General features: G+C 70.3%; 51 protein-coding genes and 1 pseudogene (1 of these 52 only partly in view). 30 read left to right on the top strand and 22 right to left on the bottom strand.

Annotated elements, in window-relative coordinates; all coding sequences use genetic code 11:
* Nucleotides 1-128: 128 nt before the first annotated feature.
* The 4 genes and pseudogenes from ABD767_RS03995 to flgA form a co-directional block, all read right to left on the bottom strand.
* Nucleotides 129-254, bottom strand: a pseudogene (locus tag ABD767_RS03995) (type I restriction-modification system subunit M N-terminal domain-containing protein); the annotation flags it as partial.
* Between the two features lie 266 nt (nt 255-520).
* Nucleotides 521-886 carry a hypothetical protein gene (locus ABD767_RS03990; protein ID WP_344868342.1) on the bottom strand — a complete coding sequence of 122 codons (366 nt, stop codon included), beginning with the start codon at nt 884-886 and terminating at the stop codon, nt 521-523.
* Between the two features lie 88 nt (nt 887-974).
* Nucleotides 975-1,298: a flagellar biosynthesis anti-sigma factor FlgM gene (flgM, locus tag ABD767_RS03985; protein ID WP_344868340.1), complete on the bottom strand. Its 324-nt coding sequence runs from the start codon at nt 1,296-1,298 to the stop codon at nt 975-977.
* A gap of 131 nt (nt 1,299-1,429) precedes the next feature.
* Complete coding sequence (gene flgA / locus ABD767_RS03980; protein WP_425549888.1) at nt 1,430-2,179, bottom strand: flagellar basal body P-ring formation chaperone FlgA; 750 nt, start codon at nt 2,177-2,179, stop codon at nt 1,430-1,432.
* Nucleotides 2,180-2,368: 189 nt separating this feature from the next.
* Between flgA and flgB the strand changes: the two genes are divergently transcribed.
* The 8 genes from flgB to ABD767_RS03940 all read left to right on the top strand — a co-directional run bounded on the left by flgB (nt 2,369) and on the right by ABD767_RS03940 (nt 8,996).
* A complete protein-coding gene (flgB, locus tag ABD767_RS03975) occupies nt 2,369-2,788 on the top strand; it encodes a flagellar basal body rod protein FlgB (protein WP_344868337.1) in 420 nt (139 codons plus the stop codon).
* Nucleotides 2,789-2,823: 35 nt separating this feature from the next.
* Nucleotides 2,824-3,228 (top strand): flagellar basal body rod protein FlgC, encoded by a 405-nt coding sequence (gene flgC, locus ABD767_RS03970; RefSeq protein ID WP_344868335.1) that lies wholly within the window; start codon nt 2,824-2,826, stop codon nt 3,226-3,228.
* Nucleotides 3,229-3,359: 131 nt separating this feature from the next.
* Nucleotides 3,360-4,022 (top strand): flagellar hook capping FlgD N-terminal domain-containing protein, encoded by a 663-nt coding sequence (locus ABD767_RS03965; protein ID WP_103046249.1) that lies wholly within the window; start codon nt 3,360-3,362, stop codon nt 4,020-4,022.
* Between the two features lie 34 nt (nt 4,023-4,056).
* Entirely contained in the window at nt 4,057-5,637 is a 1,581-nt protein-coding gene (locus ABD767_RS03960; protein WP_103046248.1) for a flagellar hook-basal body complex protein, read from the top strand.
* A gap of 34 nt (nt 5,638-5,671) precedes the next feature.
* Nucleotides 5,672-6,409 (top strand): flagellar basal body rod protein FlgF, encoded by a 738-nt coding sequence (locus tag ABD767_RS03955; RefSeq protein WP_103046247.1) that lies wholly within the window; start codon nt 5,672-5,674, stop codon nt 6,407-6,409.
* A gap of 22 nt (nt 6,410-6,431) precedes the next feature.
* Nucleotides 6,432-7,214 (top strand): flagellar basal-body rod protein FlgG, encoded by a 783-nt coding sequence (gene flgG, locus ABD767_RS03950; RefSeq protein WP_103046246.1) that lies wholly within the window; start codon nt 6,432-6,434, stop codon nt 7,212-7,214.
* 19 nt (nt 7,215-7,233) lie between these two features.
* Entirely contained in the window at nt 7,234-7,971 is a 738-nt protein-coding gene (locus ABD767_RS03945; RefSeq protein WP_103046245.1) for a flagellar basal body L-ring protein FlgH, read from the top strand.
* Between the two features lie 5 nt (nt 7,972-7,976).
* Entirely contained in the window at nt 7,977-8,996 is a 1,020-nt protein-coding gene (locus ABD767_RS03940; protein WP_344868329.1) for a hypothetical protein, read from the top strand.
* 81 nt (nt 8,997-9,077) lie between these two features.
* Here the strand turns inward: ABD767_RS03940 and ABD767_RS03935 are convergent, their stop codons facing one another.
* The 3 genes from ABD767_RS03935 to ABD767_RS03925 all read right to left on the bottom strand — a co-directional run bounded on the left by ABD767_RS03935 (nt 9,078) and on the right by ABD767_RS03925 (nt 14,227).
* A complete protein-coding gene (locus ABD767_RS03935) occupies nt 9,078-11,669 on the bottom strand; it encodes a TRAP transporter permease (RefSeq protein ID WP_344868327.1) in 2,592 nt (863 codons plus the stop codon).
* Nucleotides 11,670-11,751: 82 nt separating this feature from the next.
* The gene (locus ABD767_RS03930) at nt 11,752-12,741 is read right to left on the bottom strand and encodes a TAXI family TRAP transporter solute-binding subunit (protein WP_103046242.1); all 990 of its coding nucleotides are present in this window, start codon (nt 12,739-12,741) and stop codon (nt 11,752-11,754) included.
* A 154-nt stretch (nt 12,742-12,895) separates the two neighbouring features.
* Complete coding sequence (locus ABD767_RS03925) at nt 12,896-14,227, bottom strand: aspartate aminotransferase family protein (RefSeq protein ID WP_344868324.1); 1,332 nt, start codon at nt 14,225-14,227, stop codon at nt 12,896-12,898.
* Between the two features lie 498 nt (nt 14,228-14,725).
* On the opposite strand from ABD767_RS03925, the gene ABD767_RS03920 reads away from it, so the two are divergent.
* Nucleotides 14,726-16,018, top strand: a complete 1,293-nt coding sequence (locus tag ABD767_RS03920; RefSeq protein ID WP_344868322.1) for a D-amino acid dehydrogenase — start codon at nt 14,726-14,728, stop codon at nt 16,016-16,018.
* Here the strand turns inward: ABD767_RS03920 and ABD767_RS03915 are convergent.
* Nucleotides 15,963-16,877, bottom strand: coding sequence for a LysR substrate-binding domain-containing protein (locus ABD767_RS03915; protein ID WP_103045986.1), 915 nt, complete (start codon nt 16,875-16,877; stop codon nt 15,963-15,965). The genes ABD767_RS03920 and ABD767_RS03915 overlap by 56 nt on opposite strands.
* Nucleotides 16,878-16,917: 40 nt before the next feature.
* Here ABD767_RS03915 and ABD767_RS03910 point away from each other — a divergent pair, with 40 nt between their 5' ends.
* From ABD767_RS03910 to ABD767_RS03895, 4 genes are all read left to right on the top strand, one after another.
* On the top strand, nt 16,918-17,112 hold the full coding sequence (locus ABD767_RS03910; protein ID WP_103045987.1) for a DUF2905 family protein: 195 nt from the start codon (nt 16,918-16,920) through the stop codon (nt 17,110-17,112).
* A 24-nt stretch (nt 17,113-17,136) separates the two neighbouring features.
* On the top strand, nt 17,137-17,625 hold the full coding sequence (locus tag ABD767_RS03905; RefSeq protein ID WP_344868317.1) for a GAF domain-containing protein: 489 nt from the start codon (nt 17,137-17,139) through the stop codon (nt 17,623-17,625).
* A 120-nt stretch (nt 17,626-17,745) separates the two neighbouring features.
* The gene (locus ABD767_RS03900) at nt 17,746-18,003 is read left to right on the top strand and encodes a GlsB/YeaQ/YmgE family stress response membrane protein (RefSeq protein ID WP_103045989.1); all 258 of its coding nucleotides are present in this window, start codon (nt 17,746-17,748) and stop codon (nt 18,001-18,003) included.
* Between the two features lie 52 nt (nt 18,004-18,055).
* Nucleotides 18,056-18,307 carry a GlsB/YeaQ/YmgE family stress response membrane protein gene (locus ABD767_RS03895; protein ID WP_103045990.1) on the top strand — a complete coding sequence of 84 codons (252 nt, stop codon included), beginning with the start codon at nt 18,056-18,058 and terminating at the stop codon, nt 18,305-18,307.
* A gap of 320 nt (nt 18,308-18,627) precedes the next feature.
* Here ABD767_RS03895 and ABD767_RS03890 read toward each other — a convergent pair whose 3' ends face one another.
* Entirely contained in the window at nt 18,628-20,607 is a 1,980-nt protein-coding gene (locus tag ABD767_RS03890) for a multicopper oxidase domain-containing protein (protein WP_103045991.1), read from the bottom strand.
* A 280-nt stretch (nt 20,608-20,887) separates the two neighbouring features.
* Here ABD767_RS03890 and trxC point away from each other — a divergent pair, with 280 nt between their 5' ends.
* Nucleotides 20,888-21,325, top strand: coding sequence for a thioredoxin TrxC (gene trxC / locus ABD767_RS03885; protein ID WP_344868312.1), 438 nt, complete (start codon nt 20,888-20,890; stop codon nt 21,323-21,325).
* Between the two features lie 33 nt (nt 21,326-21,358).
* On the opposite strand, the gene ABD767_RS03880 is transcribed toward trxC, so the two are convergent.
* The 5 genes from ABD767_RS03880 to ABD767_RS03860 form a co-directional block, all read right to left on the bottom strand.
* Entirely contained in the window at nt 21,359-22,624 is a 1,266-nt protein-coding gene (locus ABD767_RS03880; RefSeq protein ID WP_103045992.1) for a multifunctional CCA addition/repair protein, read from the bottom strand.
* A 10-nt stretch (nt 22,625-22,634) separates the two neighbouring features.
* Nucleotides 22,635-23,360: an FAD-dependent oxidoreductase gene (locus ABD767_RS03875; protein ID WP_103045993.1), complete on the bottom strand. Its 726-nt coding sequence runs from the start codon at nt 23,358-23,360 to the stop codon at nt 22,635-22,637.
* Nucleotides 23,361-23,405: 45 nt separating this feature from the next.
* The gene (locus ABD767_RS03870) at nt 23,406-24,185 is read right to left on the bottom strand and encodes a metallophosphoesterase family protein (RefSeq protein WP_103045994.1); all 780 of its coding nucleotides are present in this window, start codon (nt 24,183-24,185) and stop codon (nt 23,406-23,408) included.
* 33 nt (nt 24,186-24,218) lie between these two features.
* Complete coding sequence (locus ABD767_RS03865; RefSeq protein WP_103045995.1) at nt 24,219-24,905, bottom strand: glutathione S-transferase N-terminal domain-containing protein; 687 nt, start codon at nt 24,903-24,905, stop codon at nt 24,219-24,221.
* 61 nt (nt 24,906-24,966) lie between these two features.
* A complete protein-coding gene (locus ABD767_RS03860) occupies nt 24,967-25,539 on the bottom strand; it encodes a 5-formyltetrahydrofolate cyclo-ligase (protein WP_103045996.1) in 573 nt (190 codons plus the stop codon).
* A gap of 15 nt (nt 25,540-25,554) precedes the next feature.
* Here ABD767_RS03860 and ABD767_RS03855 point away from each other — a divergent pair, with 15 nt between their 5' ends.
* Nucleotides 25,555-27,564 carry a transglycosylase SLT domain-containing protein gene (locus ABD767_RS03855; protein ID WP_103045997.1) on the top strand — a complete coding sequence of 670 codons (2,010 nt, stop codon included), beginning with the start codon at nt 25,555-25,557 and terminating at the stop codon, nt 27,562-27,564.
* Between the two features lie 94 nt (nt 27,565-27,658).
* Nucleotides 27,659-30,007, top strand: coding sequence for a molybdopterin cofactor-binding domain-containing protein (locus ABD767_RS03850; RefSeq protein WP_103045998.1), 2,349 nt, complete (start codon nt 27,659-27,661; stop codon nt 30,005-30,007).
* 149 nt (nt 30,008-30,156) lie between these two features.
* Here ABD767_RS03850 and ABD767_RS03845 read toward each other — a convergent pair whose 3' ends face one another.
* The 6 genes from ABD767_RS03845 to ABD767_RS03820 all read right to left on the bottom strand — a co-directional run bounded on the left by ABD767_RS03845 (nt 30,157) and on the right by ABD767_RS03820 (nt 38,116).
* Nucleotides 30,157-31,395 (bottom strand): HDOD domain-containing protein, encoded by a 1,239-nt coding sequence (locus tag ABD767_RS03845; protein WP_103044263.1) that lies wholly within the window; start codon nt 31,393-31,395, stop codon nt 30,157-30,159.
* 74 nt (nt 31,396-31,469) lie between these two features.
* Nucleotides 31,470-32,804 carry a flagellin N-terminal helical domain-containing protein gene (locus ABD767_RS03840; RefSeq protein WP_103044262.1) on the bottom strand — a complete coding sequence of 445 codons (1,335 nt, stop codon included), beginning with the start codon at nt 32,802-32,804 and terminating at the stop codon, nt 31,470-31,472.
* A gap of 35 nt (nt 32,805-32,839) precedes the next feature.
* A complete protein-coding gene (gene flgK, locus ABD767_RS03835; RefSeq protein ID WP_103044261.1) occupies nt 32,840-34,828 on the bottom strand; it encodes a flagellar hook-associated protein FlgK in 1,989 nt (662 codons plus the stop codon).
* Between the two features lie 15 nt (nt 34,829-34,843).
* Nucleotides 34,844-35,800: a flagellar assembly peptidoglycan hydrolase FlgJ gene (gene flgJ, locus ABD767_RS03830; RefSeq protein WP_103044260.1), complete on the bottom strand. Its 957-nt coding sequence runs from the start codon at nt 35,798-35,800 to the stop codon at nt 34,844-34,846.
* Between the two features lies 1 nt (nt 35,801).
* Nucleotides 35,802-36,923 carry a flagellar basal body P-ring protein FlgI gene (locus ABD767_RS03825; protein WP_425549891.1) on the bottom strand — a complete coding sequence of 374 codons (1,122 nt, stop codon included), beginning with the start codon at nt 36,921-36,923 and terminating at the stop codon, nt 35,802-35,804.
* Nucleotides 36,924-37,030: 107 nt separating this feature from the next.
* Nucleotides 37,031-38,116, bottom strand: a complete 1,086-nt coding sequence (locus tag ABD767_RS03820; protein WP_103044259.1) for an SAM-dependent methyltransferase — start codon at nt 38,114-38,116, stop codon at nt 37,031-37,033.
* Between the two features lie 45 nt (nt 38,117-38,161).
* On the opposite strand from ABD767_RS03820, the gene ABD767_RS03815 reads away from it, so the two are divergent.
* Genes ABD767_RS03815 through ABD767_RS03805 form a run of 3 tightly spaced genes read left to right on the top strand, consistent with a single transcriptional unit; the run spans nt 38,162 to nt 39,808 of the window.
* Nucleotides 38,162-38,968, top strand: coding sequence for an SDR family oxidoreductase (locus tag ABD767_RS03815; protein ID WP_103044258.1), 807 nt, complete (start codon nt 38,162-38,164; stop codon nt 38,966-38,968).
* Nucleotides 38,965-39,408 (top strand): dihydroneopterin aldolase, encoded by a 444-nt coding sequence (locus ABD767_RS03810; RefSeq protein WP_103044257.1) that lies wholly within the window; start codon nt 38,965-38,967, stop codon nt 39,406-39,408. Before ABD767_RS03815 ends, ABD767_RS03810 begins: the two co-directional genes overlap by 4 nt.
* A 16-nt stretch (nt 39,409-39,424) precedes the next feature.
* Nucleotides 39,425-39,808, top strand: a complete 384-nt coding sequence (locus ABD767_RS03805) for a dihydroneopterin aldolase (protein WP_103044256.1) — start codon at nt 39,425-39,427, stop codon at nt 39,806-39,808.
* 3 nt (nt 39,809-39,811) lie between these two features.
* Here the strand turns inward: ABD767_RS03805 and ABD767_RS03800 are convergent, their stop codons facing one another.
* Nucleotides 39,812-42,604 carry an EAL domain-containing protein gene (locus tag ABD767_RS03800; RefSeq protein WP_146031444.1) on the bottom strand — a complete coding sequence of 931 codons (2,793 nt, stop codon included), beginning with the start codon at nt 42,602-42,604 and terminating at the stop codon, nt 39,812-39,814.
* A gap of 138 nt (nt 42,605-42,742) precedes the next feature.
* Between ABD767_RS03800 and ttcA the strand changes: the two genes are divergently transcribed.
* From ttcA to ABD767_RS03745, 11 genes are all read left to right on the top strand, one after another.
* Nucleotides 42,743-43,699: a tRNA 2-thiocytidine(32) synthetase TtcA gene (gene ttcA / locus ABD767_RS03795; protein ID WP_103044267.1), complete on the top strand. Its 957-nt coding sequence runs from the start codon at nt 42,743-42,745 to the stop codon at nt 43,697-43,699.
* 31 nt (nt 43,700-43,730) lie between these two features.
* Complete coding sequence (locus ABD767_RS03790; protein ID WP_103044254.1) at nt 43,731-44,417, top strand: DUF4136 domain-containing protein; 687 nt, start codon at nt 43,731-43,733, stop codon at nt 44,415-44,417.
* Nucleotides 44,417-45,055, top strand: coding sequence for a histidine phosphatase family protein (locus ABD767_RS03785; RefSeq protein ID WP_103044253.1), 639 nt, complete (start codon nt 44,417-44,419; stop codon nt 45,053-45,055). Before ABD767_RS03790 ends, ABD767_RS03785 begins: the two co-directional genes overlap by 1 nt.
* Before the next feature lie 194 nt (nt 45,056-45,249).
* Nucleotides 45,250-46,986, top strand: coding sequence for a lysoplasmalogenase family protein (locus tag ABD767_RS03780; protein WP_103044252.1), 1,737 nt, complete (start codon nt 45,250-45,252; stop codon nt 46,984-46,986).
* A 152-nt stretch (nt 46,987-47,138) separates the two neighbouring features.
* Nucleotides 47,139-48,137 carry a sulfate ABC transporter substrate-binding protein gene (locus ABD767_RS03775; protein WP_103044251.1) on the top strand — a complete coding sequence of 333 codons (999 nt, stop codon included), beginning with the start codon at nt 47,139-47,141 and terminating at the stop codon, nt 48,135-48,137.
* A 283-nt stretch (nt 48,138-48,420) separates the two neighbouring features.
* Nucleotides 48,421-49,257, top strand: coding sequence for an ATP-binding cassette domain-containing protein (locus tag ABD767_RS03770; RefSeq protein WP_103044250.1), 837 nt, complete (start codon nt 48,421-48,423; stop codon nt 49,255-49,257).
* A gap of 2 nt (nt 49,258-49,259) precedes the next feature.
* Entirely contained in the window at nt 49,260-49,853 is a 594-nt protein-coding gene (locus ABD767_RS03765; protein ID WP_103044249.1) for a CbiQ family ECF transporter T component, read from the top strand.
* Nucleotides 49,854-49,914: 61 nt separating this feature from the next.
* Nucleotides 49,915-50,496: a biotin transporter BioY gene (locus ABD767_RS03760; RefSeq protein WP_103044248.1), complete on the top strand. Its 582-nt coding sequence runs from the start codon at nt 49,915-49,917 to the stop codon at nt 50,494-50,496.
* Nucleotides 50,493-52,010, top strand: coding sequence for an AMP-binding protein (locus tag ABD767_RS03755; RefSeq protein ID WP_344868291.1), 1,518 nt, complete (start codon nt 50,493-50,495; stop codon nt 52,008-52,010). The genes ABD767_RS03760 and ABD767_RS03755 overlap by 4 nt, the downstream gene beginning before the upstream one ends.
* Nucleotides 52,007-53,185, top strand: a complete 1,179-nt coding sequence (locus ABD767_RS03750) for an acetyl-CoA C-acyltransferase (RefSeq protein WP_103044247.1) — start codon at nt 52,007-52,009, stop codon at nt 53,183-53,185. Before ABD767_RS03755 ends, ABD767_RS03750 begins: the two co-directional genes overlap by 4 nt.
* A 20-nt stretch (nt 53,186-53,205) precedes the next feature.
* A complete protein-coding gene (locus ABD767_RS03745; RefSeq protein WP_103044265.1) occupies nt 53,206-53,934 on the top strand; it encodes a nitroreductase family protein in 729 nt (242 codons plus the stop codon).
* A gap of 9 nt (nt 53,935-53,943) precedes the next feature.
* On the opposite strand, the gene dapF is transcribed toward ABD767_RS03745, so the two are convergent.
* Nucleotides 53,944-54,714 carry the 3' portion of a diaminopimelate epimerase gene (dapF, locus tag ABD767_RS03740; RefSeq protein WP_344868288.1) on the bottom strand. 87 nt of this gene lie beyond the right edge of the window, so the window shows 771 of its 858 coding nt (coding positions 88-858); its start codon lies off the right edge, out of view; it ends in the stop codon at nt 53,944-53,946.

Here is a 54,714-nt window from a genome sequence, read left to right as displayed (position 1 = left end):
CAGCCAGAAGTGGACCATGCCCATCCGGGATTGGAAGGCCGCGCTGACCCGCTTTACCATTCAGTTCGGAGACCGCATCTCCGTCAATTGAAGTCCGACCCGTTTACACAAAAATTCGGACACGCCCGGAACAGGAGGCCGAGCACGACATGCTTGTATTCGGCGGCGTCGATCTGGCCGCGCAGGGTGTCGGCGGCCTTCCACAGGGTGTCGGCGTAGGCGAGGTCAGGGTTGGGAGCTTGGGTGTCGGTCATCGTGAATTCTGGCAAATGCAGCCGCTGCCGGGCGCAGTCCACAGACAGCGCTCGGCCAGGCGCGCATGGCTGTGCGCAGCCGTTGCATGCAGCCGGCGATTGTGCCGCACCCGCCAAGCCTATCCCCACGCCTGGTGCTGGTACGTCCGAGGTGCCTGGTATGGACGGCTGCGGCAAAAGCGGGCCTCACCACCGCAGCCCAGTGTCGAAATTGACGGTTGACTGCCGCCCTGGGCTGTGGAGCCTGGGTCTCGCCAGATGGCGAATCAAACACCCGACTTGCGGTAAATGCGCGCCTGTGAGGTCTGCACCGCGCCGGCAGCGCGCCCGTAGGTCACGCCGTCGACCGGCGGCAGCACGCTGGCCGCCTGCTGCGCGGTCAGCGCCTGCACCCGTGCCAACTGGTCGCGCAATCTGCCAAGCTGGGCCGCGGCGGCCTGCACACGTTCGGCCAGGCCTGACGGCCAGCGGCTGCGCTCGGGCGCGGCAGCCAGCGCCTGGGCAAAGGCCTGAGCTGCGTGACGCAGCAGCGCAACGGCGTTTTCAAGCGTCAGCGGGTCGAGCGCCGCCAGCGCGCCCTGCGCCTGGTTCAGCTGTGCCTCGACCTGGGACAGGGTGGATTCAAGCGACATGGGGCGAGTTCAGGTTCGGCTCAAGCTGGCCTCACGCCAGCCGTCCAGGGGAAGGCGCACGCAGCGGAGCGCGGCCGATTGCGGCAAATCAGCCGCGCGTGCTGGAGAGGGTTTCCTGCGCGTTGGCCAGCAGCTTGTCGGCCACGACCTCGGCATTGACCTTGAAGGTGCCGTTCTCGATCGACGCCTTCACGGCCTTGACCTTGTCGGCGTTGAAGTCGGCGCTGCTGCGCGTCACCTGGCTGCTGCGCGCGGTCTGCGACAGCGTGACCGGCACGCCCGCGCCGGCGGCCGCGGCACGCGGCGCGTCCTTGGCGGCGCCGTCTGCCTTGGGGGCCTGGGCCTGCTGCTCGCGTGCGGCCGCTGCCTGCGCGCGCAGGGCGGCGTTGTCCGGGTTGTGTCCTATTTTCATTGCGCTCTCCACCACCCCTTGTTGGAACATGTCGTGGGGCCAGTAGGGTAGTCATCGGCAGCCTGCCGCGCAACTTGAGGTGTTTTCCATCAACCGAGGTCAAACGGGCTAATGCACCCTCGACGGGTCGGTCAGACACCGGCTTGCACCGTTCCATCTTCGGCAACGACTCCCTGGATGATTCGCCCATTGCTCATGCGAATGCGCACATTCTGCCCAGCAGCACCGGCCGTCATGGCCTGGCCGGACGAGGTGACCTCGTAGCCCGGCCCCTGGACGATGATGCGCACCGGCGCGCCGGGTTTGAACAGATTGGGCGCGCGCACCATGTTCTGGCGCAGCGCCTGGCCTGCGCTGAGCGACCGCGCGGCCACCTGCCCCACCCAGGTCTGGGAATTGGCCAGGATGGGGGCGCTCTCCTCGGCCCAGTCGACCTCGGCCTCGACGGCGTCGGCCTCGGTCAGCACCTGGCCGGCGGCGACCGGGCCGGTCAGCACCCAGGCCGGGCCGGTGGCGCTCACCGTCAGCGGCACGAAGACGTTCCAGCGCACGCTGCCCTGCACGCAGCGCAGGCCCAGGCGCGTGCGCCCCCACAGCTGTGCGCCGGCGGGCAGATAGGGCTCGACCTGGTCGCACGGCGCCAGGCGCAGCCGCGGGTCGAGCGCGCCAACGCTGACCTGCATGCGCAGCGGCAGCTGCGCCCCGTCGGTGCGCGCCAGCGCGTCGTCGACCCAGCGCTGGGTCAGCGCCTGCAAATCCTGCACGCCCGCGGCGCTGGTTGCCGCCTGCTGCGCCTGCGCGCCACCGGCCAGCGCCATGCCCACGGCCAGCGACGACAACGCGCGAATCAGCCTTCCGGTGGGGAAAAACGACAACGCCATGGCAATACCTCCTCGTGTGCGCGAAACCAGGATGACTGTAGGGCGCGCAGCGATGCGGCGAAGACGCGAACAGGCGCGCAATTGCCGCTTTCTTCACGCTTTGGCCGGCGGCGGGCGGTTTCCATAATCGACGCACGCCCCAGGCCCGCCGCGGCTCTGGCCCATCGCCCCCTTCATTGCGAGGCCGCCATGCTCGACAAGATGACGCAGAAACTGGACTTCCACGGTCAGGCGCTGCTGCTGCGTGCCGAGCGCCAGCGCGTGCTTGCCAGCAACATTGCCAACGCCGACACGCCAGGCTACGTGGCGCGCGACTTCCCGTTTGCCGACGCGATGCGCGCCGCCCGCGAGAGCAGCGCGCCCAGCACGATGACGGCCGCAAGCGTGAGCGACGCGCGCCACATTCCGCTGCCAGCCGCCACGCGCGGCGGGCGCGGCGACAGCGCACTGGGCTACGGCCTGCAGACCGCGCCGGCGCTGGACCGCAACACCGTGGACATGGACCGCGAGCGCGCTGCCTTCGTGGACAACGCGGTGCACTACGACGCGACGCTGCGCTTCATCAACGGCAACGTGAAGACCATGCTCAGCGCCATCCAGGGCCAGTGACGCGCCAGGCGCGAAAGAGAAAGCGAGCCAGCACCATGTCGATGTTCTCCATCTTCAACGTCTCGGGCAGCGCGATCAGCGCGCAGGCCCAGCGGCTGAACACCGTGGCCAGCAACCTGGCCAACGTCGACGCCGTGGCCGGACCCGACGGCCAGGCCTACAAGGCGCGCCAGGTGGTCTTCCAGACCACGCCGATGGGGCCGGACGGCGCCGCCGGCGTACGCGTGACCTCGATCCAGGAGAGCGACACGCCCGGGCGCAAGGTGCACGACCCGGCGAATCCGCTGGCCGACGCCGAGGGCTACGTCACGCACTCCAACGTCAACGCGGTCGAGGAGATGGTCAACATGATCTCGGCCTCGCGCTCCTACCAGAACAACGTGGAAGTCATGAACACGGCCAAGTCGCTGCTGCTCAAGACCCTGCAGATGGGCCAGTAATTCCATTTCTATATCGATCGAGTACGCGAAGGTGAAGCGCAGACAGTGCCGTAGCACGACAAGCGAAGCCGACAAAGTAATCGGTTGATATGGAAATGGAATAAGCCCTCCTTCACGAAAGGCCGAACACCATGTTCATGACCCCGATCGACACCAGCGCGCTGGACTACGGCGCCAGCACCACCGCCACCACCACGCAGGACGGCACCGACCCGGCGGCGATGCAGGACCGCTTCCTCAAACTCCTGGTCGCGCAGCTGAACAACCAGGACCCGATGAATCCGCTGGACAACGCGCAGATGACCACGCAGATGGCGCAGATCAACACCGTCACCGGCCTGCAGCAGCTCAACCTGACGATGCAGGGCATGGTCGAGGAGTTCTCCACGATGCAGCAGATCCAGGGCATCTCGCTGATCGGCCGCTCGGTGCTGACCGAAGGCAACCGCATGTCCTGGGACGACGGCCAGGCCAAGGGCCACTTTGATCTGTCGGCCTCGGCGCAGGACGTGCAGATCGACATCCTCACGCCCGGCGGCGTGCTGGTCGATACCGTCAAGCTGGGCGCGATGGAGCGCGGCCGCGCAAGCTTTGAATGGGACGGCAGCGACTACAGCGGCAACCACGCCGACCTGCGCTACCAGGTGCGCGCCACCAACGGCGAGAGCGCCGTCGCCAGCACGGCGCTGCAGCAGTCGGACGTGGTCGCCACCGGCTCCAGCGCCGGAGCACTGACGCTGACGCTCTCCAACGGCGACGTCGTCAACTACTTCCGCGTCTACGGCGTGCTGTAACGCCCCACCCACCGAACCGCACCAGGAGCACACCATGGGTTTCCAGCAAGGCCTGTCCGGCCTCAACGCCTCGTCCAAGAACCTGGACGTGATCGGCCACAACATCGCAAACTCCAACACCACCGGCTTCAAGGCCTCGCGCACCGAGTTCGCCGCAATGGTGGCGTCGAGCATCGGCGCGGCCAGCGCCAACAACGCCGGCATCGGCGTGGAGATCGGCGCCATCGCCCAGCAGTTCAGCCAGGGCAACATCACGGTGACCGGCAACAACATGGACGTGGCCATCAACGGCAACGGCTTCTTCACGCTGCAGATGCCGGACGGCTCGCGCGCCTACACGCGCGCCGGCGACTTCAAGCTCGACGACGTGGGCAACGTCGTCACCAACAGCGGCGGCCAGGTCATGGGCTACCCGATCGATCCGGTCACCGGGCTGCGCACCTCCAGCACGCCGGTGCCGCTCACCTTCCCGACGGCCGCGCCCATTCCGGCCAAGCAGACCAGCGCCATCAAGATGGGGCTGAACCTGGACGCGCGCGTCTCCAACGCCCGCGGCGACCCCGGCGCCACGCCCCCGGTGCCGGCCACGCCGCGCACCACCTACGCCACCTCGCTCAACGTCTTCGACAGCCAGGGCGTGGCCACGCCGCTGTCGTTCTACTTCGAGAAGAACGGCGCCAACACCTGGGACATCTACACCGAACTCGATGACCTGACCAGCGCCCCGCCCACCATCCCGTCGGTGGCCGGGCGCGTGGTCTTCGACCAGACCGGCGCCATCACCGGATCGCTGCAGCCGAGCGACCCGGCCAAGACCGGCGGAGTCGACGCCAGCGACTACCCCACCGACTTCACCTACCGCTACAGCGGCCCGGACGCCTCCGGCGTGTGGGCGATCCGCGAGACCACGCTGTCGTTCGCCGACCCGGCGGACGCCTGGGACTTCACCTACTCGGACGCGCCCGCCAACACGCTGGTGTCCTCGGCGCGGCTCAAGGCCGATCTGACGACCGCACCGGGCGCCACCTTCACGCCGCCGCTGCCCGTCAATCCCGGCGACCCGGTGCCGCCGCCGGCGGCGCGCCAGACCTTCGAGCTGGGCCTGACCGTCGACCCCAGCCCGGCCAACCCCAACAGCCCGCCCACCGTCGGCGGCAGCCCGGCGCCCGGCGCATTCCCGGTCACGCTGGACCTGAACCAGGCGACGCAGTACGGCACCAAGTTCGCGATCTCCGAGCAGACGCAGGACGGCTACACCTCGGGCGAGCTGACCGGCATCAACATCGAGAGCAACGGGATGATCATGACGCGCTACTCCAACGGCGTGACGCGTCCCGAGGGCCAGGTGACGCTGGCCACCTTCCGCAACGCCCAGGGCCTGATGGCCGTGGGCGGCAACAACTGGGTGGAGACCTACGAGTCGGGCCAGCCCATCCAGGGCGCGCCCACCGACGGCAACTTCGGTGCGCTGCGCTCGGGGGCGCTTGAGGACTCCAACGTCGACCTGACGGCCGAGCTGGTCAACATGATGACCGCGCAGCGCGCCTACCAGGCCAACGCCCAGACCATCAAGACGCAGGACCAGGTCATGTCCACGCTGGTCAACCTGCGCTGACCCGCGCAGGCCAATCGACTGAGGAAGCAACGCCATGGATCGCCTCATCTACACCTCGATGACCGGTGCCAACGCCGCGGCGCACCGCCAGACGGTGCTCTCGCACAACCTGGCCAACGCGTCGACCAACGGCTTTCGCGCCGAGTTGTCGGCGTTCCGCTCGGTGCCGCTGCAGGGCAGCGGATCGAACACCCGCGTGTTCGCGCTGGAGGCTACCGCCGGCCACTCCGAGGCGCCCGGCCCGGCGCAGACCACCGGCCGCGCGCTGGACGCGATGGCCGTGGGCGGCGCCTGGTTTGCGGTGCAGGGCCTGGACGGCACCGAGGCCTACACCCGCGACGGCGCGATGCAGGTCAGCGCCCAGGGCCAGCTGGTCAACGGCATCGGCCTGCCCATGCTGTCCGACGGCGGCGCGCCGATCGACATCCCCGAGGGCGCGCAGGTCGTGCTGGGCAACGACGGCACGGTGACGGCCAGCGTCGCCGGCCAGCCGCCGCAGCAGATCGGCCGCCTGAAGCTGGCCACACCCGGCGCCGACAACCCACTTGAACGCGGCGACGACGGCCTGTTTCGCGCCGCGGCCGGCGGCGCCCTGCCCGCCGACGCCGGCGCCCAGTTGCGCGCCGGCGTGCTGGAGGGCTCCAACGTCAACGCCGTCGAAAGCATGGTCGGCATGATTGCCGCGGCGCGCCAGTTCGAGCAGCAGATGCGCCTGCTGAGTACCGCCGAGAGCGACGACAAGGCCGCCGGCCGCTTGCTCAGCCTGAGCTGAATTCCAGGAGAGGAAAAACACCATGATGAATTCACTGTGGATCGCCAAGACCGGCATGAGCGCCCAGCAGACCAACCTGGACGTGATCTCGCACAACCTGGCCAACGTCTCGACCACCGGCTACAAGCGCAACAACGCGGTGTTCGAGGACTTGATCTACCAGAACCTGCGCCAGGTCGGCAGCCAGACCACCGAGGAGAACCAGCTGCCCACCGGCCTGCACCTGGGCCTGGGCGTCAACGTCGTCGCCACCGCGCGCAAGTTCACCCAGGGCTCGCTGCAAAAGACCGAGAACAGCCTGGACGTGGCCGTCAACGGCAACGGCTTTTTGGAAGTGCAGCTGCCCGACGGCACCACCGCCTACACGCGCGACGGCTCGCTCAAGCTCGACTCCCAGGGGCGCATCGTCACCTCCACCGGCCTGCCAGTCGCGCCCGGCATCACCGTGCCGGCCGACACCAAGGCGCTCACCATCAGCGAGGACGGCACCGTGAGCGTCACCGTCGCAGGCAACCCGGCGCCGCAGCAGCTCGGGCAGCTGAGCATGTCCAGCTTCATCAACCCCAATGGCCTGGAGCCCGTCGGCGACAACCTGTACCTGGAGAGCGAAGCCTCGGGCGCGCCCCAGCAGGGCCAGCCCGGCACCAACGGCCTGGGCGTGATCCGCCAGGGTTTTCTGGAGGCCTCCAACGTCAACGTCGTCGAGGAGCTGATCAGCATGATCCAGGCGCAGCGCGCCTACGAGATGAATTCCAAGGCAGTGCAGACCAGCGACCAGATGCTGGCCAAGCTCGCGCAGCTGTAATCGCATTCAGAGAATCGCCATGCCCCTCGCCCAATCCGCCACGGCGCGCGCCCCGCGCATCATGCGCCTGCTGCTGGCCGGCGCCGCCGCGCTGCTGGCCGCCGGCTGCGCCAGCATCAACCCGGCGCCGCCGGTGGACGTGCTGCCCACCACACCACCGCCGCCCGCCACGCTGGCGCCGCCCGTGGGCAGCGCGCCGGCCACCGGCAGCCTGTTTCACGCGGCCAGCTACCGCCCGTCGTTCACCGACCAGCGCGCGCGCCTGGTGGGCGACCTGGTGACCATCGAGATCAGCGAGCAGATCGACGCCAAGCAGGACAGCAAGTCCAACGTCGGGCGCAGCTCCGAGACCTCGGGCGGCGTCAGCCTGTTCCCGTTCCTGTCGGCCAAGGCACTGGGCAAGACCAGCATCGGCGCCGAGTACGACAACAGCTTCAACGGCAAGGGCGCGACCAGCAGCAACAACCAGTTCAAGAGCTCGATCACGACCATCGTCAGCGAGGTGCTGCCCAACGGCAACCTGATCATCACCGGTGAGAAGCAGGTGGGCGTGAACCGCAGCGTGGACGTGCTGCGCTTCTCGGGCATCGTCGACCCGCGCTACCTGCGCCGCGACAAGAGCGGCTACGCCGGCAGCGTGATCGACTCGCGCTACGTCGCCAACGTGCGCGTGATCTCGCGCGGCCTGGGCGAGCAGGCCGAGGCCCAGGCCATGGGCTGGCTGGCGCGCGTGTTCAACAGCGTCACGCCGTTCTGAGCGCCATGGCCCGCAGGCCCTTGCCCGCCAGCCTGCCCGCCGCCCTGCTGTGCCTGGGCATGGCGCTGGGCCTTGCGCCCGTGGCACCGCTGCCGGCGCACGCACAGCAGCAGGCGCGCGACTTTCGCGATCCGCAGGCCGCGCCGTTCACGCTGTGGCCCAACATCGCGGTCATTGCCGCGGCCGACCTGGCCGACGACGCCCAGGACCGCCAGCTGTTCGCCGACCTGCACGCCGACAAGGCCGACGCGGAGCAGGCCATCGCCGCGCTGCAGGCACTCGACAGCCTGCAGGGCCACCACCAGGCACGCGCGGGCGCCGAGCTGGGCCGCAGCATCACCACGCAGCTGATGGCCGAGTACGACCGGCTGGCGCGCGCCAATCCCACGGGGCGGCGCAAGCTGCTGTTCGACTACGCCGGCATCACCCCCGCGCTGCTGCAGCGCCCGCTGGCCGTGGACGAGCAGCGGCTGCAGGAGATGCGCGCCCAGGCCGCACGCATCACGCTGGTGGGCTACGTCACCTACACGCGGCTCGATGGCACGCTGGTGCAGGCCACGCTGACGCTGGTCAAGACCAATGGCAGCTCACAAGGCTTCACGGTCACCGTGCCCGCGCAGGTGCTGGGCGAGCAGCTGGCGCGTGCGCTGTTCGACTACTTCGACGGCACGCGCTTTGCGCCGCTGGCCAACCCGCTGGGCGCGGCGCAGTGGCTGATGCCTGCCCCCGGCCACGCCGACACGCTGGTCTCGCGCGAGGCCGCGCAGCGCTTCTGCCAATCACAGGGCGCCGCCCTGCCCACGGCCGGCGAGCTGCAAGGCGCGCAGGCGCTGGGTTTTCACGCCGGCGGCTTGGCGCTGCGCGAAGGCGGCGTCTACCACGTGCAAAGCGGGCTGTACGACGCGGCAGCGGCACTGGCGGACGCAGACCGGCTCAAGCCCAATTTCCTCGCTGGCGTGCCCAACGCCGGCTACTACTGCATTCGCCACCCCGCGCCGCCCACGCGCGCCAGGGCGCGCAAATAGCCCCATCGGCAAAAAGCCCATGGCGCCAGCGCCATGGGCTTTCGTCCCTCTGCATGCGCGCCGGCCAGCGGCGCGGCCCACTCAGCGCGCCGGCTGCAGCCGGGCGGGGCGCAGGCGCAGGCCCTGCACCCACCACACCAGCAGCACCAGCACGATGGCCGGCAGGTAGAACCAGTGCACCGACGGCCGGTCGGTGCGCACCTGCACGTCCAGTACGTCCCAGCCCTGCTCGAAGCCGCCCTTGGCCGCGCGCGAGCCGAACTTGACCACGCCGATCTGCAGCTGGTCGCCCAGCGGCACCAGTTGCAGGCCGGCGTCGGCAATGCGCTTGCGCCCGTCCTCGCCCTGCTTGCCCGCCAGTTGCACTGCCACGGTCTTGCTGCGCTCGTCGCCCTCCAGATTGAAGCCCTGGATGCGCAGCACCAGCCGGCCGTCGGTCGGGCGATCGCGTGCCACGTCGAACACCTGGGCCGCCGGCGCGCTGCGGTATTCGGGCTCGATCCGGTTCATGAACAGGTCGGGGCGAAACAGCAGCACCACGGCCAGCAGCAGGACGAGCGACTCCCACCAGCGGCTCTTGACGCGAAACCAGTTCATCGTCACCGCGGCGAACAGCAGCATGGCGCAGACGCTGGCCACGATGACGCGAACCGCCTCGCCGCCATCCTCGATGTTGAGCATCAAGAGCTGCGGGTTGAAGATCCAGATGAAGGGCAGGATGAGCGTGCGCGAGGCGTAGATGATGCCCTGCATGCCGGTGGCAATCGAGCCAGCGCCCGAGATGGCCGACGCCGCGAAGGTCGCCAGCCCCACGGGTGGCGTGATGTCGGCCATGATCCCGTAATAAAACACGAACATGTGCACCGCGATCAACGGAATCACCATGCCCGACTGCGCGCCCAGCTCGACGACCACCGGCGCCATCAGCGTGGCCACCAGGATGTAGTTGGCCGTCGTCGGCACGCCCAGGCCGATGATCAGACAGGTGACGGCGACGAACAGCAGCATGACGATGACGTTGCCCTGGCTGATGAACTCGACGAACTCGGTCATGCGCAGGCCCAGGCCGGTGAGCGTGATGCCGCCGACGACGATGCCCGCCGTGGCCGTCGCAATGCCGATGCCGATCATGTTGCGCGCGCCGTTGTGAAAGCCCTCGACGACCGCGTCGCCGCCGGCGCGCCACGTACCCGCCTGCGGCCTGCCGCGAAACAGCGCGGTGAGCGGGTGCTGGGTGAGCATCAGCACCGCCAGCGAAGTGACCGCCCAGAAGGCCGACAGCGAGGGCGACATCTGCTCGACCATCAGGCACCACACCAGGATGCCGATCGGCATGATGAAGTGCAGGCCGGCGCGCACCGTCGGCCAGGTGTCGCGCAGGTGGCCGCCTTCGGACGCGCCCTCGATGCTGTCGGGCAGGTCGGGGCAGCGCGCCGACTGCTGGATCGCCACCAGGTACAGCAGCAGCACCGTGGCGCCCACCGCCCAGGGCGTGGCCGCGCCCAGCAGCGCCTTCATCGCGCCGATGGCGTAGTACAGCGCGCCGACGACGATGACGGTGCCCAGCACGCCGAACAGATTGCGCACGATGCGGTCGCGCCAGCCGCGGTGGCGGCGCTGGGCAATGGGCTGCATGCCCATGCGCAGCGCCTCCAGGTGCACGATGTAGAACAGGCCGATGTAGGACAGGATGGCCGGCAGAAAGGCGTGCTTGACAATGTCCGAATACGGCACGCCGACGTACTCGACCATCAGGAACGCCGCCGCGCCCATCACCGGCGGCATGATCTGGCCGTCTATCGACGACATGGTCTCGATCGCGCCGGCCTTGACCGGCCCATAACCCGCCTTCTTCATCAGCGGGATGGTGAAGATGCCGGTGGAGACCACGTTGGCCACCGACGAGCCCGAGATCATGCCGTTGAGCGCCGACGACGCCACCGCCACCTTGGCCGGCCCGCCGCGCAAGTGGCCCAGCGCGGCAAAGCTGACCTGCATCATGTAGTTGCCGCCGCCGCTTCGGTCCAGCAGCGCGCCGAACAGCACGAACACGAAGATGGTCGTGGCCGACACGCCAAGCGCAATGCCGTACACGCCCTCGGTGGTGAGCCACATGTGCGAGAGCATGCGGTTGAGCGATGCGCCCTTGTGCGAGATCACGTCGGGCAGCCACGGCCCGGCCATGCTGTAGGCGATGAACAGCAGCGCGAGCACCGACATCGGCCAGCCGACCGAGCGGCGCGTGGCCTCCAGCAGCAGCGCCAGGCCCAGGCAGGCAACCGCAATGTCCATCGCCGTGGGCGCGCCCGGGCGCGTCGCCAGCTGCGCGTAGAACAGCATGATGTAGGCTGCGGCAAACGCGCCGACGGCGGCCATCAGCCAGTCCTGAACCGGCACGTAGGCGCGCGGCGAGCGCGGCGTCGCCGGCCAGGCGGTGAACGCCAGGAACATCGCGAACGCCAGGTGGATGGCGCGCGCCTCGGTGTCGTTGAGGATGCCGAAACCCAGCGCGAACGGCAGCGGCGACGCGTACCAGTACTGGAACAGCGCCCAGCACAGCGCGACGCTGAAGATGATGTATTTGGTCAGGCCCTGGGGCTTGCGGCCACCGGTATCGGTGTCGGCCACCAGTTCCTGCAGGGCCTCGGGGGCCTTGTCCATTTCAGAGGCCATGGCGCTCTCCTGCGGTGCAACAAAAAAGGGGCGAAGCGGGCGGCTTCGCCCCTGCGGGCGGTTTGGGTTTCAATCCCCGGATTTACTGGATCCAGCCCTTTTCCTTGTAGTAGCGCGCAGCGCCGTCGTGCAGCGGAGCCGACAGGCCGTCCTTGACCATGCTCTCGGGCGTCAGGTGGGCCAGCGCCGGGTGCAGCTTCTTGAATTCGTCGAAATTGTCGAACACCGCCTTGGTCACCGCGTAGACCGTGTCCGCCGGTGTCTTGGCCGAGGCAACCACGGTGGCCAGCACGCCAAAGGTGTCGGTGGCCTTCGGGTTGTTCGGATACAGGCCGGCCGGGATGGTCACCTTGGCGTAATAGGGCTTTTCGGCCACCAGCTTGTCGACCGCGGGGCCGGTCATCGTCACCAGCTGCGCGCCGCAGGTCGTCGTCGGATCCTGGATGTTGGCGCTGGGGTGGCCCACGCCGTACAGAAAGCCATCGATCTTGCCGTCGCACAGCGCCGGGCCGTGCTCGTCGGCCTTGAGCTCGGAGGCCAGCGAGAAGTCCGACAGCTTCCAGCCCATCGCGGCCAGCAGTTCCTCGGCCGACGAGCGCGTGCCCGAGCCGGGGTTGCCGACGTTGAAGCGCTTGCCCTTGAAGTCCGTGAACTGGGTGATGCCCGCGTCCTTGCGCGCGAGCACGGTGATCGGCTCGGGGTGCACCGCAAACACGGCGCGCAGGTCGCCGATCGGGCCGTCCTTGAACTGACCCACGCCCTTGACCGCGTTGTACTGGACGTCCGACTGGGTGAAGCCCAGGTCGAGCTCGCCGGCCTTGATGGTGTTGACGTTGAAGACCGAGCCGCCGGTGGACTCCACCGAGCAGCGCAGGCCGTTGGTGGCGCGATCCTTGTTGACCAGGCGGCAGATGGCGCCGCCGGCGGCGTAGTACACGCCGGTCACGCCGCCGGTGCCGATCGTGACGAATTTGGTTTGCGCCAGCGCCGGCGCGCCGCCCAGCGCGGCGCAGGCCAGTGCCACGGGGGCGAGGATCTGGGTGGTGATTTTCAGGGCCGATTTGACGTGCATGCAGGTCTCCTTGTCGTTGGGTCAATGGGCGAAGAAAGAATTGAGTCTAGTGTCTTGCGCAGATGGTTTTTACAAAAACAGACGTTTGAACAGACGATTGGCTTGGGGCGGCACCGCAGGGCGGTGGTGTTGCGGCCGGGATTTCACCTCCCGGTCAGGGCGCAAGTGCCGCCTGCAATGCGTCCTGCAAGCGCCCGACGATGGTGTCCAGCTGGGCGTCGGTGGAAACAAAAGGTGGCGCCAGCAACACGTGGTCACCATAGCGGCCATCCACCGTGCCCCCCATGGGATAAACCAGCAAGCCGCGCGCGAACGCCTCGGCCTTGATGCGCGCATGCAGCTTGCGCTCGGGGTCGAACGGCGTCTTGCCCGCGCGCTCGCTCACCAGCTCCACGCCCCAGAACAGCCCGCGTCCGCGGATGTCGCCCACATGGGGGTGATCGCCCAGGGCCTGGCGCAGGCTGCCGCCCAGGTGCTCGCCCGCCACGCGCACGCGCGCCAGCAGCCCGTCGCGCTCGATCACGCGCTGCACCGCCAGCGCCGCCGCGCAGGCCACCGGATGGCCCAGATAGGTGTGGCCATGCTGGAAGAAGCCGCTGCCGGCCGACATGGCCTCGACGATCCTGCCCTGGGCCAGCACCGCACCAATCGGCTGGTAGCCGCCGCCCAGGCCCTTGGCAATCGTCATCAGGTCGGGCACGACGCCGTCCTGCTCGCAGGCGTGCAGCGTGCCGGTGCGGCCCATGCCGCACATCACTTCGTCGAGGATGAGCAGCACGCCATGGCGGTCGCACACCTCGCGCACCGCCTTGAAATAGCCCGGCACCGGCGTGAGCACGCCGGCCGTCGCGCCGCCCACGGTCTCGGCGACGAAGGCAATCACCTGGTCTGCGCCGATGCGCACGATGGCCTCGTCGAGCTCACGCGCCAGGCGCTGGCCGTATTGCTCGGGCGTCTCGTCGCCCCGCTGCTCGCGGTAGGGGTAGCAGGGCGCGACATGCTCCACGTCGATCAGCAGCGGCGCGAACTGCGCGCGCCGCCAGGCATTGCCGCCGACGGCGAGCGCCCCCAGCGTGTTGCCGTGGTAGCTCTGGCGCCGCGCAATGAAGCGGCTGCGCTGGGGTTGACCGATCTCGACGAAGTACTGGCGCGCCATCTTCAGCGCCGCCTCCACCGCCTCCGATCCGCCGCTGACGAAGTAGGCATGGCTCATGCCCGCCGGCGCGGTGCGCACCAGCTGATCGGCCAGCTCCTCTGCCACCTCGGTGGTGAAAAAGCTGGTGTGCGCGTAGGCCAGCCGGTCGATCTGCGCGTGCATCGCCGCCAGCACGTCGGGGTGGCCGTGGCCCAGGCAGGAGACGGCCGCACCGCCCGAGGCGTCGATGTAGTCGCGGCCCGCGGCGTCGCGCAGGTAAATGCCCCGCCCGCCGACGGCGCGCGGCGGCAGGCGATGCAGGTGGCGGTGGATGACGTGGGTTTCGCTCATGGCCTGTCTCTATCTACGGATGCGGGGCGCAGCGCCGCCGCACAACAACACAAGAGCGCCCAGTGTGGGCGCCGCGCCGCAGCCGGGCCAATGCTTTTTTGCCCGGCACCCATGCCCTGTATTTATGTTGCACGGCAGCATGGGCTAGGGCCTGTTAACGCTATTTTTGGCGGTGCGAACATACTCAGAACGGCGTCAATCGAGACGTGCGACGCAGCCCAGACCGGGTGTCTGGGCAAGGAGCGCAACGAAGAGTGGCACCGTTCTGAGTATGTTCCCTTCGGGTTGCGATCAAAAGGGCCATCGCCGGCGTTGCCAGCCTTGCCAAGGGTGGCTACCTTGGCTGCGGCTGGCGCCTTGGCGAGTGGCCCTTTTGATCACAACGCATCCGTCAAAAATAGCGTTAACAGGCCCTAATGCGCCGCCATGATTTTTGGTCATGGCCGTCCGTGCAAACGGCATGAGCGCGGGCGCGCCGGCGCGCCTACAGTCACGTCCATGCACACCACCGATTCATCTCCCCGGCAGGTCTGCGTGCTGGGCGCCGGCATCGTCGGCCTGGCCACGGCCTGGGAGCTGGCGCAGGCCGGCATGCAGGTCACGGTCGTCGACCGCGCCGCGCCCGGCCAGGGCACGAGCGGCGCCAACGGCGCGCAGCTGAGCTATGCCTATGTGCAGCCGCTGGCCGACCCGTCCATCTGGCTGCAGCTGCCCCACCTGTTGCTGGCCAAGGATTCGCCGCTGAGCCTGCGCCTGCGCCTGGACCCCTGGCAGTGGGCCTGGGGCCTGCGCTTTCTGGCGGCGTGCCGCGCCAGCGTGTCAGCGCGCACGACGGCCCGCCTGCTGCAGCTGGCGGCAGAGAGCCGTGCCGCATTCGACGCGTTTCGCGCCGCTGCCGCGGTCGACTGTGATTTTTCCGCCACCGGCAAGCTGGTGCTCTACACCAGCGAGGCGGCATTTGCCGCGGCGCGCCGCCAGCTGGCACTGCAGCAGGCCATGGGCACCCGGCAAAGCGCGGTGTCGGCGAGCGACTGCGTCGCCATCGAGCCGGCGCTGGCGCACTACGCGCCGCGCGTGGCCGGCGCCATCCACACGCCGGGCGAGTGCGCGGTGGACTGCCACGCGCTGTGCCTGGCGCTGGCCGAGCGGCTGCGCCAGCGTGGCGTGCAATTCGTCACCGGCCAGGCCGTCGAGCGGCTGCAGCTGCGCGGCGGCCGCATTGCCGGCGCGCAGCTGGCCGACGGCCGCGTGCTGCAGGCCGACGCCTTCGTGCTGGCGCTGGGCACGGGCACGCCGGCGCTGCTGCGCCCCCTGGGCCTGGGCGTGGCGTGGCAGGTGCCGGTCTACCCGCTCAAGGGCTACAGCATCACCGCGGCAACGCTCGCCCAGGGTGACGGCGCGCCGCGCGTAAGCGTGACCGACGCGGCGCGCAAGGTGGTGTTTGCCCGCCTGGGACAGCGCCTGCGCGTGGCCGGCATGGCCGAGCTGGCCGGCGAGGACTGGTCGATTGCACCCGCACGCATCACCGCGCTGCAGGCCACGGCGCGCGACGTGTTCCCGCAGGGCGGCGACTACGCGCAGGCCGACGCCTGGGCCGGGCTGCGCCCGGCCACGCCGCTGGGCGAACCGGTGATCGGACGCCTGTCCGGCGCGCCCGGCAATCTGTACCTGAACACCGGCCACGGCGCGCTGGGATTGACGCTGGCCTTTGGCAGCGCACAAAGGATGGCTCGGCTCATTGGCCAGCGCCGCCCAACGTCTGCTGCAGCGCCTGCTGCATGCAGCGCGTGAACGCCCGCATCGCCAGCGACGGTGCCCGCGCCCGTGCGCGCAGCGCGTGCACCTCGGTGTTCAGCGCCGGCGCCAACGCCAGCACGTCCACGCGCGAGCGATCGGCCGCCACGGCGGTGCAGCCCTCGACCAGCGCCACGCCCACGCCCTGCTGCGCCAGCGCCAGCGCGACGTGGTAGGTCTGCACCGAGACCACCTCGCTCAGCCCCGTCTGCTGCTCGCGCAGCGCCGCGTCCAGCGCGCGCCCCAGCGGGTCGCTGCGGTCGATGCCGATCACCGGCAGCTGCGCCAGCTGCGCCAGCGCCACCGCGCCTGCGCGCACCACGGCCGGCGCCAGCATGCCCTTGGGCGCGACGCAGACCACCGGTTGCTGCGCCAGCCGCTCGGCCACCAGCGCGGGGTTGGCGGCCAGGCTGAAGACATAGCCCAGGTCGGCCTCCTGCAGCACCAGCGCGGCAATGACCTGGGGCGAATGCAGCGTCTGGTGCTGCACCAGCACCTGCGGGTGGCGCTGGCGAAACAGCTGCACCGCGCGCGGAAACACGTCCAGCCCCAGGCCGGGGACGGTGAGCACGCGCAGCATGCCCTGGCCATGGCCCGCCTTCAGGCTGGCCGACAGGCGCTGCACGTCGCCCAACTGGGCAAACAGGCGCTCGACGTGCGGGAACAGCGCCTGCGCCTCGGGCGTGGGCTGCAGCCGCCCGCCATCGCGCAGAAACAGCGCAAAGCCCAGCTGCAGCTCGGCGTGCTGCAGCGTGCGGCTGACGGCCGGCTGCGTCACGCTGAGCATGCGCGCCGCACCGCTGACGCTGCCGGTGAGCATGATGGCGTGAAAAACTTCGATGTGGCGCAGTCGCATGGCCGCCGATTATGGGTGCCGCGCCCCCTACACTTGCTCCATGTTGCGCTGGCTGATCGTCGTCTTCGTCGCCTTGGTGGTCATCGAGGGGCTTGCACCCTGGCTGCGCCGCTGGGGACTGGGGCGGCTGCCCGGCGACCTGAACTTCCGGCTGTTCGGCCGCCAGTGGAGCATTCCGCTGGCCAGCACCGTGCTGCTGAGCCTGGCCGTCGGCCTGGCGATCAAATGGCTGTAGCCCTCTGCCTCCCCTGAAATCCCCATGTTCGAAGCCCACGCCCTGACCGCTACCGGCAAGCCCGCGCAATACCGCGAACTGCTGCAGCAGGCGCAGGCCATGCTGCACGGCGAGACCAGCCTGGTCGCCAACGCGGCCAATCTTTCCGCGCTGGTCTTTCACGCGCTGCCGGGCATCAACTGGTGCGGCTTCTACTTCTTTGACGGGCGCGAGCTCGTCGTCGACCCCTTCCAGGGCCGGCCCGCCTGCGTGCGCATCGCGCTGGGCCGGGGCGTGTGCGGCACGGCCGCCGCCACGCGCACGGTGCAGGTGGTGCAAGACGTCGATGCGTTCGACGGCCACATCGCCTGCGACAGCGCCTCGCGCTCGGAGATCGTCGTGCCGCTGGTGCGCGCCGACGGCACGCTGCTGGGCGTATGGGACGTCGACAGCCCGCAGCTGGCGTCCTTCGACCCCGAGGACGCCGCCGGCATGCAGGCGCTGTGCGACGCCTTCACGCGCAGCCTGGCGTAAACCAGCTACGCCACGCCACGCGCAGGCTGCGGCGTGCGCCTGCGCTCGGCGACAGTTGTTGTCAATCCTGCTGGCGATTTGCGGGCACAGTACACCCATCCTTCTGGCTGGAGACTGCCCATGCTTGTCCTGTTTGGCCCTTTGGTCATCGGCATGATGGCCGGGCTGCTCACCTGCGCGCTCAAGGCGCAGCACGATGCGCTGAGCCGCGCCATGGCCTGCCTGCTGGGCATTTGCGGCGCGTTCGCCGCCACTTTCTTCGGCCAGCTGTTTGGCTGGTACCAGCCCAGCGACGCCGCCAGCTGGGGCGCCGCGGCGCTTGGCGCCGCCGCTCTGCTGCTAATCTTCGCGCTGTCATGGCGCTCGCGCGCACCCTGAGCCACGCCGGCTCCGCGCGATTTTTGTCTTCCATCGCAACAGGACTGCATCCATGTTTTCTCTTCTTGGCACCCTCGTCGTCGGCCTCGTCGTCGGCCTGATTGCACGCGCACTCAAACCCGGCGACGACGCGCTGGGCTGGATCATGACCTGCGTGCTGGGCGTCGCCGGCTCGTTTGCCGCCACCTTTCTCGGCCAGGCCGTCGGCTGGTACCACGCCGGAGAGGCGGCCGGCTGGATCGGCTCCATCGTTGGTGCGGTGTTGCTGCTGTTCGTCGCCGGCTGGATCAAGCGCAAAAGCTGATCGCAGCGCGTATTGAACCTGAATCCGGCAGTTGGATGCGCCCGCCAATACCGTGATGGGCGTGCCAAGCAAGGCGCGAGGACGCAGCGCACTCTTGTGCGCAAGGATGAGCAACGCCGCATGGCGCGGCCAGCGCGGTGCTGGTGGGTGCATAGCACTGCCACCTGACAGGTAAACCCTATCGAAGCCAAAAAAGTCAAACCCCATAAGGTGCTATCGAACTTCACAAACGGCCAACTGCCGGATTCAGGTTTAACGCAACGACAAAAAAGCCTGGCGGGCCAAAACCCGCCAGGCTTTTTGCTGGGGCACGCGCCCCTTCAGCGCTGCGCCTTGACCTGATCGGCCGTAACCTGCTTGGCCTGGTTGCCCCAGGAGACGCGCTCGTGGTTGGCGATGTCGGCCACGTCGGCGTCGCTGAGCGCACCGCCGAACGGCGGCATCGGGCTGGGGTAGGTCACACCGTCGATCACCGCACCGCTCGATCCGTGCAGGATGGTGCGGATGTGCTGGGTCGGGTCGGCGGCGAGCACCGCCGGGTTCTTGACCAGCGGCGGGAAGGCGCCCGCCAGGCCCGCGCCATTGGCCTGGTGGCAGGCCGCGCAGGTGCTGGCGTACAGCTGGGCGCCGCGCTCGGGGTCGAACTTGTAGGGGCCCGCGGCCGCAGCGGGCGCTGGCGCAGGAGCCGCGGCTGCATGGCCCTCGATCTTGGAGATCTGCGGCTTGCCCAGTTCCTGGCCCGGCTCGCGGATGTCGAGCACGCCGGCCGCACCCTTGTCCAGGTGGGCGAAAGAGTGGTCGACGAAGACGTATTCGCCGGCGTCGGGGATCACCACGTCGAACACGATGCCCTCGCCCGGCCCGACGCTGTAGGTGGACACGCCACTGAGCGCATGCGCCGGATTGCCGTCCGGGTAGACCTTGTCGAAGATCGCGCCGATCACGTGGAAGGCGCTCCACAGGCTGGGGCCGGCGTTGACCATGTACAGGCGCACGCGCTCGTTGGGGCGCGCGGTCAGCGGGTGGTGCTGGTACTGGAAGGCAATGCCGTTGAACGCGACGATGTCGGGCTGGATGCGCTGCATCTTGCCAAAGTCCGGCCCCATCAGGGTGCCGGCGATCTGCTGCGTGTACCACTCGCTTTGCACCAGCACGTATTCCTTGTCGGCCTTGGGGCGCGGGTCGTCGACGGGGTCGACGATGATGGCGCCGTACATGCCGTTGGCCATGTGCAGCAGCACCGGAGGCGTGCCGCAGTGGTAGACGAAGGTGCCGGGCACCTTGGCCTCGAAGGTGAACTCGATCTGCTCGCCCGGCATGATGTCGGCAAAGCTGGTGTTGGGCGGCGTGAACGCCGAGTGGAAGTCGATCGAGTGGTGCATCGACGCCTTGTTGGCCAGCACTACCTTGACCATCTGGCCCTGCTTGACGTGCAGCGTCGGGCCGGGCACCGAACCGCCGAACGGCCAGGCCTGGTAGGTGACGCCGCTGGCAATCTCCACCGCCTCGTCGGTTACGTCGATGTGCAGCGTCACCTCCTTGCCGTCGGTCAGCGGCGGCAGCGTGGCGTCAAACGGCTTCTTGACCGGCTCCTTGCTCATCAGCTGCAGTGGCGAGACCGCTGCTGCGGCCGCCGCCGGCGTGGGCGCCTGCACGTTCAGGCTGCTGTGCAGCCCGGCGACGAGGAAGAACACCACGGCGGCCACGCCCAGCAGAATGCCGGTCTGCGCCCACCAGGACACGCGCGGCGCATCCGACAGCCGGCGCTCGCGCCAGGCCGAGATCCAGCTCCAGCCGGGCCACTTCTGCTCCAGGAAATAGTCGACGCTGTAGGGGCTGGTGCCGCTGCGGTGGTTGATCGCGATCAGCACCGCGAAGATCAGCACATAGGTCAGGCCCACGCCGGTGTTGGACGCGCCAATCGTGTACGGCCCGCCAAAGCCGCCCGCGGTGCTCCAGATCAAGAGGCTGTAGAGCGCGCCGATGACGTAGACCGTGCGCCGGGCAAAGCCGAACAGCAGCGCCAGCGCCAGCAGCGTCGTCGCCAGCCGCGTGAGCCACAGGAACACGCCGGCGTTGGGCTCGACCAGATCGATCCAGGTGTTGAACCACCAGGCCGACCAGGCGGGCTGGCCTTCGGCGGCGTTGCGCAGATAGCCCACGTAGTTGGCCGAGAAGCCGGGCATCCAGGTGAAGGCCGCGTTGACCATCCAGATGATGCCGAACGCCACGCGCAGCGAGGCGCTGGCCAGCGCCGGCCAGGCGTTGGCGTGGGTTTCGGAGTCGGTTTGCGTGGACATGTCGTTCCCTCGTTTTTTTGGACGCCAGCGGCGATGGATGCACCCGGACGATGCCGTGCGATCCGAGTCAACAATGGGCCGCCGCGGCGCACCCGCCGGCCCAAACCGGTTCGATGGTAGGCAGACCGGTGGCAAAAGGGCAACAAAGCCTGCAAGGCACTGCCGCGGCCGTGGCCTCTCGGGCAGCGGTTTACAAAACCGGCCTTTGCTGTCGGGGGTGGCTTGAAAAACCGCCTGCGCGCACGCAACTGCCATGCAGGACAGTCTCTACACGCACGCCATGACCACCACCGCCTTGCACATCGTCTGCCCCCATTGCCACACGACCAACCGCGTCCAGAGCGCCGACCTGCAGCGCGCGCCCGACTGCGGCAGCTGCCACCAGCCGCTGTTTGCCGGCGCGCCGCTGGCGCTCGACGGCGCCAGCTTCGACAAGCATGTCGGGCGCAGCCAGATTCCGGTGCTGGTCGACTTCTGGGCGCCCTGGTGCGGCCCCTGCCTGCAAATGGCGCCCGCCTTTGCCCAGGCCGCGCGCCAGCTGGAGCCGCGCCTGCGCCTGGCCAAGCTCGACACCGAGGCCCACCCGCAGATTGCGGGCCACTACGGCATCCGCAGCATTCCAACGATGATTCTGTTCAAGGACGGACGGGAAGCGGCGCGGGTGTCCGGCGCGATGAGCTCGGGCGACATTGCGCGCTGGGTGCAGTCGGTGCTGTGATCTACGGCGCTGCGGCGCGGTGCCGACCAGCGGTCAACGCACGCCCGCCAGCCACCGCTGCAGCGCCTGCTCGCGCTCGCGCGCAATCCACTCGCCCACCTGCGCACCGGCAGCGCCGGCCTCTGCGGCGCGCGCGGCCACCTCGGCCGTGGGCACCGCAAGCGCCACCTCCAATGCGCGCGCCAGGCGCTCGCGCTGCGGATAGGCGCTTTCCTCGAACCCCAGGCGCCCGCGCGCGTCGCACTCGCAGGCCAGCAGCACGCCGGCAAAGCGCGCGGGCTTGCGCAGCGCGTCGCAGCGCACCAGCAGGCGCAGCAGCGCCGCGGCGCCCAGCTCCCGGCTGCGGTGGATGTTGCCGTGCTCGCGTGCGACGACATCGGCCATCTCGCGGCAGTCGCCGGGCACGCGCAGGCGCTCGCACAGCCTGGCCAGCAGGCGCGCACCGCGCTGCTCGTGGCCGATGTGGCGCGGCAGCACGTCGGCCGGCGTCGCGCCCTTGCCCAGGTCGTGCACCAGGCAGGCAAAGCGCACCGGCAGCGGCGCATCCAGCTGCGCGGCCATCCGCAGCACCATCATGACGTGCACGCCGGTGTCGACCTCGGGGTGGTATTCGGCGCGCTGGGGCACGCCCCACAGGCGGTCGAGCTCGGGCAGCAGCACGGCCAGCGCGCCGCACTCGCGCAGCACCTCGAACATGCGCTGCGGCTGCGCCTGCATCAGCCCGCGCGCCAGCTCCTGCCAGACGCGCTCGGGCACCAGGTGATCCACTTCGCCGTCCTGCACCATGGCGCGCATCAGCTCCAGCGTTTCGGGCGCGATGCGAAAGTCGTGAAAGCGCGCCGCAAAGCGCGCCACGCGCAGGATGCGCACCGGGTCTTCGCGAAACGCGTCGGTCACGTGGCGCAGCACGCCGGCGCGCAGGTCGGCCAGGCCGCCGTAGGGGTCGATCACCTGCGCCTCGCCGGCAAAGCCCTCGGGCGCTGCCATGGCGTTGATCGTCAGGTCGCGCCGCGCCAGATCCTGCTCCAGCGTCACGTCGGGCGCGCTGTGCACCGCAAAGCCGTGGTAGCCGCGTCCGCTCTTGCGCTCGGTGCGCGCCAGAGCGTATTCCTCGTGCGTGACCGGGTGCAGAAACACCGGAAAGTCGCGCCCCACGGGCGCAAAGCCGCGCGAGAGCATCTGCTCGGGCGTCGCACCGACGACGACCCAGTCGCGGTCGCTCACCGGCAGGCCCAGCAGCTGGTCGCGCACCGCGCCGCCGACGGTGTAGATCTGCGGCGCGGCGCCGTCCGGCCCCACGGCCGGCGCGTCAGTAGCCAAAGAACTCCTCGCTGCGCAGGTCGTCCTCGTCGATGCCTGCGGCTTCGGCGGCGTTGCGCATGGCTTCGACCATGGGCGTGGGGCCGGAGATGTAGACGATGGGGTCGTTCAGGCCGGCCACCGCCTTGCGGATGAAGTCGGCGTCGATCATTCCGCTGGTGCCGGTCCACGGCGGCGTGCTGCCGGCCGGGTCGGTCATCGTCGCAATCATGCGAAAGCGCGGGTTGCGCTTTTCCAACTGCTGCAGCTCTTCGAGAAACGCCGTGTCCTGCGTGCGGCGGTTGGAGTACAGCAGCAGCAGGTCCTGCGGCGTCTGCTGCTCGGCCGCGTTGCGCAGCATGCTCATGAACGGCGTGATGCCGATGCCGCCGGCAATCAGGACGCCGGCGCGCTCGGTCTTCTTGTGCAGGGTGAGCGAGCCGAACGGCCCGTCGATGGTCAGCGGCGCACCGATCGGCAGCACCTTGAGCGCGCGCTTGAAGTTGCTGTCGCGCATGCGTGTGGCAAAGACCAGCTCTTTCTCGGACGGCGCGGCGACGATGGAGAAGGCATGGCTCACGTCCTCCTGCGGCGTGGACGCGTCCAGTCCGGTCAGCCCGATCTCGAAGGCCTGGCCCGGCTTGTAGCTGAAGCCCTCGGGTTTTTCGATGTGGAATGCCATCGTGCCCTGCGCCACTTCGGTGCGTGACAACAGGTGGGTGGTGTAGATCGCCATGGTTGCTCCTCTGGTTTGCGTTTGCGAAGTGAACTGGGACGGGTTTCAGGCGTCGAGCGTGACGACCAGCTGCGGGTCGAACAGCGGGTTCTCGTTGACGCCCTCCTTGCAGTAGCCGCGCGGGTTGCACAGCACGCGCGTGCCGCCTACGCGGTAGTCGAAGCTGTCGTGCGTGTGGCCGTGTATCCACAGCTGCGCGCCGCTGGCGGCGACCAGCGCCTGCGCGTCGGAGACGAAGATGCCGTTGAGCGGCGAGCCGGCAAAGCGCGGGTGGATGCTGTGCGGCGTGGGCGCGTGGTGGGTGATGACGACGGTGGTGCCGTCGAACGGCTGGCGCAGCTGCTCGCCCAGCCAGCGCACGTTGGCGTCGAACAGCGCGGCGCTGTCGCTGGGCGTGAAGATGGGCGCGTCGTCCCCCGCACGGGTGCGCACGCGCTGGAAGTCGTAGGCGAACTGCTGCGCCTTGGCCATGGCGTCGTCGCGCACCTGGCCTTCGCCGGCGATGCGAAAGTCGCTCCACAGCGTGCTGCCGATGAAGCGCACGCCGCCGATCACCACGCTGTCGTTGTCCAGGATGCGCACCGCGCTGCCCGCGCTGCCCGCGCACAGTTCGCGCATCAGCGCGACGGTCTCGGGCAGGCTGGAGCCATAGAACTCGTGGTTGCCCGGCACGTACAGCACCGGCTTGCCAAAGCCCTGGACCCAGGCGCAGGCGGCGGCCGGGCGGGCAATGTCGCCGGCCAGGATGACCAGGTCGGCGTCGGTGGCAGGGTGCTCCATGCCGGCCACGCCCAGGTGCAGGTCCGACAGGATGTGCAGCTTCATGGTGCTCCTTGTGTTTTTATCGCCGCGTACGGCTCAGCGGCGCAGGCGATACGGCTCCTCGAAGGGCCGGAAGTCGTGCTCCAGCAGCGCGCCGGCAATCCAGTCGCGCACGCCCGGCAGGTCGGCCACACGCTGCACATAGGCGGCGCTCGCCTCGCTCAGGCCCTCGGGCTGGTAGGTGATCAGGCGCATGCACACCGGCGCGTAGAACGCATCGGCGACGGTGAAGTGGCCAAACAGCATCGGGCCGCCGTGGCGCGCCAGCAGCCCGTCCCACAGCTGCACCAGGCGCTGCAGGTCGGCCTGCACACCGGGGCGGTCGCGCAGCGCCAGCGCGCCCACCTCGGGCAGGCGGGCCTCGATGTTCATCGGAAACGCGCCGCGCAGCGCGGCAAAGCCGCTGTGCATCTCGGCGGCGGCGCTGCGCGCCTGGGCGCGCGCGGCGCGCTCCTGGGGCCATAGCCGCGCGTCGGGGCGGGTCTCGGCCAGGTATTCGGCAATCGCCAGCGTGTCCCAGACGGTGGTGTCGCCGTCGACCAGCACCGGCACCTTGCCGGTGGGCGAGACCTGGGCCAGTGCACGCTTGAAGTCGGAGCCGGGCGCGAAGCTGTCGAAGCGCACCGGGATTTCCTCGAAGTCAATGCCCGCCTGGCGCATCAGCACCCAGGGCCGCATCGACCAGGACGAATAGTTCTTGTTGCCGACATACAGCTTGAGCATCGCGCTTCTCCTCGTTTGGCCCCGCCCGCACCGCGCTCCATCCTCCGGTGCGGCGCCAGCGCTACACCGGCCAGACCACGCCGTTGTCGTTGAGGATGGCGTCCAGCGGCATGTCGTGCGCCTCGGGCTCGAACTCGTCCAGGTAGCCCGCGGTGTAGCCCAGCCCCACGGTCGTCGGGCGCGGCTGCAGCGCAGCCAGCGTGCGGTCGTAGAAGCCGCCACCATAGCCCAGGCGGTAGCCGCCGGGGCCATAGCCCACGCATGGCACGAACAGCAACGTGGGAATCAGGGCTTCGGTGTCCTTGGGCTTCGGTATCCCGTAGGCGTCCTCCTCCATCGGACAGCCCGGGTACCAGGCGTGGAAGGTGAGCGTCTTGTGCACCTTGTCGATCACCGGCAGGCCGATGCGCCGGCGCAGCGGCTCGTCGATCAGCTCGCCGTCCTCCTTCCAGCGGTGCAGCGCGGGCAATGGGTCGAACTCGCCCTTGATCGGCCAGTAGGCGCCGATCACCGTGTCCGGGCGGTCGACCAGCCAGATGCGCATCACGCGCTGCAGCAGGTCGGCGCGCTGTAGGCGGTCGGGCATGTCCAGGCGTTGCTGGATCAGGGCGCGGCGCAGGGCTGTTTTGTCCATCCGATAATCCTTCCAATGCAGTTCAAGAAGATTTTGACATCGCTTGCGGCCGCCGCCGTGCTGGCCGCCACGGCATTGGGCGTGCACGCCCAGACGCAGGCAGGCCAGGACGCGCCGGGCGACGCGGCCGTGCTGGAGATGCAACAGGCCTTTCGCAAAGGCGACCGCGCACGCCTGAGCGCATTGCTGCCCCAGGCGCAAAACCATCCACTGGCCGCATGGGCGGCGTACTGGGAGCTGCGCGCACGGCTCGACGACGCCAGCAGCGACGAAGTGCAGGCATTCCTGCAACGCTGGGCCGGCACCTACCAGGAGGATCGCCTGCGCAACGACTGGCTGCGCGTGCTGGGCAAGCAGCGCGACTGGGATCAGTTCTCCGCCGCGCTGCCCGGCTTTCGCATGCGCGACGACCGCGAGGTGCGCTGCTACGCGCTAGCGATCGACGAAGAGCACGGCCAGGGCGCACCGGACGCCGGCGCGCGCCTGCTGGCCGACTGGTACGCGCTTGGCAACGGCGACGACGGCTGCACCTACGCGGCAGGCGCGCTGTACTCGGCAGGGCGCATCAGCGCGCAGGACGTCTGGCGCAAGGCCAGGCTGGCGGCGCAGGCCGGGCAGCTGACGGCCGCCGGCAACGCGGTGCGCATCGTCTCGCCGCAGTCCAGCGCGGCGCTGCGCCAGGCGCTGGCAGGGCCCCTCAAATACCTGGCCGCAGGCCTCAAGCAGGGCAAGCAGGCCGCCGGCGCCAGCCAGGAGCTGGCAACGATTGCGCTGGTGCGCATGGCGCGCTCGGACAGCGAGCAGACCGCACGGCTGCTGCAGCAGACCTGGGGCGCGCGCCTCACCGCCGAGCAGCGCGGCTGGCTGTGGGCGCTGCTGGGCCAGCGCGCGGCCATGTCGCTGTCGGACGACGCGCTGACCTACTACGAGCGCGCCGGCAAGGCCGCCGACCTGCCCGAGGACATGCTCACCTGGAAGGTGCGCGCCGCGCTGCGCGCCGGCCGCTGGAGCCTGGTGGCCAGCACCATCGACGCCATGCCCGAGGCGCTGCAGCAGGACAGCACCTGGCAGTACTGGCGCGCCCGCGCCTACCTGGCCGACCATCCGGACGCCATCAAGCGCGAGCGCGCCCACCAGCTGTTCAAGCGCATTGCCGCGACCACCGGGTTCTACGAGCAACTGGCGCTCGAAGAAATTGGCGGCCAGGTCACCGCGCCGCCCCCGCCGCCGCCGCTGACCGAGGCCGAAAAAGCCGCCGCGCGTGCCAACCCGGGGCTCAACCGCGCGCTCTACGCCATCCACCTGGGCCTGCGCAGCGAGGGCGTGCGCGAGTGGCACTACACCGTCAAGCTGCACGACAACGGCGGCATGGACGAGCGCTCGCTGCTGGCCGCCGCCGACCTGGCCTGCCACTACGAAGTGTGGGACCGCTGCATCAACACCAGCGAGCACACGCGCGGCGCGATCGACATGGCGCAGCGCTTCCCGATGCCGCACCACGACCTGGTCGTCGAGCGCGCGCGCAGCATCGGCCTGGATCCGGCCTACGTCTACGGTCTGATTCGCCAGGAAAGCCGCTTCATCCTGGCCGCGCGCTCGGGCGTGGGCGCGTCGGGCCTGATGCAGGTCATGCCCGCCACCGCGCGCTGGACCGCGCGCAAGATCGGCCTGACCGACTTCCAGCCGGACCAGATCTACGAGCGCGACACCAACATCACCATCGGCACCGCCTACCTGAAGCTGGCGCTGGACGACTTCGGCGACTCGCTGCCGCTGGCCGCCGCGGCCTACAACGCCGGCCCCGGGCGCCCGCGCAACTGGCGCAACGGCCCGGTGCTGGACGCGGCCATCTGGGCCGAGAACGTACCGTTCACCGAGACGCGCAACTACGTCAAGAACGTGCTGGCCAACACGGTGAACTACGCCGCGCTGCTGACCGGCCGGCCCCAGTCGCTCAAGCAGCGCCTGGGCACCGTCGGCCCGCGCATCGCAGACACCCCCGACCCCAGCGCCGAACTGCCCTGACCAGGCACCCTTGACCCCCGTCGCGCGCGGCACACAGGCGTGCGCCGCGCGGCCGATATAGTGGGCGCTTGCTTTTCATACAGGCAGGCGCCCCATGAACCACCCCGCCCCCTCCTCTTTGGCGATGCGCTTTGGCAGCGGCCGCGCCGTCGCGCGCATGGAAGACGACGCGCTGCTGCAAGGGCGCGGGCGCTATGTGGACGACCTGGGCCAGGCCGGCGACGGCTGGGCCGTGTTCGTGCGCTCCCCGCACGCGCACGCGGCCATTGGCGGAGTCGACGCGGACGCAGCGCGCGCGATGGACGGCGTGCGCGGCGTCTTCAGCGGCGCCGACCTGCAGGCCGCCGGCGTGCCGCCGATGGCGGGCGGCGCGCCGTTCAAGCGCGCGGACGGCAGCGCCTGCGCCACGCCCGCGCGCCATGCGCTGGCCGTCGGCGCGGTGCGCTTCGTCGGCGAGGCGGTGGCGCTGGTCGTCGCCGACAGCCTGCAACAGGCGCACGATGCGGCCGAGGCGGTCTGGGTCGACTACGAGGAGCTGCCCGCCGTCGCGTCGCTCGACGCGGCGCTGGCCGCCAGCGCCCGCGTGGTGGACGACGCGCCCGACAACATTGCCTGCGAGGTGCGCCACGGCGACGCGGCCGCCGCGGGCGCGGCCTTTGCGCGCGCCGCGCACGTGGTGGAGCTGACGCTGGAGCACCAGCGCGTGCACGCGCTGACGCTTGAACCGCGCGCGGTGCGCGCCGCCTGGGACGCTGCCACCGAGCGCATGGACATGTGGGTGTCCACGCAAATGCCCACCGGCGTGCGCGCCGCGGCGGCCGCCGGCCTGGGTGTTGCGGCAGAAGCGGTGCGCGTGCGCGTGGGCGACGTCGGCGGCGGCTTTGGCATGAAAACCTCGCCCTACCCCGAGGACGTGGCCATTGCCTGGGCCGCGCGCGCCACCGGCGCGCCGGTGCGCTGGACGGCCGAGCGCGGCGAGGAATTTGCCAGCACCACGCACGGGCGCGACCTGCGCACGCAGGCCGCGCTGGCACTGGACGCGGACGGCCGCATCCTGGCGCTGCGCGTGCACTCGCACGCCAACGTCGGCGCATATGCCACCAGCTCGGGCGTGGCCATCCAGCTCCTGATCGGCCCCTGGGTGCAGACCAGCGTCTACGACATCCCGGTGATCGACTTCCACTTCCGCGCCGTGCTGACCCACCAGGCTCCCACCGGCGCCTACCGCGGCGCGGGCCGGCCCGAGGCCATCTTCAACATCGAGCGGCTGATGGACGAGGCGGCGCGCCAGACCGGCATCGACCGGCTACAGCTGCGCCGGCGCAACTTCATCCGCCCCGAGCAGATGCCCTACACCAACCCGATGGGCCAGACCTACGACACCGGGCGCTTCGCCCATGTGCTGGGCCAGGTGCTGCCGCTGGCCGACTGGGACGGTTTTGACGCGCGAGCGCAGCAGTCGCGCGCTCGCGGCCTGTGGCGCGGGCTGGGTATTGCAACGTTCCTGGAGTGGACCGGCGGCAACGCCTTCGAAGAGCGCGTCACGGTCGAAGTGCGCGCCGAGGGGCTGATCGAGGTCTACGCCGCGGTCAACCAGATGGGCCAGGGCATTGCCACGTCGCTGGCGCAGCTCGTCGTCGATGCGTTTGACGTGCCGCTGGAGCAGGTGCGCGTGGTGCTGGGCGACACCGACCGCGGCAACGGCTTTGGCAGCGCCGGCTCGCGCTCGCTGTTCACCGGCGGATCGGCCATGCACGTGGGCGCGCAGCAGACCGTGCAGGCGGCGCGCACGCTGGCCGCGCAGGCGCTGGAGGCGGCCGAGGCCGACATCCGCTACGAAGCCGGGCGCTTCACCGTCGCCGGCACCGACCTGGGCGTGGGCCTGTACGAGCTGGCGGCGCGCCAGGACGGCGCGCACATCTTCGTCGAGCACACCGAGCGCGTGGCCGGCCCCAGCTGGCCCAACGGCGCGCATGTCTGCGAGGTGGAGGTCGACCCCGCCACCGGCGCCGTGGCGCTGGCCGCCTACACCAGCGTCAACGACGTGGGCCGCGTGGTCAACCCAACCATCGTGCGCGGGCAGCTGGACGGCGGCGCGGTGCAGGGCATAGGCCAGGCGCTGATGGAGCGCATGGTCTACGACGGCGCCAGCGGCCAGCTGCTGACCGGCAGCCTGATGGACTACGCCGCGCCGCGCGCCTGCGACATTGGCGCGCACTTCAGCACGCACATGGACGAGACGACGCCCAGCACCAACAACCCGCTGGGCGTCAAGGGCGTGGGCGAGCTCGGCACGATCGGCGCCGCGCCCTGCGTGGTCAACGCGGTGGCCGACGCGCTGGCGCGCGCGGGCCACGCCGACCTGTGCGCCCAGCTGCAGATGCCGCTGACCCCTGCGCGGCTGTGGGAGCTGCTGCAGGGGAGCGAGCGGCCTGCCGCCTGATTCCATTGCTATATCGATCGAGTACGCGAAGGTGAAGCGCAGACAGTGCTGTAGCACGACAAGCGAAGCCGACAAAGTAATCGGTTGATATGGAAATGGAATAAGCACCTCCATCGCGGCGAGGGCGCCGCTCCCGCGGGGTGCTTGCGCTACGCCGCCCTTGGCGGGCGCTGGATCTGCACCTCGGCCAGCATGCGCAGCAGCGAGCGGTTGACGTGCTCGGCGCCCATCTCGTGGTCTTCGCACAGGCGGCGCACCAGCGCGGCGTCCCCGCCTTCGAGCGCCTTGGCCACTTCCAGGCAGGGCGCGTAGGCGCCGCTGCGCAGCACGACGGCGTTGTAGATGCGCTCGGACAGCGGCAGGCGCCGCATGATGGTGCCGATCGGCTCGTGCAGCAGTTCGTCCAGGCGCGAGAACAGCCCCGACAGATAGACCTCGCGGCGCAGGTCGTGGCTCACGCCGGCGTCCATCAGCCGCTCGGCCAGGCGCGCACGCAGCACAGTGGTGTCGCGGACCGGGCGCATGTCTGGCTCGGTCGACGCGTGCGGCAGCAGCTCGCCGAGCCACTGCGCAAGCGCCCCATAGCCCATCATGACCAGGCCGCGGCGGGGCGTGTCGACGCCGGTGCGCAGGCCCAGCGACGCCGAGTTGGTGAAGGTCATGAAGCGGTAGGCCAGCAGCGCGTCCTCGCCCATCACGCTCTCCAGCGCCTCGATGCCCTGGTCTTCGTCGATGGCCTTGAGCAGCTTGAGCACCGTCTCGTGCGAGGGCTGCAGCGGCTGGTAGCGCAGGCTGTGCAGCACGTCCTCGACCGGCCAGCCGGCCACGGCCATCGCGCCCACGTCGTCCAGGCAGTGCGACAGCAGCGCGCGGCTGGCCACGCCGTCATAGACCTGCCCGGCGATCAGCGGCGACGCGGGCGGCGGCTGGGCGCCGGAGCGGCCGCGCTGCGCGGCGACCTGCAGCGCCTGCATCGCGTCGCGGCTGGACAGCTGCAGCACGCTCATGCCGAACAGCCGCGCGACGGCCGGCTCGGGCAGCGCGTCGAGCAGGCCGCGCCAGACCAGGCGCAGGCCGCGGCGGTGCGCAGCCTGGGCGCGCGCCAGCAGCGCCGCGTCAGCCAGCCACGCGCCATCCACTTCGATCGACGGCGAGCCCGCCGGCGCGTGCTCAAGCAGGTCGGCCAGCAGCGCAGGTGTTGCGGGCGTGAGCAGCAGCGGCGGCGAGCTGGCCGACCACATCTCGCGGATGGTGCGCAGCAGGTGCGGCGCGTCCACGTGCGTCTGGCCGTCGCCGTCGACCAGCAGCTGCACGCCCGCGAGCTTGCGCGCGGGATTCCACAGGAGGCGGTAGCCCAGCGTCAGGCTGCCAAGAACGGATTGCACCATGGGGCCAGGATCGATACGCGAATAAGAATGCCGGCCATTGTCGGGCCTGCGCGCAGGCCCGCGGCAAAAACCAGTCAGTTGATGAAGTTGAACAAGGACAGGCGCTGCACCTGGGCGTAGGACTGCAGCGCCGCCTGGTAGCCGACGTTGGCATTCTGGAAGTCGGAGATGCCCTGCACCATGTCCAGGTCCTCGGCGCGCGAGCGGTCGGCTTCGAGCTGGATGGCGCGCTTGCCCTGGTCGTCGCCCACGCGGTCGGCGCGGTTGAGCAGCTCGCCGGCAAAGCCGCGCATGTTGTGCAGGCGCTCCAGCCCCTTGTCGATGTTGGCCAGCGCCTGGCCCACGACCTGGTTGGCGGCGGCGCTGTCGGCGGCGCCGGCAATGCCGGCGATGGCCGCGTCCAGCGTGCTCATCAGGCTGGGGCTGGCGGCAATCTGGACGGTGTCGCCATCCGCCGGCGACGGCGCGGTGCTGCCGTCGGCGTTCTTGCCCGGCTTGGCCTCGATGTTCAGGCTGAAGACGGCGCCGCCCGGGTCCGGGTCGGTGAAGCTGACCGCGATGTTGCTCAACTCGTCCGGCTTGAGGCCGGTGACGGTCTGCGTGCCGCCCATGGGGGTTCCGTCGCTGCGCGTGACCTGGTAGTCGATGTCGTAGCTGCCGTCGGCGTGCACCGTGGGCGTGCCAAAGCTGACCGAATAGCCAAAGGCGTTGCCGTTGGCATCGAGCGCGATCTGCGACTTGTTGGCCACGTCGATGGTGCCGGTCGACAGATGGCGCCCGGCCAGCGGCGTGGCGGCGGCGTTGCCCAGCGTCGCGGCGTAGACGCCGTCGCGGCGCGGGTCGAACATCAGCGCGGCGTGGCCGTCGAGCGTCGTCGTGATCGTGTTGCCCTGGCTCGCGCCCTGGCCCGGCAGGCCGTCGAACTGGTAGTCGGCGCCGCCAGCCAGCAGCGGGCCGGCAAAGGCCTGCAGCGCGCTGCCCAGCGCGCCCAGCAGCGGCGCGCCATTGGTGTCCTTGCGGTTGATGACCTCGGTGAACTGCTCGCGCAGGCTTTGCAGCTGGTTGGCATAGGTCTTGCGGTCCTCGGCCTTGAGCGAGCCGTTGCCCGCCGCGACGACGAGCTGGCGCATCTCCTGGATCACGCCGATGGCGTCGCCCAGCGCCGACTCTCCCAGCGCGATGGAGTCGCGCTGCACCTCCAGCTGGCGCTGCTCGGTCTGGATGCGGCTGATGCGCGTGAGCGCGCGCTCGGCCTGCGCCGCGGCCACCGGGTCGTCGCTGGGGCGCACCACGCGCTTGCCGCTGGTCAGGTTCTCCTGCAGGTCGACCAGCTGCTTTTGCCGCGCGGCCAGGTTGCGCAGCGTGCTGTCGTACATGTTGGCGGTGCTCACGCGGTAGAAGTTGGTCATGCGGTGCTCTCTTTTCCGGCCGGCCTGGCGCGCGTTCAGCGCGAGACGGTCTGCAGCAGGTTGTCGAAAATCGTCTGCGCGATCTGCAGCATCTTGGCCGACGCCTGGTAGGCCTGCTGGTACTGGATCAGCTTGGCCGCCTCCTCGTCCAGGTTGACGCCCGAGACCGCGCTGCGGCTGGCCTCCAGGTTGGCGGCAATCGCGTCCGACAGCCTGGCCGCGTACTGCGCGCTCTGCGCGCGCGTGCCCACCTGGGCCATCAGGCCGGCGTAGCCGTCCGACAGCGTCGAGCCGTCGAACATCTGCGCGTCGCGCAGGTTCATCAGCGCGCTGGCGTTGCCGGCGTCGCGCGTGTACCAGTCGCCGTACTGCGGGTCGAGCGCATTGCCCACGGTCACCGTGTCGCCCGTCCTGGGCGTGCCTTGCAGCGTGATCTGCCAGCCCTGGTAGGCAATGGGCTGGCCGGCGGTGAAAGGCTGGGCCGCGGCCACCGTGGTCGGCGGGTTGGTGCCGTGGCTGAGGATGTCGTAGGTGGTGGGCGGGCCTTCGTCAAAGCGCAGCTCGATGCCGCCGGCCGTCGGCGGCGTGGCCGTCGCGTCGGCCACTGGCGGGCGCAGCGCGGGGTCGGCGCTGGTGCTGGCGAGCTGCACCAGCTGCAGCGTGCCGCCGTTGGCCGTGCCCATTTGCGCGTTGACCGGGTTGGCCGCGGCCAGGTCGCGCGGCGAGTGCACCAGCGCCTGGAGGTTGCCGGCCACGCCGTCGAAGGGCTTGAACAGCACGCGCTCGCCGGCCAGCGGCGGGTGGGCGGCGTCGAAGTCGAAGGTCAGCCCGTCGATCTGCTGGCCGCGCAGGTCGTCCAGATCGCTGAAGCCAAAGGTCTTGTTGTCCGACAGGCGCACCACCATGCCCCCCGGCGGGCTGTCGGAGAAGCGCACCTCGTAGTCGGACGCGGCCAGCTGCGTCGGGTCGAAATTGGCGCTGCCAAAGTCGATGCGTCCCTGCGACGCGCCCTTGGTCAAGCCGTCCACCTGCGCGGGCAGCGAAAACAGCGGCTTGCCCGGCTCGCCGTCCAGCGTCAGTCCCATGCTCTGCTGCGCGTTCAGCGACGCGCCAATGGCCAGCGCCAGGCGCCCGAGCAGGTTGCGCCCCTCGACCAGGTCCTCGTTGGCAAAGCGCAGCAGCCCCGACAGCTCTCCGCCGCCGAGCGTGCCAGCGCCCAGCTCCACCGGCTGCGCGCCCGCGCGCTGGAAGAACACGCCCATCTGCTGGCTGCCGGGGAACAGCTGCGACTCGCCCACCGCCAGCTGCGCCGCGGTGTTGCCCAGCACCAGCGCCTGGCTGCCGCCGACGAACACGCCCAGCGTGCCGTCGTCGGCCGGGATCTGCGTGGTCTGCACGTATTGGTTGAGCTCGCGGATGAACTGGTCGCGCTGGTCGAGCAGGTCGTTGGGCGGCTGGCCGTTGCCCTTGGCGCGGGCGATTTGCTCGTTGACCTGGGCAATGCTTTGCGCCAGCGCGTTGACGCGGTCGACGTCGCTCTTGAGCTGCTCGGTCACCGAGTAGGCGATCTCCTGCAGCTGCTCGCTAGACGAGCGCATGCGCGCGGCCATCTCGTCCATGCGCGTGAGCACCACGGTGCGCGCGGTCTGGTCGGTGGGCGCGGAGACCACGTCGCCCAGCGCGTTGAGCATGTCGGTGATTGCCGCGCCCAGGCCGGCGGTGCCGCCCGAGAACACGTTCTGCATCTGATCCAGGCGCTCGGAGCGCACCGCGTCGCCCGCCTGCACCGCCGCCGCCGCAGCCGCCTGGCGCGTCAGCAGTTCGTTGTGGTTGCGCAGGATGGTGGCCACCTGCACGCCCTTGCCGATGTAGCCGCCGCCGGTGAACTGGCCCTGCACGGTCTGCATCACCGTGCTCTGGCGCGAGTAGCCGGGCGTGCTGACGTTGGCGATGTTGTGCCCGGCCGTCTGCAGGGCCACCTGGTTGGCCAGCAGGGCACGGGAGCCGACGTTCAAAAGACTCATGGTGGTCGTGCCTCGTCAAGCCTGGCTGCCGCCCAGCTGGGCCAGCGCCTGCGCCTGCCCCTGCGCCTGGTGCGGCACGGTCAGCGTGCTGCGGATGGCGCGGCCAAGCTTGGCCGCGTACTGCGGGTCGGTGGCGTAGCCGGCCTTTTGCAGCTCGGCCGCGTAGGCCGTGGCGGAATGGGTGTTCTCCATGGCGCGGGCGTAGCGTGGGTTTTCGGAAATCAAGCGTGCGTAGTCGCGGAACGACTCCTCGAACGAGTCATAGGCGCGGAACTTGGCGACCACCTTGCGCGGCTGGCCGTCGACGTATTCGGTGGTGGTGACCTGGGCGACCTTGCCGCTCCAGCCGCCGCCGGCCTTGATGCCGAACAGGTTGAAGGAGTTGCCACCGTCGGCGGTGCGAATCTGGCTCTTGCCCCAGCCGGTCTCGTGCCCCGCCTGGCCGAGCATGAAGCTCGCTGGAATGCCGCTGGCGCGCGCCACGCGCTCGGCCGCGCCGCGGTGGTGCTGCACGAAGTCGTCGCGCCCCTTGGGGGCGCTGGCATGCGGGTCGCCACGCGGGATGGGCGCGGCGCGCAGCGCGCCCAGGCGCAGCGTCGAGCCGTCGACCAGGCCGGTGGCGCCGGCCGCGCCCAGCTGCTGCGCCAGCTGGCGCTGGATGGCGTCGGCCAGGCCGCCGGGCAGGCCGGCCATCTGCACCGACATCTGCTGGTCGAACATGTCGTTGGCCAGGTTGCCCTCGGCGCCGTCGAACATGCCGGACTTGACCGTGGCGTCGCGCATGCTCTTGATCAGCTCGCGCATGAAGAGGGATTCGAGCTGCAGCGCCGCCTCGCGCGTGGCTTTTTGCGCCGCCTCGCCGTTGCCGTGCACTGCCTGCGTCTTCAGCGCGTTCAGCGACCGCCCGTCGACGGCCAGCGCGCGCTGGGCCGTGGCCACGGCGTTGTCTGCAAGCGAGGTCAGCGCGCTCATCTCAGATCACCTCCAGCTCGGCGTTGAGCGCGCCTGCCGCCTTGATCGCCTGCAGTATGGCCAGCAGGTCCTGGGGCGTGGCGCCCAGCGCGTTGAGCGCGCGCACCACGTCGGCCAGCTGCGGCGCGGCCGGCATCTGCAGCACCTGGCCGCCCTGCTGCTGGATGGTGATGTCGCTTTTCTGCGCGACCACGGTCTCGCCGCGCGACAGCGGGTTGGGCTGGCTGATGACCGGCGTGCTGCTGATCGTGATCGCCAGGTTGCCGTGCGCGATCGCGCAGGGGCCCAGCGTCACCGCCTGGTTGAGCACGATGGAGCCGGTGCGCGCATTGATGACCACCTTGGCCGCGGGCGTGGACTCGGGCAGCTGCAACTCTTCGAGCTCGGCGACGAAGCCCACGCGCGCGCCAGGGGCCGAAGGAGCGCGCACCTGCACCGTGCGTGCGTCCAGCGCCGTGGCCGTGCCCGGGCCGCTGCGCGCGTTGATCGCCTGCGCCACCTTGCGCGCGGTCTGGAAGTCCGAGGCGTTGAGCCCCAGCGTGATCGTGTCGCCGTCCAGGAACGGCGTGGGCACGCCGCGCTCGACCTGCGCGCCCTCGGGAATGCGCCCGGCGCTCAGGTGGTTGATCTGCACCCGCGAGCCGCCGGCTGCCGCGCCCGCGCCACCGACGACCAGGTTGCCCTGCGCCAGCGCGTAGATCTCGCCGTCGGCGCCGCGCAGCGGCGTGGTGATCAGCGTGCCGCCCTTGAGCGACTTGGCGTTGCCGATCGACGAGACCGACACGTCGATGTGCTGGCCCGGCTGGGCAAACGCCGGCAGCTGGGCGGTGACGACGACGGTGGCCACGTTCTTGAGCTGCGGCGCGCTGGTGCCCGGCGGCAGCGAAATGCCCATTTGCAGCAGGTAGTTGCTCATGGCCTGCGCGGTGAACGGCATCTGCGTGGACTGGTCGCCCGTGCCGTCCAGCCCGACGACCAGGCCGTAGCCCGACAGCTGGTTGCTGCGCACGCCCTGCACCGCCGCGATCTCCTTGATGCGCAGCGCCTGCGCGGGCAGCGCCAGCGCGGCCAGCAGCAGGCACAGCAGACAGCGGAGTACGGGCAGGGTTTTCATGGCAACCATTGTCGCCAGCAGCATGGCCCGCCAATGCCCGGATAAGTGCCGCCTAAAAGCGGCTATTGGCGGCTTTGCCAGCGGTTCATCTCCTTTCCCCTTTGGGGCAAGGGAAATTACAGCCGGTGCATGCGGTCGCCCACGGCAAAGCCGCGCGGCTGCCAGACGTCGCCGGCGGCGCCCAGCGCCAGCACCTTGAACAGCTCGCCCATCTCGTGCTCCAGCACCAGCTTGGACGCGCGCGCGCGCTCGGCCGGCGCCAGCGCCTGCATCAGCTCGGTGATGCCGCAGTTGAGCAGAAACCGGCCCTGGCCGGTATAGCCCAGCACCTCCAGGCCGGCGTCCTGCGCGGCCAGCGCGATGCCGGTGAAGTTGACGTGGGCGGTGATGTCCTTGGCGCCCACGCCGGCCAGCGGGTCGGTATCCACCCGGTGCGCCTGGTGGCACACCAGCGTGCCGCCGTCGCGCTGCGGGTGGTAGTACTCGTCCTCTCCAAAACCATAGTCGATCAAGAACGCCGCGCCGCGGCGCAGGTGCGCGGCCAGCGTGCGCACAAAGCCTTCGGCCTGGGCGTGGATCTCGGTCAGGTAGTCGTGGCCGCCGGCCACCTCGACCGGCGGGCGCAGGTCGGTCGGCCGGTCGCTCCAGGCAAAGCCCGCGCCATCCGCCACCACGCCGCGCTCATGCCACGCGCCATCCACGCGGTGCAGCAGCTGCACCGGCATTGCGTCCAGCACCTCGTTGCCGACGACCACGCCCTCGATCACCTCGGGCAGGCGGTCGGCCCACTGCACGCGATCGCCCCAGGCGGCCAGGCGCTCGCGCTGGCGCGCGCGCAGGCTGCCCGACAGGTCGACGATGGTGTAGCGTCGCACCCGATCGCCCAGCGCGGTGAGCAGCTGCTCGGCCAGCGCGCCGCTGCCGGCGCCGAATTCCCAGACCTCGTCCGTAGCAGTGTGCGCCAGCGCCTCGCCCACCTGCACCGCCAGCGCCTGGCCGAAGGCGCACGAGAGCTCGGGCGCGGTGACGAAATCGCTGCCGCTTGCCGGCATGGCGCCGAACTTGCGGCTGTCGTTGGCGTAATAGCCCAGGCCGGGCGTATACAGCGCCAGCTGCATGAAGCGGCCAAAGCCCATCCAGCCGCCGGCGGCGGCGATCTGCGCATGGATGTGCGCGCTGAGAGGAGAAGTCACGGTGGTCATAATCGCCCGTTTGCGTCGAGCCCTGGTCTTTCAAGCCCTGATCTTATGAGCGAATCCCCCTCTCCCGGCTGGGTGCTGGTCACCGGCGCGGCCCACCGCCTGGGCCGCGAGATTGCGCTGGCCTTTGCCCGCGCCGGCTGGAGCGTGCTGTGCCACTACCGCCACTCGCAGGCCAAGGCGCTGCAGACGCAGCAGCTGGTGCGCGCGGCCGGCGGCATTTGCGAGCTGGTGTCCATCGACCTGGCGCGCCCGGACGCCGCCGCGCAGCTGCTGGCGCTGTGCACCGAGGTGGTCGGCCAGGCGCCGCGCTGCATCGTCAACAACGCGTCGATCTTCGAGGCCGACGACGCGGCCAGCGCCAGCGCGCCGGTGCTGGCGCAGCACCTGCAGACCAACACCGTCACGCCGCTGCTGCTGGCCAACGCGCTGGCCGGCTGGGTGCAGGCCAACGACGCCGGCGCGCCGCACGGCCACTACAGCGTGGTGCACGTGCTCGACCAGAAGGTGCACAACCTCAACCCCGACTATTTCTCGTACACCGTGAGCAAGCTGGCGCTGGCCGCCAGCGTCGCGCTGCAGGCGCAGGCGCTGGCGCCCCTGGTGCGCGTGTGCGGCCTGTCGCCCGGGCTGATGTTTCTGAGCGGCCCGCAGACGCAGGACAACTTCGACCGTGCCAGCCGCGTCAACCTGCTGCGCGAGCCGATCAAGCCGGCCGACGTGGCCGCCTGCGCGCTGTTCATCGCCGGCAACACCAGCCTCAACGGCTGCACGCTGCAGACCGACAACGGCCAGCACCTGGTGCCGCTGGCGCGCGACGTGATGTTCGCCATCGACGAAAATCCGGCCTCATGAATTCCATCCTGCTTGCGTTCGGCGCGCTGGACGCACGCCTTGCCACGCACTGCCGCGCGCTGAGCCTGCGCCGGCACGAACTGCCGGTGCGCATCGGCGTGCACGACTTCGAGCGCGGCGCGCCCCAGCGCCTGTGGTTCGACGTCGACCTGTGCGTGCGCCTGGAGCGCGCGCCGGCCGGGCGCGACGACATCGCCGACACGCTGGACTACGACTTCATCCGCGCCGTGATTGCGCACGCCGTGGGCGACGCCCACCACGAGCTGCAGGAGACGCTGTGCGACGCAGTGGCCCAGGCGCTGCTGGCCACGCCCGGCGTTGCCGCGCTGCGCGTGGCCACGCGCAAGCCCGACGTCTACCCCGACAGCGCCTCGGTGGGCGTGGAGCGCATCTGCATCAACCCCTGGCCCGCTGCCGCCCGCAACACCGACAAGCGCTGAAAGAGCGCACGACACCATGACCACCCACGCCACTTCCGGCACCGGCCAGCAGGTGCTGGCACTGACCGGCCTGCGCTTTGACGCCAACCTTGGCATCCTCAAGCACGAGAAGGAAGCGCCCCAGCCCATCCGGGTCGACGCCGAGCTGCACCTGGGCGAGCAGCCGCTGTCCCCGCGCGACGACGACATCCTGCACGTACTCGACTACCGCAAGGTGCGCCAGATCATCATCGACGAGTGCACGGCCGAGCACGTCAACCTGCTGGAGAGCCTGATCGGCAAGCTGGCCCAGCGCCTGCTGCAGCTGCCGGGCGTGATCGGCGCGCGGGTGAAGATCACCAAGCTGGAGATCTTCGACGACTGCGAGGTGGCGATCCGCGTCGAGACCGGGCAGTGGTAGCGGTCACTCCTGCGGCGGCTGCGCGTCCAGCCAATCCTGCAGCGCCTCGGCCGGCAGCGGCCTGCTGAACAGATAGCCCTGGTAGAAGCGGCAGCCCCACTGCGCCAGCAGCGCGCGGTGCTGCTCGGTCTCCACGCCCTCGGCGATCACCTCCAGCCCCAGGCTGTGGCCCAGGGCGATCACGGTCTGCGCGATCGCCGCGTCGTTGTGGTCTTCCAGGATGTCGCGTACGAAACCCTGATCGATCTTGAGCTGCGCCAGCGGCAGGCGCTTCAAGTAGGCCAGCGACGAGAAGCCGGTGCCGAAGTCGTCCAGCGAGAACTGCACGCCCAGCGCCTGCAGCTCGCGCATGCGCGCGATCACCGCCTCGATCTGCTGCAGCATCAGGCTCTCGGTCAGCTCCAGCTTGAGCCGGTGCGCTGGCGCGCCGGTCTCGACCAGCGCCTCGCGCACCTGCTGCACGAAGTCCTCCTGCTGGAACTGCCCGGCGCTGACGTTGACGGCCATCGTCAGGTGGCGGCGCGCGCCGTGCCGCGCCCAGGCAGCGAGCTGGCGGCAGGCGGTGTGCAGAATCCAGCGCCCCAGCGGCAGGATCAGCCCGGTCTTCTCGGCCAGCGGGATGAACTCCATCGGCGAGACCATGCCGTGGCCCTCCAGGCGCCAGCGGATCAGCGCCTCGACGCCGACGACGGTGCCGTCCAGCGCCAGCTGCGGCTGGTAGTGCAGCGCGAAGTCCTGGCGCTGCAGCGCCTCGCGCAGGTCGCGCTGCAGGCGCGCGCGGCTGCTGACCTCTTCGAGCATCTGCGGCTCGAAGAACAGAATGGTCGACGGCCCGGCCTCCTTGGCCTGGTTGAGCGCCAGGTCGGCGCGGCGCAGCAGCTCCAGCGGCTCGTCCTGGCCATCGCCGAAGACGACGATGCCGACGCTGACGCTGCAGTGCTGCTGCAGGCCCGCCAGGTCGATTGGCGGCGCCAGCGCGGCCAGCAGGCGCTCGGCCAACCGCTCGGCCTCGTGCGCGGCCTCGCCCTGCGTGTCGGGCAGACCTTCGAGCAGCACCATGAACTCGTCGCCACCCAGGCGAAAGCCGGTGCCCGCCTCGGTCAGCGCATCGCGCAGCCGCTCGGCCACGCTGCGCAGCAGCCGGTCGCCCTGGGCATGGCCCAGCGTGTCGTTGACCGCGCGAAACTCGTGCAAGTCCAGGTACAGCAGCGCGCCCAGGCGCTGCTGCGTCTGGCACAGCGCCAGCGCCATCTCCAGGCACTGCATGAACTGGCTGCGGTTGGGCAGGCCGGTCAGGCTGTCGACAAAGGTCAGCTGCTGGATTTGCGCGTGCGCCCGGCGGTAGTCGGTCACGTCGTGCGTCACCCATAGAAAGCAGGGTTCGCCGCCCACGTCCAGCAGGCTGGCCGACATCAGCACCGTGAGCGCCCGGCCGTCGCGGTGGTACAGCGTCTGCTCGCTGTTGCGGCAGCCTCCGTCGCGCAGCACCTGAGCAACCAGCGCGGTGCGCGCCTTTTCGTCGCGCCAGATGCCCAGATCCAGCCCCGAGCGGCCCAGCACCTGCTCGCGCGGCCAGCCAAACAGCTGCTCGTAGCCGTCGTTGACGTCCAGGTGGCTGCCGTCCGACACGCGCGTGATGTCCAGCGCGTCCGGGCTGGTGCGAAACGCCGAGCGGTAGCGCGCCTCGCTCTCCTGGCGCTCGCGCTGGCGCAGCTGCAGCTCTTGCAGCAAGCGGTTGAAGCCCTGCACCAGCTGGCCGATCTCGTCGCTGCGCACCTGCGGCAGCGGTGCCAGCGCACGCTCGCCGCGCGCCATCGCGGCCAGGCGCCGGGCCATGTCTTCGAGCGGGCGCAGTTCGCGGCGCAGCATCCACCACAGGCCGGCCGCGGTCAGCAGCGTGAGCGCCAGCGCGGCCAGCGCAATGGCGTTGCGCAGCGCATTGAGCGGCGCGAACACCTGCACCGCCTGCTGCGCCACCGCCACCAGCCAGCGTGCACCGCCAAGCTGGCGCACCGCCACCAGCAGGGTGCCGTCCACGGGGTCGTGGTACACCGCATTGCCCTCGCCGCCATCGATGAAGCGGTCGATCACCGCGTCGCGCCCCTCGGGTTCGAGTGACTGCATCAACTGGCCGGGCACGCTGGACGCAATGATGGTGCGCGTGCCGCGGTCGACGACGTAGTAGTCGCTGGCGCTCTCGGAGCCGGGCGTGACGATCGGGCCGAGCAGGCCCGACTCGCGCAGCTTCACCAGGCCGACGACGGCGCGCGGCACCCCATTGCCTGCCACGGGCATGGGAACGGCCATGGACAACACTGCATGGTCGGCGCTGGTGTGCTGCGCCGGGGTGCCCAGGGCCACGTGCCCTGCCAGCGCCTGCTGCACGAACGGAGCCTGGGTCTCGACACCGGGCTGGGCCCACAGCCGCAGCGGAAACGACGCCTGCATCGCGCCCGCGCCATCGACCACGTAAAAACCGCCGTCAAACATCTGCTGCAGCGCTGGCAGGTTGGCCAGGCGCTCCTGCAACTGCGCGGGCCGATCCGCCGCCATGTCGGCCAGCGACCGCGCCACGGCCAGCAGCGCGTTGCGCCGCTCCTGCAGCGTGCGCTCGAGCTCGCGCGCCAGCAGGCCGGCAATCGACAGCTGCTGTGCCTCGATCTGCGCGCCCAGGCCTGCGCGCAGCCGGTGGTCGGCATAGCCCGCCAGCGCCCAGATGCCGGCCAGCACCAGGGCCAGCGCGGACAGGGCGATGCGCAGCTTGAGCGAGGACACCAGGGCGGGACGTGGGAGCATGGGCGATGAAAACAGCGTGGCCTGGGGAAAAAACTCTTTTGGATGCACCAACATTAGCACGCACGCCCCGGCGGGAAGCAGGCGCGGGTGCGATTGCGCGAAAATACCGACTGTTTCCCCCCTGTGCTGCCCTTTTTCATGACTGCCGTGAGCGACACCCCCTGGAGCGCGCAAGACGCCCCCACTGCCGAGCCCCTTGAAACCGACGCCGCCAGCGCCCGCACGCGCGCCGAGCGCGAGGCGCACAAGCTGGAAAAACGCCTGTGCCGCGAGATGGGCCGCGCAATCACCGACTTCAACATGATCGAGGAAGGCGACCGCGTCATGGTCTGCATGTCCGGCGGCAAGGACAGTTACACGCTGCTTGACATATTGCGCAAACTGCAAAAACGCGCGCCGATCCAGTTCAGCATCGTCGCGGTCAACCTCGACCAGAAGCAGCCCGGCTTTCCCGAACACGTGCTGCCGGAGTATTTCAAGAGCCAGGGCATCGACTTCCACATCGAGAACCAGGACACCTACAGCGTCGTCAAGCGCGTCGTGCCCGAGGGCAAGACCACCTGCAGCATGTGCTCGCGCCTGCGCCGCGCCATCCTCTACCGGGTGGCCGACGAGCTGGGCGCGACGAAGATCGCGCTGGGCCACCACCGCGACGACATCGTCGCCACGCTGATGCTCAACATGTTCTACGGCGGGCGCATGAAGGGCATGCCGCCCAAGCTGGTCAGCGACGACGGCCGGCACGTGGTCATCCGCCCGCTGTGCTATGTGCCCGAGCGCGACACCATCGCCTGGGCGCAGGTGCAGCAGTTCCCCATCATCCCGTGCAACCTGTGCGGCAGCCAGGAGGGGCTGCAGCGCGTCGTCGTCGGCCAGATGCTGCGCGAGTGGGAGAAGAAATTTCCCGGGCGCATCGAAAGCATGTTCCGCGCCATGGGCCACGTGGTGAGCACGCACATGATGGACCCCAGGCTCCACGACTTTGCCGGCGCGCGCGCCACCGGCGTGGCCGACCCGAACGGCGACACCGCGTTCGACGAGGAGGAGTTGCCAATGCCGGTGCAGGTCATGCGCTCGCGCGCGCAACTGGCATAGTCAAACCCTGATTCCTACCCTGGAGGTCGCCATGTCCTGGTCACGCCTTTTGACGGTTTTGCTGCTCTCCGCCAGCGCCCTGCTGGCCGGCTGCGCCGGCCCGCGCCTGGTTGAGAGCGATGTGAGCAGCTACTCCACGATGCACCGGCTGCCCAGCCCGCCCACCTACCGCATCGACCTGCTGCCGTCGCAGCAGTCGCAGCTCACCGTGTTCGGCCCGATCCGCGAGCAGGCCGAGCAGGCGCTGGCGCGCGCCGGCCTCACGCGCGACGACGCCCGCCCCAGCCTGCTGGTCGAGCTGGGCGCCGAAGGCGGCCTGGCCGTCCCCGCCTACTGGCCGTACTACGGCGATCCCTTCTACGGCCGCTTCGGCTGGGGCATGGGCTTTGGCGGCTGGCACCGCCACGCCGGTTTCGGCATGGGCTGGATGATGGACGCACCGCCCACGCTCTACCACCGCCAGGTCAGCATCGTGATGCGCGACGCGGGCACGCGCCAGGTGGTGTTCGAGAGTTCGGCCGTCTACGAAGAGGTCTGGACCAGCGACCCCTTCATCTACGGCGTGCTGTTCGACCAGGCGCTCAGCGGCTTTCCGACGCCGCCCAGCGGCCTGCGCAAGGTGCGCACCGAAATCCTGCCGCCACCCAAGCCCGGGGCGGATGCCGCACCGGCGGCAGATACCGTACCGGCGCCTGCGCCCGCACCTGCCAAGCCCTGATGCAGGCCACCCGCATCATCGCGGTGCGCCACGGCGAGACCGCCTGGAACGTGGACACGCGCATCCAGGGCCACCTGGACATCGCGCTCAATGCCACCGGCCAGTGGCAGGCGCGCCGCCTGGCCCAGGCGCTGCGCAGCGAGGACATTGCCGCCATCTACAGCAGCGACCTGGCGCGCGCGCGCGAGACGGCCCAGGCCGTGGCCACGCTCAGCGGCGCGCCGCTGCTGGCGGATCCCGGCCTGCGCGAGCGCAGCTTTGGCGACTTCGAGGGCCGCACCTTCGCGCAGATCGAGCGCGAGCGCCCCGAAGACGCACGCCGCTGGCGCCAGCGCGACCCCGGCTTCGTGCCCGCCGGCGGCGAGTCGCTGTTGATGCTGCAGGAACGCATCGCGCAGACCGTCGCCACGCTGGCCGCGCGCCACGACGGCGAGCAAATCCTGCTGGTCGCCCACGGCGGCGTGATGGACATGCTCTACCGCCTGGCCACCCACCTGCACCTGCAGGCGCCGCGCACCTGGCAGCTGACCAACGCCGCGATCAACCGCCTGCTGTGGACCGGCGAGAGCCTGGCCCTCGTCGGCTGGGCCGACACCCGGCACCTGGACGGCGCCAGCCGCGACGAGTCGCTGTCCTGATACGGCTTTTCGCCGTGCCAGCAGCAGCCAATCGCGGCGAGGGCGCCGCGATCAATGCCCTGCCAGCAGATCCCAGGCAAGACCCTGGACAGGCACCAAGGCGTACCGCAGACCACGCCAGACCGCCACCCGCCCCAATCGCTCAGGGTTGCCGCTAGCGCCCACACGCCCCGCGCACCGGACAATGGCCCGCCATGTCCCCCAGCCAGATCATCGTCCTCGCCACACCGGTGTTTTTCGTCCTGATGGCGCTGGAATACGCCGCGGGCCGCGCACGCGGGCGGGCGGTGCTGCCGCTGGCAGACGCCATCGGCAGCCTGAACCTGGGCATGCTCAGCCAGACCAGCGCGGTGTTCACGCGGCTGCTGCGCATCGGGCTGTACGCGCTGGCGTTCGAGCAGGTGGCGCTGTGGCGCAATGACGCGTTCTGGACCAGCTGGCATGGCTGGCTGCTGGCGCTGCTGCTCTACGACTTCTGCTACTACTGGCTGCACCGCATGGGCCACGAGGTGGCGGTGCTGTGGGCCGCGCACGCGGTGCACCACCAGAGCCAGCACTACAACCTGTCCACCGCGCTGCGCCAGACAAGCTCGGGCGCGCTGCTGGGCTGGCTGTTCTACCTGCCGATGGCGCTCGCCGGCGTGCCGCCGCTGGTCTTCGTCGTCGTCGGCCTGGTCGACCTGCTCTACCAGTTCTGGGTGCACACCGAGCAGGTCGGCCGCCTGGGCTGGTTCGACCGCTGGTTCTGCAGCCCGAGCAACCACCGCGTGCACCACGCGGTCAACGACCGCTACCTGGACAAGAACTACGGCGGCATCCTCATCGTCTGGGACCGGCTGTTCGGCACCTTCGAGGACGAGAACCCGCACGAGCCCTGCGTCTACGGCACGCGCTCGCGCCTGGACAGCTGGGATCCGCTGTGGGCCAACGCCCAGGTCTATGCAGACATCGCGCACACCAGCTGGCACGCGCGGCGCTGGCGCGACAAGCTGCGCGTGTGGCTTGCGCCGCCCGGCTGGCGTCCGGCCGACGTGGCCGAGCGCTTTCCCAAACCCGCCTTCGACATCACCGACATGCCGCTGTTCAACCCACCGATGACGCGCGCGCTGCGCTGGTTTGCCGCCGCGCAATTCGCGTTGCTGCTGGCCGGCGTCGCCGCCTTTCTGTGGCAGGCCGACGGCGCGCCGCTGGCCACCAATCTGCTGTGGTTCTGCGTGCTGCTGGCCTGCCAATGGGCACTGGCGGCGGCGGTGCAAGGACGCCTGTCGGCCTGGGAGGCGCTGATGATCGAGGCCGGCGCGCTGGCCACTGCGACGAGCGCGCTGGGCCTGGCGCAGTGGCACCACCTGGCCAAGCCGGCGGCCATGGTGTTTGCGCTGGCAGCAGTTGCTTTTCATACCTGGCGCGCGCAACAGCGCAGCGCGGCCGCCCCGCTCATCCTGCTGTGCGGCGCGCTGCTCGCCTCGCTTGCCGGCGACGCCGCGCTGATGCTGCCCGACCTGTTCATCCCCGGTCTGGTCGCCTTTTTGCTGGCCCACCTGTGCTACCTGGCGCTGTTTCGCCTGGGCGCGCCGTGGTTCGCCCACCGCGGCGCGCTGGCAGCCACGCTGGCGCTGGGCGCGGCCATGTATGCGCTTCTGTGGATCGGCGGCCTGCCGCCGGCGCTGCGCGCACCGGTGGCGGCCTATGTGCTGGCGATCGCATTGATGGCCGCGCAGGCCTGGGCGCGCTGGGCCGTGCTGCGCGACGCGCCGGCGCTGTGGGTGGCTCTGGGCACTTGCAGCTTCATGCTCAGCGACACACTGCTGGCGGTCAACCGCTTCGTGCAGCCGCTGCCCTGGTCGCAGGTTTGGGTGCTGGCCAGCTACTACACGGCGCAGGTGCTGATCGTCGTCGGCCTGCTGCGCGGCGCTGCGCGCCAGCGGCACTGACCGGCCAGGCCCAGCCAGCCCGTAGCCGCGCCGCGGCCGGGGTATTTGTTATTTTCATATCCAGATAAACAAACAAAGTTTTATTCGTTTTCGTTTGATTGGATTGTTTCCAGAATGCGCGGCATCCGTCCTTCCGAACGAAAGCACCACACATGCCTACCCGCCGCCAATGGCTGCACTACCCGCTGGCCGCCGCGCTGGGCCCTGCCCTGCCGGCCCGGGCCGAGCCGCTGCAACTGCTCAACGCCTCCTACGACCCGACCCGGGCGTTCTACACCGAGTTCAACCAGGTCTTCGCCCGCCGCTGGCAGGCGCAGACCGGCCAGCCACTGCGCGTGCTGCAGTCGCACGGAGGCTCGGGCAAGCAGGCGCGCTCCATCATCGACGGCCTGCAGGCCGACGTCGCCACGCTGGCGCTGGGCGGCGACATCGACGCGCTGGCCGAGCGCGGCCTGCTGGCCCGCGACTGGCAGCAGCGCCTGCCTTTCAGCAGCGCGCCCCATACCTCGACCATCGTCTTCCTGGTGCGCAAGGGCAATCCCAAGGCGATCCGCGACTGGAGCGACCTGGTGCGGGCCGGCGTGCAGGTCATCACGCCCAACCCCAAGACCAGCGGCGGCGCGCGCTGGGCCTACCTGGCCGCATGGGAGTTCGCGCGCCGCCAGGGCAGCCCGGCGCAGGCGCCGGACTTCGTCGCCCGGCTCTACCGCAACGTGCCGGTGCTCGACACCGGTGCGCGCGGCGCCACGCTGACCTTTGCACAGCGCGGCATGGGCGACGTGCTGCTGGCCTGGGAGAGCGAAGCGCTGCTGGCGCGCAGGGAGCTGGGGGCGGATCGGTTCGACATCGTCATGCCGCCGCTGTCCATCCTGGCCGAGCCCAGCGTCGCCGTGATCGACAAAGTCGTGGAGAAGAAAGGCACGGCCGCGCCGGCCCGGGAGTATTTGCAGCACCTGTATTCCGACGAGGGCCAGGCGCTGGCCGCACGCCACGGCTACCGCCCGCGCAACGAGAAGATTGCCGCCCAGCACGCGCAGCAGTTCCCGGCGCTTGAGCTGTTCGGCATCGAGCAGGCCTTCGGCGGCTGGGCCCAGGCGCAACGCCAGCACTTTGCCGACGGCGCCAGCTTCGACCAGATTTACCAGCGCTGACCGCCGTCATCTCCCGCACAGCATTTCCGACGATGAAGTGCAATTGACGAAAGTTGCCGTCATTTGAATGCATGTTCATGAATGTCGTTTTTCGTTGTAGCCAACATCGGCAAATATGCGCTTATCTGCATTCAATTGCCGCTATTTTTAGGTTGTTTTGAGCGGTTTTACGGGCATTGTTTTTGCCCCGGGTTTTTTGCCCTCGGGGTCTTCATGGCGCGCCACGGCCTTCCTAGAATGCGCTGGACATGAACGCAGCCCTCGGCGCGTGCGCTCAAACGCCATGAAATTCCTGCGAAACACCTTCTTTTTCACGCAAACGCCGTCATCTGCACCCACCGACACACCCGCTGCGCCGCTGGCGGGGGGCGCTGATGGTGCCTCGGCCGGCTGGCAGCTCAGCAGCGTGGGCCTGCGCCGCGGCGCAACGCAGGTGTTCGACGCGCTGGATCTGCGGCTCGACGAGCCGCGCATCGGACTGATCGGGCGCAACGGCGCGGGCAAGACCAGCCTGCTGCGCATGCTCAGCGGTCTGGAGACGCCGCACGCCGGCCGCATTGCCTGGCGCGGCCAGACGCTGCACGGGGACGGGCGCAGCCACGCGCCGGGGCGCCATGTGGGGCTGATGTTCCAGAACCCCGACGATCAGATCATTTTTCCGACGGTGCAGGAAGAACTCGCCCTGTCCTGGCAAAGCGCGCACGGTGGCGACCGCCACGGCGCACGCGAGGGCGTGGCGCAGTTTCTGCACCAGCGCGGCATGGCCGACTGGGGCCCGCGCGCCGTCGCGGCGCTCAGCCAGGGCCAGCGCCAGTGGGTGTGCTGGCTGGCGCTGCTGCTGGCCGGCCCCAGCGTGCTGCTGCTCGACGAGCCCTACGCCAGCCTGGACCTGCCCGGCCAGCTGCGCATGGCGCACGACATTGCCGCCAGCGGCCAACAGATCATCGTCTCCACCCACGTGCTCGACCATGTGCGCGGCCTGGATCGCGTGCTGTGGCTGGACTGCGGCCGGGTGCGCGCCGACGGCCCGGGCGCGCAAATCTGCGCCGACTACGAGGCCTGGGTGCGCAGCGGGCACCAGCCACGAGCAGACGCCGGCCAGCGGCCGCTGGAGACTTGAACATGGGCAGCCTGTACAGCGAAACCCTCACCTGGCTGCACCGCGTGCGCGCCGGCCACAAGCTGCTGGCCATGGCGCTGCTGGGCACGCTGCTGTTCCTGCTGCAGCAGCCGCTGCAGCTTGCCGCCTGCGCGCTTGCCTGCGCCGCGCTGTACGCCAGCCTGGGCACGGCCACCCGGCCCGCGCGCCGGCTGATGGTGTCGGTGCTGGTCGCGGCGGCGCTGGTGGCGCTGTTTCACCTGTTGATGGGCCGCCCCGCGCTTGCAGCCACCAGCGCGCTGCGCATCGGCTGCGCGTCCTGCCTGGGCGTGCTGTTGACCGTGAGCACCCGCAGCAGCGACCTGGTCGACGTGCTGCAGTGGCTGCTGCAGCCGCTTGGCATGCTGGGCGTGCAGCCCGCGCGCCTGGCGCTGCAGCTTGCGCTGATGCTGCGCTTTACCGAGCATTTCTTCGTGCAGTGGAAGAAGCTGGACGACGCCTACCGCCTGCGCACCGGGCGCGCCGCCGGGCTGCGCCTGGTCGCGCCGCTGACGGTGCAGATGCTGCAGACCGCGCGCCGCGTCGGCGACGCGCTGTGGCTGCGGCTCGGGTCGTGACGCCGCCATCCTGCCGCCGCCCTCCCCGCCTCCCTCGTTTCTGACCCGGAAAGTCCTTGCCATGTCCACCTCCCTGAGCCGCCAGCAGGCGCAATCGTTCTCCCTGGTCGCGCTGATGGCCGCGCTGATGGCCGTACTCGGCCTCATTCCCAAGATCGACCTGCCGTTCGGCGTGCCAATCACCGCGCAGTCGCTGGCCGTCATGCTGGCCGGCTGCCTGCTGGGCGCGCGGCGGGGCTTTCAGGCCATTGCGCTGTTTCTGCTGGCGGTGGCCGTGGGCCTGCCGCTGCTGTCGGGCGGGCGCGGCGGCCTGGGCGTGTTCATGGCGCCGTCGGTCGGCTATCTGGCCGGCTACCCGCTGGCCGCGGGCGTCACCGGCGCGCTGATGGCGCGCCTGCCCGCGGCAACGCCGCGGCGCATCGCCCTCAGCGCCTTTGCCGCGTCGGTGCTGGGCGGGGTTGTGTTTCTGCACGCCATGGGCATTGCCGGGCTGATGCTGATGGCCAGCATGCCGCTGCGCCAGGCTGTGATGATCGACCTGGCCTTCGTTCCGGGCGACCTGATCAAGTGCGCACTGTGCGCATTGGTGGTGCACAGCATTGCCTGGGCGCTGCCCGACTGGCGCATGGGGGGCCGGGCGTGACCGCGACGGCCGTCCGCCCGCCATCGCCGCAGCCCGTGCGGCAAAGCCGCGCCGCCGCGCTGCAGCAGCTGCTGGCCGGCTGCGCCCAGGTGCACGAGCCGCTGGCGCACTGGGCGCGCCTGCGCCCGCACGCCGCTGCGCTGGCCGACGAACACCAGACGCTCAGCTTCCGCCAGCTCCACCAGCGCGTGCAGCAGCACGCCGCACTGCTTGATGCGCAGCGCGCGCCGCACACCGTGCTGCTGGACGGCGCGCTGGACACGGCCTGGACGCTGGTGCAGTTTCTCGGCACCACCGCCAGCGGGCGCTGCGCCGCCGTGGGCGACGCAGCCTGGCCGGCGCCGGTCGCCCGGTCGGTGCAGGCCGCGATTGCCGCGCTGCCAGCGCCCGCGCCGCAGGCCGACCCAGGGCTGGCACCGTTCTACGTCGGCTTTACCTCGGGCAGCAGCGGCCAGCCCAAGGGGTTTCGGCGCCACCACCGCTCCTGGATGGAGAGCTTTCGCGTCAGCCTGCAGGACTTTGGCGACGCGGCCGGCGCCCGCGTGCTGGCGCCCGGGCGCATGGCGCATTCGCTGTTTCTCTTTGGCGCGATGCTGGGCCTGGCCAGCGGCGCGGGCGCTGTGGTGCAGGCGCAGTTCTCGGCCGAGCGCATGCTGCACGACCTGGCGCAGACCGAAGTGCTGGTGGCCGTGCCCAGCCAGCTCATCGTGATGCTGCAGCTGGCGCGCCGGCGCGGCCAGGCGCCTTTGCCGGGCGTGCGCCTGGTGCTGATCAGCGGCGCACGCTGGATGCGCGAGCACACGGCCGCATTGCGCCAACTGCTGCCAAATGCACGCATCGTCGAGTTCTATGGCGCGTCCGAAGCCAGCTACATCACCTGGATGCACTCTGGCGCCCACGCTCCCGCCCAGGCCGTCGGCCGCGCATTCAGCAATGTGGAGCTGCGCATTGGCGACGACCCGCACGCACCGCTGCCCATCGGCGCGCCCGGCCGCATCTGGATGCACAGCCCCATGCTGTTCATCGACTATGTGCATGCGCACGACGGCTCGGCCGCGCTGCAGCAGGACGGCTGGCTGTCTGTGCGCGACGTCGGCTGGCTGGACGCGGACGGCCTGCTGCACCTGTGCGGGCGCGAAAGCCGCATGCTGGTCACCCAGGGCAAGAACCTGTTTGCCGAAGAGGTCGAGGCCCGCCTGCTCGACCACCCGGCCGTCACACAGGCCAGCGTGACCGGCGCCGCCGACGCGCTGCGCGGCACGCGCGTGCACGCAATCATTGCGGCAGCGCCAAGCCAGGTGCTACCCGGCGCACCGGAGCTGGCGCGCTGGTGCCGCGACGCGCTCGAAGCCTACAAGGCGCCGCGCCACTGGTGGTGCTGGAGCGGCCCGTGGCCGCTCACGCCCAGCGGCAAGACCGACCACGCGGCACTGGCCCGCGCACTGGCGCAGCACCTGGCGCAGCCGCAGGGCGGCGGCCCGCTGCAGCCGCTGCCCCGGCAGGACGGCGCATGACCGCGCCCGGCGGCTGGCCCATCATCGGCTGGGCGCGCACGCCGATTGCGCCGGTGGGCGGGGCCCTTGCGCACTGCGCCCCGCACGATCTGGCCGCGCCGCTGGCGCGCCACCTGCTGGACCGGGCCGGCCTGCCTGCCCACGCGGTGGACGCCGTGGTGCTGGGCAACGCGCTGGGCGCCGGCGGCAACCCGGCGCGGCTGCTGGCGCTGGCCGCCGGCCTGCCCGAGGCCACGCCCGCGCTCACGCTCGACAGCCAGTGCTGCAGCGGCATGGACGCCATCACCCAGGCCTGCGCGCTGCTGGCGCTGGGCCAGGCGCAGTTGGTGCTGGCCGGCGGCAGCGAGTCCTGGAGCCGCGCGCCGCTGCGCATGCACGCACCGCACGCGGCGGGCGGCGCGCCGCAGCCCTACGCGCAGCCCGCCTTCACCCCCTGGCCGCAGCGCGACCCCGACATGCTCGACGCCGCGGCCGACGCCGCCGCTGCCCTGGGCCTGACGCGGACGCTGCAGGAGGACTACGCGCTGCTGGCCCACGCCCGCGCCTGCGCATCGCAGGAAGCGGTGCAGGCAGACACCGTGGCGCTGGCCGGCCTGGCGCGCGACAGCTTCCCGCGCGCCTACAGCACACGGCGCGCGGCCCGCCTGCCCGCGGTGCGCCAGCGCACCGACGCCCGGGGCCGCGACTGCGGCCTGACCGCGCTGACGGTTGCGCCCAAGGCCGACGGCGCCGCGCTGCTGCTGCTGGCCCACCCCGACGCCTGCCGCCGCTGGCGGCTGCGCCCGCGCGCGCTGTGGCTGGACGCCTGCGCGCGCGGCGGCGCTCCCGAGGCGCCGATGCTGTGCGCCCAGCAGGCGGCAGCGGCGCTGCTGCAGCGCCACGGCCTGCAGCCGCGGCAGTTGGCCGCCATCGAGCTGCACGACGCCTTTGCCGCGCAGGGCCTGGCCTTTGCCGACGCGCTGGGCCTGCCCTGGCAGGCGCTGAACGCGGGCGGCGGCGCGCTGGCGCGCGGCCATCCCATCGGCGCATCGGGCGCGATTGCCGTGGTGCACGCGCTCGGCCACCTGGCCGCTGCCAACGCATCCACCGGCGCACCGGCCCTGGCCTGCGTGGCCAGCGCCGGCGGCCTGGGCAGCGCCACGCTGCTGGCCAGCTGCAACGGACTCACCCATTGACCATGCATTTCGACCTTCCGATGCCGGCGCGCGCTCTGCCCGCACAGGCGGGCGCCACCGCCGCGCACGCCGTGCAAACCGCCCACGACGCGCTTGCGCGCACCCGCCATTCGGTGCGCGCCTTTCTGCCCACGCCGGTGCCGCTGGACTGCGTGCAGTCGCTGCTGCAGACCGCGCGCCAGGCGCCCAGCGGCGCCAATCTGCAACCGGGCCATTTCTGGCTGGTGCAACAGCCGCTGCGCCAGCAATTGAGCGACGCGGTAGTCCACGCCAGCCGCCACGGCCCGGAGCAGGCCGAGGACTACGACTACTTTCCCCGCCCGATGCCGATGCAGCTGCGCAAGCGCCAGGTGGCGGCGGCGCAGGCGCTGTACGGACAGCTGGGCATTGCGCGCGGCGATGCGGCGGCGCGCCAGCGCCACTTCGAGGACAACTATCGCTTCTTCGGCGCGCCGGTGGCGCTGATCGTCACCATCGACGCCGCGATGGGCGCGGGCTGCTACATGGATCTGGGCATGGCCTTGCACGCGCTGCTGCTGGCCGCGCATGCGCGCGGCCTGGGCGCCTGCGCCATCGGTGCGTTCGCGTCGTTTCCGGACACGGTGCGCAGCGTGCTGGCGCTTCCCGACGCGCACAAGGTGGTCTGCGGCGTGGCGCTGGGCCACGCCGACCCGGCCCACCCGGTCAACGCCACGCGCACCGCGCGCGAGCCGCTGGCGTCGTATTTCACGGTGCTGGGCGGGGGTTGAACCACGCGCCTACCGCGGCTGCGGCGCGAGCCAGCGGCCGTCGTAGATGCACGCGGCCGGCCCATCCATCAGCACGGTGTGGCCCTCGCCCTGCCAGGTGATCGACAGATCGCCGCCCGGCAGCGAAACGCGCACGCAGGCGTCGAGCAACCCCAGGCGCCGCCCGGCCACCACGGCCGCGCAGGCACCGGTGCCGCAGGCCAGCGTCTCGCCGGTGCCGCGCTCGTATACGCGCAGGCGGATGCGGCCCGGCGCCACCACCTGCATGAAGCCGACGTTGACCCGCTGCGGAAAGCGCGCGTGGCGCTCCAGCAGCGGGCCAAGCTGCGCCACCGGCGCCCTGTCCACGTCGGCCACGCACAGCACCGCGTGCGGGTTGCCCATGCTGACGACGGCAAGCTGCACCGGCTGGCCCTGCACGTCGACGCGGTAGCGCAGCGCGGGCGCGTCGGCCGCGAACGGAATCTCGGCCGGCAGCCAGCGCGGCGCGCCCATGTCCACGCGCACCTCGCCGCCGGCCAGCACCTGCAGCTCGATGGCGCCGGCGCGCGTCTGCACGCGGATGCGGTCCTTGTCGGTCAGGCCCCGGTCGCGCACGAAGCGCGCAAAACAGCGCGCGCCATTGCCGCACTGCTCGACCTCGCCGCCGTCGGCGTTGAAGATGCGGTAGCCAAAGTCCACGCCAGCGTGCGGTGCGGGCTCGACCAGCAGCAGCTGGTCGAAGCCGACGCCGAAATGCCGGTCGGCCATCGCGCGGATCTCATCCGGCTGCAGCGCAAC

The organism is Comamonas faecalis (genome assembly GCF_039538025.1).
Lineage (GTDB): Bacteria > Pseudomonadota > Gammaproteobacteria > Burkholderiales > Burkholderiaceae_C > Comamonas_C > Comamonas_C faecalis.
Note: the sequence above shows the minus strand (reverse complement) of the source record. Positions and strands in the feature narration are given on the sequence as shown.

Coding starts and splice junctions, on each gene's coding strand:
- ABD767_RS03990 (WP_344868342.1), bottom strand. CDS start 886: ATGTCGCTTGAATCCACCCTGTCCCAGGTCGAGGCACAGCTGAACCAG.
- flgM (WP_344868340.1), bottom strand. CDS start 1,298: ATGAAAATAGGACACAACCCGGACAACGCCGCCCTGCGCGCGCAGGCA.
- flgA (WP_425549888.1), bottom strand. CDS start 2,179: ATGGCGTTGTCGTTTTTCCCCACCGGAAGGCTGATTCGCGCGTTGTCG.
- flgB (WP_344868337.1), top strand. CDS start 2,369: ATGCTCGACAAGATGACGCAGAAACTGGACTTCCACGGTCAGGCGCTG.
- flgC (WP_344868335.1), top strand. CDS start 2,824: ATGTCGATGTTCTCCATCTTCAACGTCTCGGGCAGCGCGATCAGCGCG.
- ABD767_RS03965 (WP_103046249.1), top strand. CDS start 3,360: ATGTTCATGACCCCGATCGACACCAGCGCGCTGGACTACGGCGCCAGC.
- ABD767_RS03960 (WP_103046248.1), top strand. CDS start 4,057: ATGGGTTTCCAGCAAGGCCTGTCCGGCCTCAACGCCTCGTCCAAGAAC.
- ABD767_RS03955 (WP_103046247.1), top strand. CDS start 5,672: ATGGATCGCCTCATCTACACCTCGATGACCGGTGCCAACGCCGCGGCG.
- flgG (WP_103046246.1), top strand. CDS start 6,432: ATGATGAATTCACTGTGGATCGCCAAGACCGGCATGAGCGCCCAGCAG.
- ABD767_RS03945 (WP_103046245.1), top strand. CDS start 7,234: ATGCCCCTCGCCCAATCCGCCACGGCGCGCGCCCCGCGCATCATGCGC.
- ABD767_RS03940 (WP_344868329.1), top strand. CDS start 7,977: ATGGCCCGCAGGCCCTTGCCCGCCAGCCTGCCCGCCGCCCTGCTGTGC.
- ABD767_RS03935 (WP_344868327.1), bottom strand. CDS start 11,669: ATGGCCTCTGAAATGGACAAGGCCCCCGAGGCCCTGCAGGAACTGGTG.
- ABD767_RS03930 (WP_103046242.1), bottom strand. CDS start 12,741: ATGCACGTCAAATCGGCCCTGAAAATCACCACCCAGATCCTCGCCCCC.
- ABD767_RS03925 (WP_344868324.1), bottom strand. CDS start 14,227: ATGAGCGAAACCCACGTCATCCACCGCCACCTGCATCGCCTGCCGCCG.
- ABD767_RS03920 (WP_344868322.1), top strand. CDS start 14,726: ATGCACACCACCGATTCATCTCCCCGGCAGGTCTGCGTGCTGGGCGCC.
- ABD767_RS03915 (WP_103045986.1), bottom strand. CDS start 16,877: ATGCGACTGCGCCACATCGAAGTTTTTCACGCCATCATGCTCACCGGC.
- ABD767_RS03910 (WP_103045987.1), top strand. CDS start 16,918: ATGTTGCGCTGGCTGATCGTCGTCTTCGTCGCCTTGGTGGTCATCGAG.
- ABD767_RS03905 (WP_344868317.1), top strand. CDS start 17,137: ATGTTCGAAGCCCACGCCCTGACCGCTACCGGCAAGCCCGCGCAATAC.
- ABD767_RS03900 (WP_103045989.1), top strand. CDS start 17,746: ATGCTTGTCCTGTTTGGCCCTTTGGTCATCGGCATGATGGCCGGGCTG.
- ABD767_RS03895 (WP_103045990.1), top strand. CDS start 18,056: ATGTTTTCTCTTCTTGGCACCCTCGTCGTCGGCCTCGTCGTCGGCCTG.
- ABD767_RS03890 (WP_103045991.1), bottom strand. CDS start 20,607: ATGTCCACGCAAACCGACTCCGAAACCCACGCCAACGCCTGGCCGGCG.
- trxC (WP_344868312.1), top strand. CDS start 20,888: ATGACCACCACCGCCTTGCACATCGTCTGCCCCCATTGCCACACGACC.
- ABD767_RS03875 (WP_103045993.1), bottom strand. CDS start 23,360: ATGGCGATCTACACCACCCACCTGTTGTCACGCACCGAAGTGGCGCAG.
- ABD767_RS03870 (WP_103045994.1), bottom strand. CDS start 24,185: ATGAAGCTGCACATCCTGTCGGACCTGCACCTGGGCGTGGCCGGCATG.
- ABD767_RS03865 (WP_103045995.1), bottom strand. CDS start 24,905: ATGCTCAAGCTGTATGTCGGCAACAAGAACTATTCGTCCTGGTCGATG.
- ABD767_RS03860 (WP_103045996.1), bottom strand. CDS start 25,539: ATGGACAAAACAGCCCTGCGCCGCGCCCTGATCCAGCAACGCCTGGAC.
- ABD767_RS03855 (WP_103045997.1), top strand. CDS start 25,555: ATGCAGTTCAAGAAGATTTTGACATCGCTTGCGGCCGCCGCCGTGCTG.
- ABD767_RS03850 (WP_103045998.1), top strand. CDS start 27,659: ATGAACCACCCCGCCCCCTCCTCTTTGGCGATGCGCTTTGGCAGCGGC.
- ABD767_RS03845 (WP_103044263.1), bottom strand. CDS start 31,395: ATGGTGCAATCCGTTCTTGGCAGCCTGACGCTGGGCTACCGCCTCCTG.
- ABD767_RS03840 (WP_103044262.1), bottom strand. CDS start 32,804: ATGACCAACTTCTACCGCGTGAGCACCGCCAACATGTACGACAGCACG.
- flgK (WP_103044261.1), bottom strand. CDS start 34,828: ATGAGTCTTTTGAACGTCGGCTCCCGTGCCCTGCTGGCCAACCAGGTG.
- flgJ (WP_103044260.1), bottom strand. CDS start 35,800: ATGAGCGCGCTGACCTCGCTTGCAGACAACGCCGTGGCCACGGCCCAG.
- ABD767_RS03825 (WP_425549891.1), bottom strand. CDS start 36,923: ATGGTTGCCATGAAAACCCTGCCCGTACTCCGCTGTCTGCTGTGCCTG.
- ABD767_RS03820 (WP_103044259.1), bottom strand. CDS start 38,116: ATGACCACCGTGACTTCTCCTCTCAGCGCGCACATCCATGCGCAGATC.
- ABD767_RS03815 (WP_103044258.1), top strand. CDS start 38,162: ATGAGCGAATCCCCCTCTCCCGGCTGGGTGCTGGTCACCGGCGCGGCC.
- ABD767_RS03810 (WP_103044257.1), top strand. CDS start 38,965: ATGAATTCCATCCTGCTTGCGTTCGGCGCGCTGGACGCACGCCTTGCC.
- ABD767_RS03805 (WP_103044256.1), top strand. CDS start 39,425: ATGACCACCCACGCCACTTCCGGCACCGGCCAGCAGGTGCTGGCACTG.
- ABD767_RS03800 (WP_146031444.1), bottom strand. CDS start 42,604: ATGCTCCCACGTCCCGCCCTGGTGTCCTCGCTCAAGCTGCGCATCGCC.
- ttcA (WP_103044267.1), top strand. CDS start 42,743: ATGACTGCCGTGAGCGACACCCCCTGGAGCGCGCAAGACGCCCCCACT.
- ABD767_RS03790 (WP_103044254.1), top strand. CDS start 43,731: ATGTCCTGGTCACGCCTTTTGACGGTTTTGCTGCTCTCCGCCAGCGCC.
- ABD767_RS03785 (WP_103044253.1), top strand. CDS start 44,417: ATGCAGGCCACCCGCATCATCGCGGTGCGCCACGGCGAGACCGCCTGG.
- ABD767_RS03780 (WP_103044252.1), top strand. CDS start 45,250: ATGTCCCCCAGCCAGATCATCGTCCTCGCCACACCGGTGTTTTTCGTC.
- ABD767_RS03775 (WP_103044251.1), top strand. CDS start 47,139: ATGCCTACCCGCCGCCAATGGCTGCACTACCCGCTGGCCGCCGCGCTG.
- ABD767_RS03770 (WP_103044250.1), top strand. CDS start 48,421: ATGAAATTCCTGCGAAACACCTTCTTTTTCACGCAAACGCCGTCATCT.
- ABD767_RS03765 (WP_103044249.1), top strand. CDS start 49,260: ATGGGCAGCCTGTACAGCGAAACCCTCACCTGGCTGCACCGCGTGCGC.
- ABD767_RS03760 (WP_103044248.1), top strand. CDS start 49,915: ATGTCCACCTCCCTGAGCCGCCAGCAGGCGCAATCGTTCTCCCTGGTC.
- ABD767_RS03750 (WP_103044247.1), top strand. CDS start 52,007: ATGACCGCGCCCGGCGGCTGGCCCATCATCGGCTGGGCGCGCACGCCG.
- ABD767_RS03745 (WP_103044265.1), top strand. CDS start 53,206: ATGCCGGCGCGCGCTCTGCCCGCACAGGCGGGCGCCACCGCCGCGCAC.